The following is a 57671-nucleotide window of genomic DNA, read 5'->3' as shown; positions in this document are numbered from 1 at the left end:
ATCAGGCGAAACCGGGAACGGAACGACAGGGAGGGCATCGCCCATGCGTTCGACCCGACACATCAGGTCCGGCGAGCGCGTCCGGATGCGGATGCGCAATCGGATGCGAGAGGCCAGAAACGACGAAACCCGCCGAAGCGGGTTTCGCGGAAACTGGAGGCTTGGGTCGGAATCGAACCGGCGTACGCGGATTTGCAGTCCGCTGCATGACCACTCTGCCACCAAGCCAGTGACGGGGGCGACCCGATTGCACATGCGTCGAAACGCGTGGACATCCCTGGGTCTTGATAAAACGAGCCCCGGCAAGCCGGGGCACGTCTGAAACTGGAGCGGGAAACGAGACTCGAACTCGCGACCCCGACCTTGGCAAGGTCGTGCTCTACCAACTGAGCTATTCCCGCGGTGGAGTTGAAATTTTAGCGTCTGATTCGCCCATGTCAACAGTCTTTTTTTCATCCGCCATCAAAGCGGGCCACGCGGCGATCAGATACTGGGCGCCCGACCACAGCGTCAGCAACGCGGCGACCGCAAGCATCCAGTCGCCGACATGGAACACGGGGTCCTGCGGCCACGGCGCCGGTCGCTGTCCGGGCACCACGGAATACAGCAGCGCCAGCAGCGCGAGCATCTGCACCACCGTCTTGATCTTGCCGATCATCGCGACCTTCACCGTCGCGCGCTGGCCGATCTCCGCCATCCATTCGCGCAGCGCCGACACCGCGATCTCGCGACCGACGATCACCGCCGCCCAGAACGCCATCCACGGCGTGGGATGGCCCTGCACGATCAGGAACAGCGCGACCGCCACCATCAGCTTGTCCGCGACCGGATCGAGGAACGCGCCGAACGCCGAATGCAGGCCGTAGCGGCGCGCGACCCAGCCGTCCAGCCAGTCGGTCACCGCCGCGAGTGCGAACACCGCAGCAGTGGCGAAGTTGCTCCAGCGGTACGGCAGATAGAAGACCAGCACCATCACCGGGATCATCACGATCCGGGCAAGGGTGAGCATGGTCGGGATCGTCAATTTCATGGACCTTCCTGGAACTCCAGACCGTGGAGGGCGGCGTAGATGCGTTGGGCAAGCGCGGCGTCGATGCCCGCGACCCGGGCGATCTCCTCGACGCCGGCCGCCTTCAGGCCGCCCAGACCGCCGAAATGCCGCAACAGATTAGCGCGTCGGCGCGGTCCGATTCCGGGAATTTCTTCCAGCTTGCTCGCCGTGCGGGCCTTCTGGCGCCGCCCGCGGTGGCCGGTGATGGCGAACCGGTGGGCCTCGTCGCGCACCTGCTGGACGAATTGCAGGCCCGGCGAGCCTGCCCCGGGGTGCAGTTCACGGCCGTCCGGCAGCAGCAACGTCTCGTCGCCCGCCCGCCGCGCCTCGCCCTTGGCGACGCCGACCACGCGGACCTCGGCGATGCCCAGGTCCGCCAGCACGGCATGCGCCTGGGCCACCTGCCCGGCACCGCCGTCGATCAGCAGGAGGTCGGGCAGCACGGCGGAGGCCGGTGCCTCGCCCTCGCCGGCCTGCGCCGCGGCCTCCGTCGCCTCGGCGGCCTTGCGGAAGCGCCGTTCCAGCGCCTGGTGCATCGCCGCGTAATCATCACCCGGGGCCACGCCCTCGATGTTGTAGCGGCGGTACTGGCTGCGCACGGGGCCGTCGGCGTCGAACACCACGCACGAGGCCACGGTGGCCTCGCCCATGGTGTGGCTGATGTCGAAGCACTCGATCCGCCGCGGCACGTCGTCCAGCCCCAGCAGGTCGCGCAGCGATTCCGCGCGGGCGCGCTGGGCGGCGTTGCTGCCGATCTCGGTCGCCAGCGACAGTTCGGCGTTGCGGCGGACGAGATCGACGTACCCCGCACGCTCGCCGCGCACGCTGGTCTTGAGCTGCACCTTGCGTCCGGCGGAGACGCCGAACGCCTCTTCCAGCAGTTCGCGATCGGGGATGTCGCGATCCAGCACGATCTCGCGCGGCGGCACCTGCTCGCCGTAGTACTGCGAGACGAACGCGCCCAGCACCGCCTCGGCGCTGTCCTCGCCGTTGGTCTTCGGGAAGAAGGCGCGGGTACCGAGGTTGCGGCCGTCGCGGAAGGTCAGCAGCATCACGCAGGCCTGCGCGCCACGCATCGCGACCGCCAGCACATCGAGATCGGCCGCCTGGCCGTCGACGTACTGCCGCGACTGCAGCTTGCGGATGGTCGCGACCAGGTCGCGCAAGCGCGCCGCGTCCTCGAAGTCGAGCCGCGCGCTGGCCTCTTCCATCGCCGCTGTCAGCTCGGCCGTCAGCTCGTCGCTGCGCCCGTCGAGGAACAGCGTCGCCCGGCGCACGGCGTCGGCGTAATCGCGCGCCGGCACCAATCCCACGCAGGGGGCGCTGCAACGGCCGATCTGGTATTGCAGGCACGGCCGCGAACGGTTGCGGAAGACGCTGTCCTCGCAGCTGCGCAGGCGGAAGATCTTGTGCATCAGGTTGAGCGTCTCGCGCACCGCCGGCACGCTCGGGTACGGGCCGAAGTAACGCCCCGGCAGCGAGCGGCCACCGCGGTGGAACGCGATCCGCGGCCAGGCTTCGCGGGTCAGCACGACGTACGGGTAACTCTTGTCGTCGCGCAGCAGCACGTTGTAGCGCGGCTTGAGCGACTTGATCAGCTGGTTCTCGAGCAGCAGCGCCTCGCCCGGCGTGCGCGTGACCGTCACTTCCATGCGCGCGATCTGCGCCACCATCGCCGCGGTACGCGCCTGCAGCGCCTTGGTGAAGTAGCTGGCGACGCGCTTCTTCAGCGACGCCGCCTTGCCGACGTACAGCAGGCTGTCGTCGACCGCGTACATGCGGTACACGCCCGGCGCAGGCGTCAGCTCGCGGGCGAAGGCGCGGCCGTCGAAGGGCGGCGTCTCGGGCGTTTCGGTGCTGGCCCTGACCATCAGCGCGGGGCGTCGGAAGTCGCGTAACGGCGGGCGAACGCGAGCGCGATCCACAGCGCCGAGCCGATCGCAAGGGCGGCCCAACCGAAGAAACGCATGAAATCCTGCACGATGAGGAAACCCGAACCCTCGCCGATCTCGACGATGCTCAAGTCTCGCCCCGGCGGCAGCCCGTCATCCGCCACCGACACTTCGATGTCTTGCTGCCCCGACGCCATCTCGAACGGTTCCGAGCAATAGGTGGCGATGCCGTCCCCGCCCGATACCGGGCAGAAGTGGAGCACACGGATGTCGACCGTCTTCGCGGCACCGCGCCCGCTCCCGATCAATAGACGCAAATCGGCCGGCTGCGACGGCAGGTCGAGGAAATGCACGTCGTGGCGCGCCGCCAGCGGCAGGGGCGTGTCCATCCGGACTTGGTAACGCGCCGTTCCCTGCACGTCGACCATCGTCCTCACCGACATGCCCGGCGCGGGCGACGGGAAATGCGCCCAGTCCCGTTCAAGCGCATTCGTCCGTCGATTGACCAGCATGAAGCAGACCGCCGCACCGACCAGGCACAGCACGCTCAGCCACCGCAACCGTTCCAGCGTCCGCGTCCGCATCGGACCGGGCTCACTCGCCGATCGGGATCTGCCGCAGGCTGCCGTCGCCCGGGTCGAAGCGCAGGACCGCGTGGGCGTCGGTATCGGCGATCCAGACCACGCCGTTGTGCACGGCGAGACCGGCCGGGCAATGCAGGCGCTGGGGCAGGCTGATGGTGCTCAGCTCGCCGCCGCCCAGGCGCAGTGTGCGCAACTGGTCGTTGCCGCTGTCGGCGACCCACAGCACCGGCGCCTTGCCGTCCAGCGCGATCGCCTGCGGCTGCTGCAGCAGCGCGTCGGTACGCGAGCCCTCGATGTTGCCGAAGCGCCAGGCGCCCTGCCCGACCAGCGTCGTCACCTGGCGACTGCGCAGGTGGACGCTGCGGATGGCCGAACCAGCCTCGTCGCAGACGTAGAGGATCTGCTGCACCAGCGCCAGGCCGCTCGGGCCGACGAAGCCGGCCGACGGGCCTTCGCCGTCGACCAGGGTCATCGCGCCGGAGCCCGCGAGCAGGCGCATCGAGCGGTCGCCGAGGTCGTAGGCCCAGATCCGGTTGTCGCCGGCGGTGGAGATGCAGACGATGTTCGAGGGCGACACCGCGACGCCACGCGGATGATCCAGCGCGATCGCGCGCGGATCGTGCACGGTGCCTTCGTTCGGCGAGCCGGGGCGGCCGGCGCCGACCAGCGTCTCGACGTCGCCGGTGCCGAGCTTGATCCGGCGCACCGCATGGTTGCCGGTGTCGGCCACGTACAGCACGTCGCGCTGCAGGCTCAGGCCCTGCGGGTTCTGGAACGCCGCCAGTTCCATCGGGCCGTCGATGAAGCCGGGGCCGCCGCTGCCGAACTGGCGATGGATGCGACCGGCCGGGGTGCACTCCAGCACCCGGTGGTGGCCGGAGTCGACCACATAGACGTACTGGTCGCCGACGGCGATGCCCATCGGGTAGCGCAGCGGCAGGTCGGGATCACGGTTGCGCCTGACCTCGTACGGTTCGACCTGCAACGATTGCGGCGCCTCGTCGGCACGGAGCTTCGCGAACGCCGCCTCGAGGTCGCGGACCGGCGTGTCGCCCACGATCCGGCCGCGGATCATGCCCTGGCCATCGATCAGCACGACCGTGGGCCAGGCGTCGATGCCGTAGTGCTGCCACGCCACCCAGTCGGCGTCGTGGGCCAGCGGGAAGTCCAGCGGCTGCCGCTGCAGCCGGCGCGATGCGCGCTTGGCATCGCGTTCGTGGTCGAAGCGCGGCACATGGATCGCGACCACGTGCAATTGGTCGACGTGGCGCTTGCGCAGGGTGGCAAGGTCGGCGAGCCGCTGCTGGCACCACGCCGAACCGGCGTTGACGAAGACCAGGGCGACGATCCGGCCACGCAGCTGCGCCATGCGCAGCGGCGCGGCCAGGTTCAGCCATTCCAGCGAGGCGGGAAATTCGGGAGCGAGCGAAGTGTCCATGCGTCGATCAGCATCCGCAGTCCGGGCGCGAGCGTCAACCGCCATCAGCGCGGCGACCGGCTCGTGCGAGGCGTTCGACACCGGCGGCGGCCGCAGCGTCGACCATGGCCCAGACCCGACGGAAGTCTTCCGCACCCCCGGTGTAGGGATCGGGGATCTCGGCGTCCTCGCCCTGTCCGGCCCAGTCCAGCAGCAGCGCCGCCTGCGCACTGGCACCGGCCGGCGCCATCGCGCGCACGTCGCGCAGGACACTGCGGTCGGCGCAGAGCAGCCAGTCGAACGTGGCGAAGTCGTCCCGGCGCAGCTTCCGCGCGCGCTGGCCGCGGATGTCGACCCCGGCCGCCGCGGCAACCGCGATGCTGCGCCGGTCCGGCGGTTCGCCGGCGTGCCAGCCGCCGGTGCCGGCCGAATCGACCTCGATCCAGTCCAGCCCGCGACGGTCGAGGTGGGCGCGGAACGCGCCCTCGGCCAGCGGCGACCGGCAGATGTTGCCGAGACAGACCATCAGCAGGCGCACCTCAGCCCCCGGCCCGCTGCGCAGCGAGGTGGCGCTCCGCACGATCGAGATCTTCGGGCGTGTCGATGCCCGGCGGAAACGGTGCCGGCGTGATCGCCACCGCGATCCGGTGCCCGGCCTCCAGCGCGCGCAGCTGTTCCAGCGATTCGATCCGCTCCAGCGGCGACGGCGGCAGCGCGGCGAACTGCTTCAGGAAACCGGCGCGGTAGCCGTAAATGCCGATGTGGCGCAGCCACGGGCCACCCGCCGGCAGCGCGGCGCGGTCGCGGGCGAAGGCGTCGCGCGCCCACGGGATCGGCGCCCGGCTGAAGTACAGCGCATCGCCGTTCCCGGCCCGGACCAGCTTGACCGTGTTGGGGTCGAACAGCTGTTCCGCATCGGCGATCTCCGTCGCCAGCGTGCTCATCGGCGCGCCGCTGGCGACCAGCGTCTCCGCGACCGCGCGGATGCCCGCGGCCGGCGCGAACGGCTCGTCGCCCTGCAGGTTCACGACGACGGTGGCGTCGTCCCAGCCGGCCTGCGCCGCGCAGTCGGCAAGTCGGTCGGTGCCGGAGGCGTGGTCGGGCGAGGTCATCGCGATGCGCACGCCGCTGCTGGCCAGCGCATCGGCGATGCGGGCGTCGTCGGTGGCGACCCAGACCTCGCGCGCACCCGCGGCCAGCGCGCGGCGGGCGACGTGCAGCACCAGCGGTTCGCCGCCGAGCAGGCGCAGCGGCTTGCCCGGCAGCCGGCTGGCCGCGAAGCGGGCGGGAATGGCGACGACGAAGTCGGTGGCGGTCATGGCATCGAAGGAGGCAGGAGGAAACGGGTGAACGTCACGCAGGCTTGAGCTTTTCCAGCAGCGCGATCCAGAAGGCTTCCGGCAGCGCCGCGCGCACCGGCACCGACCAGCAGCGCGCGTCGGCGAAGGCGGCGCACTTCACCGCGTCCTTCTCGGTCATCAGCACCGGCAGGTCGCTGCCGAAGGCGAGGTCTTCGGCGCGGTAGGCGTGGTGGTCGGCGAAGGCGTGCGGCACGACGGCGATGCCCTGGCCGCGCAGCATCGCGAAGAAACGCTCGGGATCGCCGATGCCGGCGACGGCATGTACGCGCTGGCCGGCGAACGCGGACAGCGGCGCGGTGCGCGCGCCGCGCATGGCGACGACGGCATCGGAGACCAGTCGCATCGGCCATTCGCCGAAGCCGGCCTCGCCGTCGTCGCTGCCGAGGTTCAGCACGCGGAAGTCGCAGCGCGCGCCGCGCGCGGCGGGTTCGCGCATCGGGCCGGCCGGGATCGGCAGGCCGTTGCCGTAGCGGCGACGGCCGTCGATGACTTCGATCTCGATATCGCGCGCCAGCCGGTAGTGCTGCAGGCCGTCGTCGCAGACGATCACGTCGCAGCCGGCGTCGACCAGCGCCTGCGCCGCGGCGGCGCGATCGGCGTCGACCCGCACCGGCACGCCGGTGCGGCGCGCGATCAGCACGGGTTCGTCGCCGCCGAGGCGCGGGTCCAGCGCGGCATCGACCCAGCGCGGCGTGCCGGCCTCGGCGCGGCCGTAGCCGCGGCTGGCGACACCGGGGGTGAAGCCGTCGGCGCGCAGGCGCTCGACCAGCGCGATCGTCAGCGGCGTCTTGCCGCTGCCGCCGGCGATGACGTTGCCGACCACGATCACCGGTTTGCCGGGATGGCGGCTGCGCAGCCAGCCGCGGCGATAGAGCGCCGCACGTGCGGCCACGACGCCGGCGTAAAGCTTCGACAGCGCGCGCACGGGCACGGGCGGCGTGCCCTCGCCGAACCAGTAGCCCGGCGGCCGGCGGCCGCTCACGGCGCGGCGTCCGCGGCGCCCGGTTCGCGGAACGACATGCGGTGCAGGCGCGCGTAGAGCCCGTCGCGGGCCAGCAGCTCGGCGTGGGTGCCCTGTTCGACCAGCCGGCCGCGATCCAGCACCAGCACCTGATCGGCATGCTCGATGGTCGACAGCCGGTGCGCGATGACCAGCGTGGTGCGGTCGGGCATCAGCCGGTTCAGCGCATCCTGCACCAGCCGCTCGGATTCGTTGTCGAGCGCGGCGGTGGCCTCGTCGAGGATCAGGATCGGCGCGTCCTTGAGGATCGCGCGGGCGATGGCGAGGCGCTGGCGCTGGCCGCCGGAGAGGCGACCGCCCTTGCTGCCGATGCCGGTCCCGGCGCCGTCCGCCAGCGTGTCGACGAATTCGCTGGCGTTCGCGGCGTCGAGCGCCTTGCGCAGGTGCGCGGCGTCGTGGTCGGCGAGTTCGCCGTAGGCCACGTTCTCGGCGACGCTGCCGTCGAACAGCATCACCTGCTGGCTGACCAGCGCGATCTGCCGGCGCAGGTCGGCGAGGCGGTACTCGTCGACCGGATGGCCGTCGAGCAGGATCCGGCCGGCCTCGGGTTCGTAGAACCGCGGGATCAGCTTCACGAGGCTGGACTTGCCGCTGCCGGAGCGGCCGACGATCGCGGTCACCGTGCCCGGCTTCGCGACGAACGACACGCCGTCCAGCGCGGCCGCGTTCTGGCCGGGATAACGCGCGCCGACGTCGCGGAATTCGAGTTCGCCGCGGGCGCGGTCGAGGGTGCGCGTGCCGCGATCGACCTCCTGCTCGGCGTCGAGCACGCCGAACAGGCGTTCGGCCGACGCGATGCCCTTCTGCAGCATGTTCTGCACGTTGGTGAGCTGCTTGAGGGCGGGGATCATCGCCATCATCGACATCATCAGCGAGACGAAACCGCCGGCGCTCAGGCGGCCGGCCATGGCCTCGCGACCGGCGAAGAACAGCAGCAACGCCAACCCGACCGCCCCCATCAACTGGACCACCGCCGAGGAAATGCTGCGGGTCGACTCCACCTTCATCGCCAGACGCAGGTTCTCGTCGGCCAGCGCCGCGTAGCGCCCGAGTTCCGCCTCCTGCGCGCCGTAGATCTTCACTTCCTGCTGGTTGTTCAGCGCCTGGTCCGCCGCCTGCAGCAGCCGCGCGCCACTCTCCTGCACACGATGGCTGAAACGGCGGTAGCGCCTGGCGACCTTGTCCATGAGGAACGCCAGCGGCGGCGCCATCACCAGGATGGCGATCGTGACCTGCCAACTGGTCCACAGCATCACGCCCAGCGCACCGATGATCTGGAACGACTGCTGCAGCATCACCTTCGCGGCGTCGACGGCGGCATTCGCCACCTGGTCGCTGTCGGACCCCAGACGCATCAGCATGGCCGGCACCGGCTCGCTGTCGAAGCGCTGGCCCGGCAGGCGCAGGTACTTGCCGAGCACCTTCACGCGCAGGTCGCGGGCGATGCTGCGCGCAGAACGCCCCATGCAGATGTCGGTGACGTATCCGGCGATGCCGCGGACCACGAACAGACCGACGATGGTCAGCGGCAGGATCAGGCTCAGCTCGGTGTTGCGGCTGATGAAGGTCTCGTTGACCACCGGCTCCATGAGCTTCATGAACGCCGAACCGGCACCGGCTTCGATCAGCAGGCCGGCCAGCGCCAGCAGCAGCAGCGGCCGGTACGGCTCGGCGAATCCGAGCAGTCGCTTGTAGACCGGCCATGCCGGGGCACGGTCGGACGGGCTCACCGGCGCGTCCCGGCCGGGGTCGCGGCCTTCGCTTCGGCGCGGGTTTCCGGCGCGGTGGCGATGCTGATCCGGCGGAAACCGAGCTGACCCAGCGCATCCAGCGCCGTCACCACGGACTGGTGCGGCGTGCGCGCATCGGCGCGCAGCAGCACCGGTCGGCTGCGGTCGGCACCGGCGACCTCGGTGATCGTCCGCTTCAGCGATTCGACGTCGGTGCGCAGCGCCTCGCGGTCCTGCACGAAATAGCGGCCGTCGGCATTGACCAGCACGCTCAGCGACTTCGACGGCGACTCGCTGGCTTCGCCCTGCGCCTTCGGCAACTGCAGCTTCAGCACCGAACGCGCATCGAAGGTGGTGGTGACGACGAAGAAGATGATCAGGCACAGCACGACGTCGATCATCGGGATCAGGTTGATCTCGGGTTCGTCGTCGGCACGGAAATCGCGGATGCGCATGGCGTGGGCGTCTCGAAAAGGCGGATCAGGCCAGCGCGCGCTGGAGGCCGAGGCCGGCGCCGTAACCCAGCAGCGCCAGCATCGCGAGGAACAGCACCATCAGCGCCCAGAAGCGGACCGGGTGCGTGCCGCGCACGACCACCGACGTGCTGTCGCTGTGCGGCAACTTGCCGGTGCGCAGGCCGACGACGATGGCATGCCCCACCGGCCATGCGACGACCGCGGCGCACAGCAGGACCAGGGCGACGCGCAACGCGACCATGGGCTCAGTCCCCGCGCACCGGCGGCACGATGCCGCGGCCGCCGGGCGCGCCCGGGGCGCCGGGGCGCACGGGATCGAGGGTGTCCAGCAACTGGATCGCCTCGTGTTCCATGTCGACGATGTAGCCGGCGATGCGGCCGCGGAAATAGCGGTGGAAGACCAGCGCCGGGATCGCCACGATCATGCCGGTCGCGGTGCAGACCAGCGCCTTGCCGATGCCGCCGGCGAGCTGGTTCACGTCGCCGATGCCGTTGTCGAGGATGCCCAGGAACATCTGGATCATGCCGACCACGGTGCCGAACAGGCCCAGCAGCGGCCCAGCAGAAGCGATGGTGCCGAGCGCGTTGAGGAAGCGCTCCATGCGGTGCACGAGATGGCGGCCGACGTCCTCGATGCGCTCGCGGATCTGGTCGCGGGGGCGCTGGCGCACGTCCAGCGCGGCGGCCAGCAGCGCGCCCAGCGGCGAGGTGCGGCGCAGCGACTCGATGTGGGTCGGGTCGAGGTTGCCCCGGGCGGCCCAGGCGCGGACCTCGTCGCCCAGGCCAGGCGGCAGCACGGTCTTGCGACGCAGGCTCCAGAAGCGTTCGAGCACGATGCCCACCGCCAGGACGGTCAGCAGCAGCAGCGGAATCATGGGCCATCCGCCCGCCTTCACCAGTTCCAGCACGTCGCATCCTCCGGCCCGTGGCCGTCATCGATGGGGGTCGTCGTCACGGCCATAGGATAGCCCAGCGGCAGGACCCCCACCGAGCCGCCGTCGACGCAGCGCGGCGGCATCCCACAGCCGCGGATGGCGGCCGCGTTCGGTCGCCAGAGACACGCCGCCGGCCGCCACCCGAAAGCGCAATGCCCCGGCGTCGGCGGTCAGCGGCGTGCGTGCGCCGGCCTCGCGCCAGCGCGCCACGATCTGCGGCCGCGGATGGCGGAACCGGTTGCCGTGGCCGGCGGAGATCGCCGCGAACCGGGCGCGGGTCGCGTCCACGAACACCGGATCCGATGAACCCGCACTGCCGTGGTGCGCGACCAGCACCAGGTCGGCCCGCAGCGACGCCCCCGCCTCCCGCACCAGCCGGCGCTCGATCACGTCGCCGATGTCGCCGGTCAGCAACGCCGCGCCATGCGCCGTCTCCACTCGCAGCACACAGCTCGATTCGTTGCGCAGGTACGGAAAATGGACCGGCGGGTGCAGGAAACGGAAACGCACGCCGTCCCAGCTCCAGCCGTCACCGCCGCGACAGGCGCGGAAGCGCCCGAGTTTCGTCTCCAGCCCGCTCTCCGGCGGCGCGAACCGACGCGTGATCGGGAACTCGGCGGCGACCGCGCCGAAACCGCCGACATGGTCGTTGTCGCCATGGCTCACGACGCTCGCGTCGAGCCGGGGCACGCCGAGCGCATGCAGCGCCGGCGTGATCGCGTGCTCGCCGGCATCGAAGCCGTCGGGCTGCGCCGGACCCATGTCGTAGAGCAGCGCATGCGTCCGCGTGCGCACCAGCACCGAGAGTCCCTGTCCGACGTCCAGCACGACGATTTCGGCCTCGCCGGGCTGCGGCAGGTGGCGATCCGGCCACAGCAGCGGCAGCCACAGCAGCAGCGCCAGCGACCGCCCCGGCACACCGCGCGGCAACAGCAGCCAGAACGCCGACAGCAGCGCGAGCGGCATCGCGAACGAGGCGGCCTCCGGCAGCCACCACAGCGCCAGCGGCCCGTCGGCCAGCCACGCGAACAGGCGCCAGCTCGGCTCGAAGCACGCCGCGGCGGCGCGCCACAGCGGCCCGCCCCAGCCGGCATGCAGCGCCTCCAGCGCGGTGCCGAGCAGCGACAGCGGCACCACGACGAGGCTCCACCAGGGGATCGCGACCGGATTCGCCAGCGGCCCGACCAGCGACGCCTGTCCGAACAGCGCCACGCCCAGCGGCAGCAGGCCGAGCGTGGCGACGCCCTGCGCGGCGAAGAAGGCGCGGACCGGGCGCGCGTCGCCCTGCGGCAGGCACCACAGCAGCCAGGCGACGCCGCCGAAGCTCAGCCAGAACCCGGCGGTCAGCGCCGACAGCGGATCGAACAGCAGCACCGCGATCGCCGCTAGTGCGAGGCTGTCGACGGGCCGGCTCGCACGCCGAGACAGCCGCCCGGCCGCGACGACGGCGATCATCAGCACCGTGCGCACCGTCGGCAGCGCGAAGCCGGCCAACGCGGCGTAACCGAGCGCGCCGAGCATCGCCGCGAGCGGCATCGCCTGCGGGCGTGGCCAGCGCCGCCCGAGCGCCGGCCACAACCACCACAGGCCGCGCACGACCCACGCGACCGCACCGGCGACGAGACCGACATGGAAGCCGGAGATCGCGATCAGATGCGTGAGCCCGGCCGCGCGCAGCCGCGCCCAGTCGGTGTCGTCGAGGCCGCGGGTGTCGCCCAGCGCCAACGCACGCACGAAGCGCGCGCCCTCGTCCGGCACCGCGGCGGCGATCCGCGCCGACATGCGCTCGCGCCAGGCATCGAGCCCGCCCGGCGGCGCGATCCGTCGCGCTTCGGTTTCGTCGCGCACATGGCCGGTGGCGACGATGCGGTCGATCAGCAACTGCTTCTCGACGTCGGCCGTGCCGGGATCGCGCAAACCGCGCGGCGCGCGCAGCTTCACCTCGAAATGCCAGCGACTGCCGGCCGCCACGCGATAACGCGGCGCATGCGGCGGGAACGGCGGCGCGTCGTAGGCGTCGTACCACGACAGCCGCAGGCGCCGGCCGCGCAGCGCGGTCGGCTGGTCCGCGGCATCGTCGACGACGAACGTGAAGCGGGTGCGGCGCGGCTCGTGCGCGGGCAGTTCCACCACGGTGCCGCGGACGGTCGCGACCTGAGCCTCCATTTCCGGCGGCAGTTGTCGCGACAACGCAACCTCGGCACGCACGCCGGCCAGCACGAAGCCGGCACAGAGCACCGCCAGCCACAGCGGCGCACGCGGCTGCGGCCAGCGCAGCAGCACGGCCGCGCACGCAATCCACACGAGCACGCAGGGCGGCGGTGGCGCGGGCAGCCACAGGCAGGCCAGCTTGCCCGCGAGCAGGGCAAGCGCGAATCGCGGATCGAGCACCGAAGGATCCTTCATCGGACGGGTGCACAGGATTCCGCGGCGGCGCAGCCCGGCCCATCGGCGGACGACGCGTCCGGATGTCGGAAAAATCCGAACGAAACGGCCGGAACCTGCGAAACCGTTTTCCGTGCGGAAAACGCGAACACGCCGTGCATTTCGCCTGAGGCGTGGCTAAACGCAGGGCTTCCGCAGGCCCGGTGCCGTTAAAAATTCAGCAATCCGTTATCCCGTGCCCCCTACGGTGCGGGTCGCGCCATCCCGGCGCCCGGAGCCCACCATGCCTCGCATCGCCGCCACGATCCTCGCTTCCGCCCTGATCGCCGCCACCGGCCTCGCTTCCGCCCAGACGCGCGCACCGGCGCCGGTGCAGGACCGCTACAGCGCCGAGGCCCCCTATTACGACTACGCCCGCGTGGTGCGCGTGGATCCCGTGATCCAGCAGACCGCGCCGACCCGCGTCTCGTCGGGCCGCTGCTACACCGAAGGCGGCCAGTACGCCGCCAACGACGGCTACGGCGACGATCGCTACGATGATGGTTACTACGGCAATGACGGCCACGGCAGTGATCGCGGCTACGACGACGGCTACGGCGAGCGTCGCTACGGCACCGAGACAGGCCGCAACGTCGCGACCGTGATCGGCGGCATCGTCGGCGCCGCACTGGGCAGCAAGGTCGGCGGCGGCTCCGCCCGCTACGCCACCGCAGCGGTGGGTTCGATGGTCGGCGGCATGGCCGGTCGCGGCGTGTACGAGCAGGCCCAGCGCAACAAGCAGCCGCCGCGCCGCGCGGTGGTCCGCGTCTGCGATCCGGTCGACGCCCGCGACGACGGCCGCTACGCGCCGACCAGCATCACGATGTACGACGTGACCTACGAATACGCCGGCCGCCAGTACGTCACCCGCACCGACCACCACCCCGGTGATCGCATGCGCGTCCGCGTCGACGTGCGTCCGGAGTGATCGCCGCACTGCGTTGAACGATCACGCGAACCCGATGCGGCGCCATCATCTCGAGCGCCGATCCGGTGACGGGGCCCTGCACGGGGCCCCGTTTTTTTGTGCCTGCGGGGGTGCCGATGCGTCAGTGCGAGGTCGCGCCGGCACTGGGATGCGCCGACGGATACGGCGACAGGTGCGCGGCTTCCTGCCGGCGCAGTTCTTCGTACAACTCGTTGGCGATCGCGATCACCTGGTCCGAGGTCAATTCGCCGGGCAGCGACGCGATCGGCGTCGGGAACGTGCCGTCGTACACGAGCAGGTTGATGTTCTCGATCGGATCGAGCGCGAGGTTGTACAGCTCCCATTGGTCAGGCACCGGGCGCTCGCTCCACGGATCACAGTAGCGCACCAGCTTCCACGCGCCGCTGCGCAGCGCGCGCACGTGCGCCGGCTGCAGCACCGCGCCGGCCGCGAGATCGGGCAGGTAGGCATGCGGCGGCGCGCCGTCCGCCGGCGGCGTGCGCAGCAGGTCGACCGTCGCGGCGTACACCGCGTACTGCTGCCAGGACTGCACGTTGTGCGGGTCGTCGTCGCGCGGCAGCGGCTCGGTGATCATGTCGTCGGTGACGAACAGCACGCCCTTGCGTTCGCGGCCATCGGGGCCGATCACCGGCGCATGCGGATCGCGCAGGAGCGGCCTGAGGTTCGCGCCCGGCAGCGGCGCCGCGGCGTGGGTCTTGGACAGTTCGCGGCGCGCGCGTTCGATGTGCGCGTCGGTGGCGTCCGCCAGCTTCAGCAGCGTCGGCAGCACGTCGATGTGGCTGGTCTGCGCGGTGACCACGCGGGTGTCGATCCGCGACGCATGCGACTTCGGGAGGCTGATCAGCAGCGGCACGTGCACCACTTCCTGGTAGGCGCCGTGCCACTTCTCGATCTGCATGCCATGCGCAGCGCCGTACTCGCCGTGGTCGGACGCGAACACGACGACGGTGTTCTCGCGCAGGCCGCTGTCCTCCAGCGCCGTCAGCACCTTGAGGATGTGCCGGTCGACCATCGAGATCATGTAGGCGTAGTACTGCAGGAACCCGGTCGCCGCGTCATCGGGTTCGCGCTGCAGCTGGAACGGGATGGTGACGCCCAGCGTCGCCTTCACCGAGTTCGCCAGCACCGTCGCTTCGTCGCCGCCGATGCGCTGCCCGACCGCCAGGCCGGTCTTCGCGGCCAGGCCCAGCGCGACCTTGTACGAGGTGTCGTACTGCGCGCGCGGCTTGTTGTTGGTGAGCAGATTCTCGTCCTGCGTCGGCGACGGCGTGGCGCAGTCCTGCGGCAGGCCGGTCGGGTTCAGCGGGACGTGGAACGTGCCTTCGGTCGGCGCGATGCTGACACTGCCCTGTGGCGGGATCGGCACCGCGCCGCCGGGACCGATCGTCGGAATCGTCGTCTGGTCGTCGCCGGGGAAACTCGGCTTCAGCCCGCGCGGCAGCGCCGGATAGGTCGCGATGTCGTGCGGGTTGGTGAACGAGCACACCGCGAAGAACGGCGCGGTGCGCGGCTGGCGCGTGTCCAGCGGCGCGTCCATGCCCTGCTGCGACAGCGCGCGGTTGTACGGCACGCCCAGCCCGCGGCAGCGCAGGAACGTGCAGGCGAGATCGGCGAACTGGTAGTCGCGGAACGTGCCGAGGTTGTTGATCGACGACCCGTGCGGCTCCGGCCACGACAGCTCCCAATCGCCGAACCCGTACTGCTGCAGCGTGTGCTCCGGCGGCTCGCTGACGTGCCACTTGCCGAAGTAGTGCGTGGTGTAGCCCAGCGCGCGGAACCAGTCGCCCGCCGTCGGCGTGCCGTTCGGCGGCAGCCACGGGAAGTTCTGTGCATCGCCGCTCTTGAACAGCCCGTCGGTCTGGGTGACGCCCGTGCGCGGGCCGTACTGCCCGGTCATCAGGCTGGCGCGGCTGGGGATGCACGCCGACTCGGCGATGGTGTGGTCGGTGAACACCGTCGCGTGTTCGCGCAGCTTGCAGAACCCGGGGAAATGCTTCGCCCACGGGTTGGTCTCCGGATCGATGTCGCCGACGAAATCCAGCACCTGCTTGATCCCGTTCGCGAACCCCGCGTCGCCGTACCCCGGACCCGGGTAGTACAGCTGGTCGACGAGGATCATCAGGATGTTCGGCCGCGCATCGCGCGCCGCTTCGATCGATTGCACCGTGTCGCGGATCGGCTGGTCGCCGTCCGTACTGCCCCCTGTTGCCTGCGACATGTCTGCCTCTCCCTGGTGTGTGACGGTGTGGTTCGGATGCCGGTCGCCGCCCGTTGCTGCATCTGCATGCCGCATCCGGCGGCCGGTCCGGGACCGATCATCGCCGCAATCGGCCGGCAGGGTCCATGTGCCTTCGGCCAAACCGACGACGCCCGCGCCCCGCGTCGTCGGATCGACGGAGCCCGGCGCGGCTTTCGCGGGGGTGCCGGGGGCCGGCCAAGCCTGCGATAATCGCCGCTTCGGCCCCGTAGCTCAGCTGGATAGAGCGGTCCCCTCCTAAGGGACAGGTCGCACGTTCGAATCGTGTCGGGGCCGCCAGTTGCCGGAGTGTCCGTTGTCTGCCTGTTCGCTTCGCATTCCCTTCCGTTCGATGCCGATGCCCCTGATCGCGGGCGGTCGGCCAGCACCCCAGGAGTTCCCCCGATGACCCACCCCGTCCTGTCCGCCCTCGGCCTCGGTGCCAGCGAATCCGGCACCTACCTCGGCCATGGCGAATGGTCGAAGACCACCGACGCCGGCGTGCTGGAGCCGGTCAATCCGACCACGGGCGAGGTGCTGGGCCGGGTGCATGCGTCCTCGCAGGCCGATTACGACCTGCTGATGGAACGCGCGCAGGCCACGTTCAAGGTCTGGCGCACGACGCCGGCCCCGCGTCGCGGCGAAGCCATCCGCCTCTGCGCCGACGCCCTGCGCACGCACAAGGACGCGCTGGGTTCGCTGGTCGCGCTGGAGATGGGCAAGTCCAAGCCCGAGGGTGACGGCGAGGTGCAGGAAATGATCGACATCGGCGAGTTCGCCGTCGGTCTGTCGCGCCAGCTCTACGGCCTGACCATGCATTCCGAGCGCCCGGGCCACCGCATGTACGAGCAGTGGCACCCGATCGGCATCGTCGGGATCATCTCGGCCTTCAACTTCCCGGTCGCGGTGTGGGCCTGGAACAGCTTCGTGGCCGCGATCTGCGGCGACGTCTCGATCTGGAAGCCCTCGCCGAAGACGCCGCTGTCGGCGATCGCGGCCATGAAGATCTGCAACGACGCGCTGAAGGCCGGCGGCTTCCCGGACCTGTTCTACCTGTTCAACGACGCCGGCAGCGACCTCGCGCAGCAGTTCGTCGACGACAAGCGCGTGCCGCTGGTCAGCTTCACCGGCTCGACCAAGGTCGGCCGCATGGTCGGCGAGCGCGTCGCGCGCCGCATGGGCCGTTCGCTGCTGGAACTGGGCGGCAACAACGCGATCATCGTCGACCCCACCGCCGACCTGAAGCTGGCGATCCCGGCGATCGCGTTCGGCGCGGTCGGCACCGCCGGCCAGCGCTGCACCACCACCCGCCGCCTGATCGTGCACGAAAGCATCTACGCCGACGTGCTGGCCAAGCTGGTCGCCGCGTACAAGCAGGTCGAGGGCAAGATCGGCGATCCGACCGACCCCAAGAACCTGATGGGCCCGCTCAACAGCAAGGACGGCGTGGACGCCTTCCTCGACGCCATCGCCCAGGCCAAGGCCGCCGGCGGCACGGTCGAGACCGGCGGCACCGCGATCGACGGCCCCGGCAACTTCGTGCGCCCGGCCATCGTCACCGGCCTGACCAACGACGCCGACATCGTGCAGCACGAGACCTTCGCGCCGATCCTCTACGTCATGAAGTACGCGACGCTGGACGAGGCGATCGACATGCAGAACGCCGTGCCGCAGGGCCTGTCGTCGTCGATCTTCACCACCAACCTCAAGGCCGCGGAAGCGTTCCTGAGCGCGGCCGGCAGCGACTGCGGCATCGCCAACGTCAACATCGGCACCTCGGGCGCGGAGATCGGCGGCGCGTTCGGCGGCGAGAAGGAAACCGGCGGCGGCCGCGAGTCCGGTTCGGACGCGTGGAAGGCCTACATGCGCCGCCAGACCAACACGATCAACTACTCCGACGCGCTGCCGCTGGCCCAGGGCATCAAGTTCGACCTGTAAGCCCCTTTCGGACCGGCACCCGCACCGATGTACGGCCTCGCCCGCCCCCTGCTGTTCCGGATGGACGCCGAGCGTGCGCACACGCTCGGCCTGTCGATGCTGGAGACCGCGTACCGCACGGGCATGAACCCGCTGCTGTCGCGCGGCACGCCGGCGTTCCCGGTGAAGGTCATGAACATGACCTTCCCGAACCCGGTCGGTCTCGCTGCCGGGCTGGACAAGAACGGCGCGCACATCGACGCACTGTTCGCGCTGGGGTTCGGCTTCATCGAGATCGGCACGGTCACGCCGAAGCCGCAGCCGGGCAACCCGAAGCCGCGCATGTTCCGGCTGCCCGAGCACAAGGCGATCATCAATCGCCTCGGCTTCAACAACGAGGGCGTGGACGTCCTGGTTCGCAACGTCGAGAAGGCCAAGCGCAAGAGCGACGGCAAGCTCGGCATCAACATCGGCAAGAACAAGGACACGCCGAACGAGGACGCGTCGGTCGACTACCTGCGCTGCTTCGAGAAGGTGTATCCGCTGGCCGACTACGTGACGATCAACATTTCGTCGCCGAACACCGCCGGCCTGCGCGAACTGCAGGAAGAACAGCAGTTGCGGCGCCTGATCGGCCATCTGCGCGAGGCACAGGAGCGGCTGTGGACGCGCCACGGACGCCGCGTGCCGATGCTGGTGAAGGTCGCGCCTGACCTCGCCGACGAGGACATCGACGTCACCGCGCGCGTGCTCGGCGAAATGCAGGTCGACGGCGTCATCGCGACCAACACCACGGTGTCGCGCATCGCCGTGCACCAGCATCCGCTGTCGAAGGAAGCCGGCGGGCTGTCGGGCGAACCGCTGATGGCGAAGTCGACCGCCGTCCTGCGCAGGCTGCGCACGCGCCTGCCGGAACAGATCCCGATCGTCGGCGTGGGCGGCATCCTCACCGGCGCCGACGCGGTGAAGAAGATGGCCGCGGGCGCCAGCCTCGTGCAGTGCTACACCGGCCTGATCTACCGCGGCCCGGCGCTGATCCACGAATGCGTCGACGCCATCCGCCGCCGCAAGGAAGCGCCCAGCCGCGGCCACCTGCCCCCGACGACATGACCGTCCACATCACCGAACGCGCGCCGCTGCGCAACACTTTCGGCCTCGACGCGCACGCCGGCGCGCTGCTGGACACCGACGATCCCGCCGACCTGCCCGCGCTGTTCGACGACACCCTGCGCGGTGTGCTGCCGCTGGTGGTCGGCGGCGGCAGCAACCTGCTGATCGTCGAGAACCCGCGCGTGGCGCTGCGCTTCGGCGGCGCGACGATCCGCGTGATCGAAGACCACGACGCCCGCGCCGTCGTGCGCGCCGACGCCGGTGTCGAATGGCACGCGTTCGTGCTGTGGACGCTGGAACAGGGCCTCGCCGGGCTGGAGAACCTCGCGCTGATCCCCGGCACCGTCGGCGCCGCGCCAATCCAGAACATCGGCGCCTACGGCGTGGAAGCCGGCGAGCGCATCCGTGCAGTGGAGGCGTTCGATCGCCTCGACGGCGGGCTGCGCCGCTTCACGCATGCGGACTGCGCGTTCGCCTATCGCGACAGCGCGTTCAAGCGCGATCTCGATCGCTGGCTGATCGTCGCGGTGGAATTCGAGCTGCCGCGCGCGTCGGCGCTGCCGGACGACGCGCTGAAGCTCGACTACGCCGGCATCGGCGACGAACTCAAGGCGATGGGCGTGGCGAAGCCCGGCGTGCGCGACGTGGCCGAAGCGGTGATCCGCCTGCGCCGGCGCAAGCTGCCCGACCCGGCCGTCGTCGGCAACGCCGGCAGCTTCTTCAAGAATCCGATCGTGCCCGCGGGCCAGGCCGAAGCGCTGCAGATCCTGCATCCGGGCCTGCCGGTGTTCCGCGGCGACACGGCGGACACGCGCAAGCTCTCGGCCGCGTGGCTGATCGAACAGGACGGCTGGAAAGGCGCGCGCAGCAAGGACGGCTCCGGCGATGCCGGCGTCTCCGATCGCCATGCGCTGGTGCTGGTGAACCACGGCCGCGCCACCGGTGCCGAACTGCTCGCGCTCGCGCGGCGCATCGCCGCCGGCGTGCAGACACGTTTCGGTGTGGCGATCGAACCGGAGCCGCGCCTCGTCGGCGCCGTCTGGTGACCGGCGCGCAGACACCGCACCTGCGCGCCGCGCTGCTGATGCTCGGCAGCACGCTGTTGTTCGGCCTGATGACGATCGCGATCCGGCTGGCGTCGGCGACGCTGCACACGTTCGAGATCGCGTTCTTCCGCAACCTGTTCGGCCTCGTGGCGGCGCTGCCGCTGGTGGTGCGCCACGGCCCCGACCTGCTGCACACCACGCAGTGGCCGCGCTACCTGTTCCGCTGCACGGTCGGCGTGATCTCGATGATGGCCGGCTTCTGGGCCATCGGCCACCTGCCGCTGGCGCAGGCGGTGGCGCTGTCGTATTCGACGCCGATCTTCGTGACCATCGCCGCGGTGCTGTTCCTGCATGAGCAGGTGCGCGCGCGACGCTGGGCCGCGGTGGCGCTGGGCTTCATCGGCGTGCTGGTGATCGTGCGCCCGGGCAGCGCGGACTTCAGCGCCGGCACGCTGGTCGCACTGGTGGCGGCGGTGCTCAGCGGCGTGGTGTCGATCCAGATCAAGCAACTGTCGAAGGTCGATCCCGCCGATCGCATCGTCGTCTTCACCACGTCGCTGTGGGTGCCGATGTCGCTGCTGCCGGCACTCGCGGTCTGGCGCTGGCCGGAAGGCATTGCATGGGTGTGGGTGGTCGCCGCGGGCTTCCTCGGCACCGGTGGTCACATGCTGTGGACGCGCGCGCTGAAGCTCGGCGACGTCTCGGCGCTGACGCCGATCAGCTTCATGCAGTTGCCGCTGGTGGCGGCGGCCGGCTGGCTGCTGTTCCAGGAGCCGGTGGATCGCTGGACCGCGACCGGCGCGGCGATCATCTTCATCGCGAACGCCTACATCGCGCATCGCGAAGCGCGGCTGGCGCGCACGTCGGGCACGCACGCGCCGGTGGAGGCCGCGAAGCCTGGCGAATGACGTCGCAAGGCACATCCTTCGAACGATCGGCGATCGCCCATCGAACACTCGTCGAACGTTCGCCGCGAACGTTTCAAACGCAGGCGATTCACACGTCGCAAACGAATGCGGGATGGCCGCTGTCCGCCGCGTTGCGCGTTCGATTGCCGCGGCGCGCATTGACCCGGTCATGCCGGCGTTGTACACCGACGCGACGGCGCGCTAGACGCACGCCGTGCGGCACGGCACAGGGGACGTCGCCGCCACGCATTCCAGAACGATTCCATTCAAGCGATTCCATTCCATCCATTGCAGTCCCACACCGAAAAGGAGCATCGGCGCATGACCGCATCTCGAACCTCCCTCCCGCGACAGCGGGTCGCCCTGGCCACGGCGCTCGCCACCGCGCTGTCCGGCCTGCTGGTGGCCGCACCGTCGCACGCCGAGGAGGGTGACTATTCCGCCTGGGAAACCTTCGTCAACCTGATCTCGCCGCCCAAGGCCGACAACAAGGTGACCGCGGCGCAACGCACCGGCGATTACCCGCTGCTGGCCAATCCGTCGGGTTTCGCCGACGGCTTCAAGCCCGGCACCTACAGCCAGTGGCAGACCGTGCAACTGGCCCCGGAGACCGGCGCCATCTGCGGCAACGGCTCGCCCTACAAGTTCTTCGTCAACCGCGTCGCCAACACGCGCAACACCATCATCTACATGGAAGGCGGCGGCGCCTGCTGGGACTACGCCAGTTGCACCGGCCAGACCGGCATCCGCGGCGCGCGCAATCCCGACGGCATCCCCGACGACTACATGAGCCTGCTGAACCCCGGCGCGAGCCTGGTCAGCCCGTTCGTCACCCGCGTCAGCCCGTTCGATGCGGTGAAGACGCAGCAGTGGAACATGATCTACGTGCCCTACTGCACCGGCGACATCTACAGCGGCGACAAGGTCGCGGTGTATCCCGATCCCACCGGTGCGCACGCGCCGCTGGTCTGGCACCACAACGGCGTGCGCAACGTCCGCGCGGTGGTGGGCTGGCTGAAGGACAACCTGCCGCGTCCGACGCAGATGCTGTCCACCGGTTGCAGCGCCGGCGGCGCCGGCAGCCTCACCAACTACGCCACCCTGCGCCGCGACCTGGCGCCGACGCGCGGCTTCCTGATCGACGACTCCGGTCCGATCTTCGACGCGCCGGTGGGCGGCGATCCGCAGGTCTGGCCGCAGGGACCGCTGCAGACCCAGATCCGCCAGGCCTGGGGCCTGTCGCGTCCGAACGGCCCGCTGCCGTACATGGCGGCCGCACTGCCGCAGCTCGACCAGAACCAGCTGGGCACGCTGTACAACGCGCTGTCAGCGAAATATCCGAACGACCGCATGGGCCAGACCCATTTCTGGCAGGACCTGAACTACTCGTCGTACTCGTACGAGCGGTTCTTCAGCGACATCGCGAACGCGCCGAACCAGGCGACCAAGGAAGCGCTGATCCACGCCCGCTGGGGCACGGACACCGCCCGCCTGCGCGATCGCCTGAACGGTCTGGGCAACTTCGGCGGTTACTTCCCGCAATACCGCGCGCTCAACGAGAGCCACTGCACCACGATCGTCGATTTCAAGAACGGCGACATCCAGACCATGAGCCTGGAACTGCGCAACTTCATCGACAGCGTGATGAGCGGCTCGGGCAACGTGCTGGATGCGTCCGAGACCAGCGACGCGGCCGACCGCGCCAAACCCTTCAACCTGCTGTACTGGCTCGTCGACCAACTGGTCTGAGCCCCGCGCCGGACGGGCCCGACCGGGCCCGTCCGGTGTAGCCTATGGCCTGCGCCGTGCGGCGCGTTCCGCGAGACAGAATCCCTCCATGAAAATCCGCCTGGTCCATGTCGGTCTCGGTCTGGCCGCGGTGGCGACCCTCGCCATCGTGATCGCCGTGCGCCTCAAGCAGGAAGCGGTCGACCGGGCGCTGGCCACCGCGCCGCCGCCGAAACCCGCGGCCGCCGCGCCGGCCGCGGCCGTCGCCTCCACGCCAGAGGCCCGTGCCTACCAGGAACGCCTCGCGTTCGAGAACGAGGCCCGCAACTTCCTGCGCGATGCGCCGAAGCTGGACGACAAGACCCGCATGCGCCGGGCGCAGGCGCTGAGCCGCGAGATCGACCATCGCGAACAGAACCGCGAACTGTCCGCGGACGAAGCGATGATGCTGCGGATCGGCCTGATCCACGCCGCGGTGAAAGACGAACTGCAGCGCGTCGCGCAATCGCAGGAGGTGGTCGACCGCTATCGCAAGCAGACCGCCGAGCGCCAGGCCGCCTTCCTCGCGAAGCAGAAGCAGGACGCCCACTTCCAGGCGTACAAGGCCGCCGAGGCGCGGATCGTCGCCGAAGTGCTGGCGATGCCGAGCTATCCGGGCGGCCTCAGCCGCGACGACTACCTGCGCCTGCGCCTGCAGGAAGCGCGCGAGACCATCTACCGCACGCCGGTGCAGGTGCCCGCGCCGGCGCCGCCGACGCCCTGATCCCGCACGCGGTGATCCGCCCCCGACCTTCGGCACTGGTCGGGGCATGTCGACGCCCTACCCTGCGGGTTTGACCGTCGCCCGGACACCCGCATGAACAAGACCCTGCTTTCCCTGGCCCTCGCCCTGGCCACCTTCGCGCCCGCGGGCTTCGCCGGCGACGCCCGCGCGCCGCAGCTCGGCACGTTCGGCATCGACCTGCAGAACCGCGATCCGGCGACGAAGCCCGGCGACGATTTCGCCCGCTACGCCAACGGCCACTGGCTGGACACCTACCAGCTCAAGGACTACGAGACCCGCTACGGCTCGTTCAACACCCTCGCCGACCAGGCGGAACTGCAGTCGCGCGCGATCATCGAAGGCCTGCTCGCGCGCACCGACCTCAAGCCCGGCAGCGAGGAGCGCAAGGTCCGCGACCTCTACGCCAGCTACATGGACACCGCCGCGCGCGACGCCGCCGGCATCGCGCCGCTGCGTCCGACGCTGGATCGCATCGCGAAGATCGATTCGTACAAGGCGCTGACCGAGGCCTTCGGCCGCGCCGATCTCGACGGCACCGAGTCGCCGGTCGGGGTCGGCATCGCGGTGGACCGCAAGAATCCGGACCGTTACCTGGTGAACGTCGGCGTCGGCGGCCTCGGCCTGCCGGACAAGGATTTCTACCTGAGCGGCGAGCCGCGTTTCGTGAAGATCCGCGAGGCCTACCTCGACCACATCGCGACCATGCTCGGCTTCGCCGGCGTGCCGGCGGCCGACGCGAAGCCGCGCGCCGCCGCGATCCTGGCGCTGGAGACCGAGCTGGCGAAGCAGCATTGGGATCGCGCCCAGCTGCGCGATCGCGACAAGACCTACAACCTGCGCACGTTCGCGCAGCTGCAGTCGGAATTCCCCGGCTACGACTGGGCCACGCACTTCGCGGCCGAAGGCATCGCCCATCCCGGCGACGTGAACGTGAGCACGCCCAGCGCGGTCGCCCCGGTGCTGGCCATCGCGAAGCAGACGCCGCTGGCGACATGGCGCGATTACCTGACCTTCCATGCGGTGCGCAACCAGGCGCCGATGCTGAGCACCGAGATCGACGAGGCCGCGTTCGCCTTCACCGGCAAGGTGCTGAACGGCCAGAAGGCGCAGAAGGACACCTGGAAGCGCGGCGTCGCGCTGGTGGGCGGCCGCATGGGCCTGGGCGACGCGGTCGGCAAGCTGTACGTGGCCCGCCACTTCAAGCCCGAGGCGAAGGCGGCGATGGACGCGCTGGTCGCGAACCTGCGCGCGGCGCTGCGCCAGAACATCGCCCGCCTCGACTGGATGGGCGAAGCGACCAAGGCCGAAGCCTACCGCAAGCTGGAAACCTTCAACCCGAAGATCGGCTACCCGAAGAAGTGGCGCGACTACGGCAGCGTGACGATCGTGCCCGGCGACCTGATGGCGAACATGACGGCGCTGCGCCGATACAACCGCGACGACCAGATCGCCCGCCTCGGCCGCAAGCCGGACCGCGACGAGTGGTTCATGACCCCGCAGACGGTCAACGCGTACTACAACGCCTCGTTCAACGAGATCGTGTTCCCGGCCGCGATCCTGCAACCGCCGTTCTTCGACGTGAACGCGGATCCGGCGGTGAACTACGGCGGCATCGGTGGCGTGATCGGCCACGAGATGGGCCACGGCTTCGACGACCAGGGCTCGAAATCGGATGCGTCCGGCATCCAGCGCAACTGGTGGACCGACGAGGACCGCGCCCGCTTCGACGCGCGCACCAAGGCGCTGGGCGCGCAGTACGACGGCTATTGCCCGATCGAGAAGCAGTGCGTGAACGGCCAGCTGACGATGGGCGAGAACATCGGCGACCTCGGCGGCCTGTCGATGGCCTACACCGCCTACACGCTGAGCCTGGGCGGCAAGCCGGCACCGGTGATCGACGGCCTGACCGGCGACCAGCGTTTCTTCCTGGCGTGGGCGCAGGTATGGAAGGCGAAGTACCGCGAGGAAGCGCTGGTGACGCAGCTCAAGACCGATCCGCACTCGCCGCCGCAGTACCGCATCAACGGGCCGCTGCGGAACCTGCAGGAATGGTATGCGGCGTTCGACGTGAAGCCCGGCGACAAGCTCTACCTGCCGCCGGAGCAGCGCGTGCGCATCTGGTGACGCAGCGCCGGCATCCGCATCGATTCCGACGGCCGCCTCCGGGCGGCCGTCGCCTTTCTTGCGGTCGACGTCAGCGCCGCGACAGCCGCTCGGCGTAGAGCGCCGCTTCCTGCGCCTGCACGAGTTCGTGCAATTGCTGGTGCGCGACCGCCTTGTTGTGCCACAGCGCGCGCAGCACCTCGCGCAGTTCGCCGGCTTCGTCGTTGCGACGATGCGCGGCCAGTGCGCTCTCGTACCAGACGATCGCGCCGCGCGCGTTGCCCGCGCGCAGGCAGGCATCGCCACGCGCGAGGCGCTCGCGCAGGAAGGCGGAGACGTCGCCGCGGGCGTCGTCCGGCGTCGGGTCGGTCATCGGAGTGCTCGTGCCGTGCGGACCGCTTGGCCCGCGATACGGCAGACAACGACGGACGCCACGCATCCCGGCCACGATGCGACGGCTTGCGCATCCTCCACCTTCGTCGTCGATCGAGCGCTTCGATCGATCGTCGCCGCACCCGCAAACGCGACGGGGCCCGGATGTCCGGGCCCCGTCGGGGAATGCATTGCGGTCGCGGGCGATCGATGCCGACCGCCCGCGCAGCGGCTTACGGCGGGTTGGTGACGGTCAGCACCACCGGCACCGCGACGCGCGGCGACACCGGATCGTTGCTGGCGATGCACACGTTGGCGCGGTAGGTCGCCGCCGAGAGCGACGCCGCCGAGAGGATCGCATGGTGCGTGCGGGTCTCGGTCGGGAACAGCGAACCCGACGCCGGGAACGGCGCACCGATCCACGGCGCACCGCAGTCCACCAGGCCGCGGATCTGGATCGACAGACCGGCGAACGCGGTGTTCGAGGTCCAGGCACCGGTGCCGTTGGTGGCGACCGTGATCGAGGCGAACGACCCGTTGCCCGTCACCGAGCCGAACTGCGCCCAGCGGTTGGCGAACGTGCTGCGGGTGTTCACGACGATCCAGTACTTGCCCGGCGGCAGGGTGACGTTCTGCCCGGCCGCGACCAGGTCGAGGCGGATGGTGCCGGCCGCATCGGTGCTCACGCCGGCGGCGGCGGGCGTCGCGGTGTAGGTCCACAGCGCCGCCGCGGCGGCCGACTGCGGATTGCCCGCCGGCAGGCCCGCGGCATCCGGATAGATGCTCCAGGTCAGGTTCGCCGCCACGGCGCTCAGGGCCGAGCCGCTCACCACGAAGCCGTCGGCGGCCACGGAGGTCAGCGTGGTCGTCTCGATGACGTCGAAGTCGTCGGCCGAGAACTGCGCCGCACTGCCGGCCGTCGCCGGGTCGGTGTAGATGGTGTTGCGGAAGCCCGAACTGATCGCACCGCGGGTCGCGTTGTAGGTGCTGGCCGCGCCCTGGCCGGTGGTCTCGACGGTGTAGTTGAGCGCCGAACCACCGCTGTTGCCGATGGTGAACGCCGCGTCGACCGTGCCGCCGGTCTGCACCGTGCCGCTGGCCGGGCTGACCACGTTGGCCACCGGCGGCGGGACCGCGACGGCGACCGGGAGGTGCAGCTCGGCCGTGGGATCGATCATGCCGCCGGTGAGGCGCGGCATCAGGCTCACGCGACCGAACTTCCACGCGCCGTCGGCCGGGATCAGCCACGAGAAGATCGTGAACTTGACCGAACGGGTCTGGCCCGCGGGGACCCACAGCAGCGGGGTGCTCGGCGCACCCGGCACGCCTTCCAGCGTCACGCGCCAGAGCGTGCCGCTGGTACCCGGGTTGCGGAAGGTGCGGGTGAACTCGCAGATCGGGAAGCAGCGGCCATTGGCCAGGCTGGCGAGGTTGAGCGCGGACGGATCACCGCCGCTGGCCGGGTTGGCGGCCTGGAAGCGCGCGGTCGTCTCGTCCAGCACCAGGCCGGCGCGGACGGCGCGGTCGATGCGGATGCGGCCCGCGCCGCGGGCGTACGGATTCGCCGGCGTGACCTGGTCTTCCAGCAGCACCTGCTCGGTCGAGGTCATCATCAGCGCCGACTTCACCTCGGCGACGGTCCAGGTCGGACGCGCCTGGCGGACCAGCAGCGCGGCACCGGCATGGTGCGGCGTGGCCATCGAGGTGCCGTCGTACAGGGCCAGCGCGTTCTCGGAGCCGGTCAGCGCCGTGCCCGACACCGCGGCGAGGATCTGCACGCCGGGCGCGGTGACGTCGGGCTTGATCAGGTCGAAGCCGGACACCGGGCCGCGCGAACTGAACGCGCCCAGCGCATCCGGCGTGTTCGGCAGGCCGACCGCCGGGAAGGTGATCTGCGCCGTCGTCGTGGCCGGGTTGGCGAGACCGAAGTTGCGCAGCGCGGTGCCGTCGGTCTGGAGCACGGCGAAGGCCGGGATGGTCGTGCCCGGCACGGACGGGATCAGACCGCCCGCCGCGTTGTTCGAGATGATCACCGCGACCGCACCGGCGGCGGCGGCGTTGTTGACCTTGATCGCGAAGCTGCAGGTACCGCGACGGACCAGCGCGATGCTGCCGGCGAACGTGTTCGCGGGGTAAGCCGCGCAAGCGTCGCTGGTGGTGTCGAAGCCGGGGCTGACGATCAGCGGCGTGGTGCCCGGGATCGTCGCCGACAGTGCGACGCCGCCGGTGCCTTCGTTCATCGTCACCGGCTGGAGGCCGGGCGGCACCGGCGTCGGGCCGGTGACCTGCATCAGGACGGCGAAGCTGCCGCGGCCGTGTTGCGCGGCCGCCGTGGTGGCAACCCACGGTTCGACGTGGCCCAGCGTGGACGCGGCCGGGCCGCTGTTGCCGGCCGAGGCCGCGATGTAGATGCCGGCGTCGGTGGCGCTGAGGAACGCCTGCGACACCGATTCGCTCCACGGCGCGGTGCCGCCGCCGATCGAGTAGTTGATCGCGTCGACGATGCCGTCGGCGATGGCCTGGTTGATCGCCGCCACCGCCGAGACGTTCGGGCACAGGCCCTGGCCGGTGCTGGTGTTCGTGTAGCAGATGTCGTGGGCGATGATGTTCGCCCGCGGCGCCACGCCGGAGATGCGCAGCGGCGCGCCGCTGAAGACCACGTCGCGGCGATTGCCGGCCGCCGTCGAGGCGGTGTGGCTGCCGTGGCCGTTGGTGTCGCCGAAGCCCGGCTCCTCGCGGACGTTCGCCGTGCCGCAGGTGTTGCCCGGCGCGGCGCAGACGAAGTCGTAGCCGCCGATCAGCTTGCTGTTGCAGCGACCGGCATCCACGCCGCCCGCGGCGCAGGTGCCGAGGTAGTTGCCATCGCCCAGCGGATTGACGTGCACGTAGCCGTCGACCGGATCGGTGGCGGCGAACGACGGGGCACCGAAATTGATGCCGGAGTCGAGCATGGCGATGACCATGCCCTCGCCCTTCGCGGCGAGCGCGCCGCCGGGTTCGTCGGCGGTGCCGGTCCAGACCGTCGGCGCACCGATCAGGGTCGGGCCGACGTCGGTGTCCATCCGGTATTCGCGATAGGCCTCGACCAGGCGCACGCCGTTCATCGCGCCGATGCGCGCGGCTTCGGCCGTGGTCATGTCGGCGATGATGCCGTTGACCGCGTGCTGCATGCGGCGACGCACCTGCAGCGGGCGACGGATCAGGCCGGACATCTGGCGTTCCATCTGCTGCTGCTTGCGCTGCAGGTAGCCGACGTATTCGCGGGCGACGTGGCTCTTGACGTCCAGGCGCGGCCAGCCGAACTGGCCGATCTTCGCCTGCGACATCGGGATGCCGGCCACCTCGCCCTTGTAGGACGCGAGCGGGGCTTCGTTGAAGAGCACCAGATAGGTGCCGCGATCGTTGCCTTGCGAAGCCTTGGCGGCGTGCGCGGGCGTGCGGATGTCGCCGCTGCCGGCATTGAACTGTTCGATCACGGGATAGCGCGTCGTCGGCACCATCGTGAACGCACGCTGCTGCGGCACGGCGACGCCGTGGTCACGCGGCGCCACGGCAGCGTCACGCGCTGGACGGGCAAGCATCTCGCGCCACGACGCGGCGCTGGCGAGCGCCGCGACCGCGCACAGCGCGACGGCGATGCCCCACTTTCTCGAAATCGGCATGTTGGGTTCCCCGGTGAGATCGTACTGACGCACGGAAGCAGGACGCTTCCCCCCTGCAACGCGACCCGCGCCCCTGCGCGGACTGCCCGCGGAACGGCGGGCAGCCACCGGAGTCTAGGGCTTTTCGCAACGCAGCAGCTAGTGCTGCCGCGGGGAACCGGCGGCGGGCACGACGGCGCCGTGCGCGCCCGGCGTTCAGCGCTGGCCGGCGCCCCGGCGCAGGGCGGGCGAGGACGCTCCGCCGAGTTGCGAAATGCCCGGATAGAACGGCTGCGAGGCGAACGCCACGGTCCGGATCACGCCGATGGGCAGGTGCAGTTCCGAGGACAGGTCGATCATCCGGCCGGTGAACTGCTCCTGCATCACCAGCTTGCCGAAATGCCAGTTGCCGTCGGCGGGGAGCTGGGAGGCGTTGATCGTGACCGTCACCGGCAGCGTGGCGCCCGCCGGGAACCAGACCAGCGACGGCGCCGTGGCGGTCAGCCCCTGCACCGAGACCACCCACAGCGAGCCGTAGGTGCGGGTGTTGCGGAAGGTGCGGGTGAAGCTGCACGACGGCGGGTTGCAGGTCATGTCGACGAGGGCCGGCAGGTTCAGGCCGACCGTGCTGCCGCCGTTGCTCGGGTTCGCCGCCAGGAAGTTGGCCTTGGTCTCGTTCAGCACGAGGCCGGCGTTGACCGCGCGGTCGACCCGGATGCGGCCCGAGCCGCGGTTGTTGGGATCGGCCAGCGTCACCGAGTCTTCCATGTAGACCTGGTCGGTCGAGGTCATCATCAGCGCGGACTTGGTTTCCATCGGCGTCCAGTCCGGATGGACCTGACGTACCAGCAGCGCGGCGCCGGCGTTGTGCGGCGACGCCATCGACGTGCCGTCGAGCATGTCGATGGCCTGCTCCGAGCCGGTGATCGTGGTGCCGGAGACGACGGCGAGGATGGCCACGCCCGGGGCCGCGATGTCGGGCTTGATCATCTCGTAGCCATTCGGGCCGCGCGAACTGAATCCGGCGAGCACGTCCGGCGTGTTCGGCACGCCCACCGGCGGGTAAGGCAACTGCGCGGTGGCGTTCGAGGGATGGGCCACGCCGAAGTCGCGGATGGCGTTGCCGTCGGTCTGGGTGACCGCGAACACCGGGATGGTGGCGCCCGGGACCGAGGGGATGACCGTGCCGGCCTGGTTGTTCGCGATGATGATCGCGACCGCACCGGCGGCGGCGGCGTTGCTGGCCTTGGTCGTGAAGTTGCAGGTGCCGCGGCGGACGATGGCGATCGCGCCGTTGAAAGTGTTCGCCGGGAAGGCGGCGCAACCATCGCTGGACGTGTCGACACCGGGGCTGATGCGCAGCGGCGTGGTGGCCGGGATGGTGGCGCCGAAGGCGACGCCGCCGGTGCCCTGCGCGGCGATCAGGCCGGTGACGTTGGCCGGCACCGGGGTCGGACCGGTCGCCGAGAACAGCACCGAGAACGCGCCGCGGCCATGCTGCACCGCCGCCGTCGTCGACACCCACGGCTCGTTGTGGCTGACGCTGCCGGCGGTGGGGCCGTCGTTGCCCGCGGCCGCGGCGACGTAGATGCCGGCATCGGCGGCGTTGAGGAACGCCAGCGACACGGTGTCGGACCACGGGTTGGTGCCGCCGCCGATCGAGAAGTTGAGCGCATCGACCACGCCGTTGGCGATGGCCTGGTTCACCGCCGCCGCCGAGGACGAACTGGGGCACAGGCCCTGCCCCGTCGAGGTGTCGGTGTAGCAGACGTCGTAGGCGATGATGTTGGCATGCGGCGCCACGCCGGAGATGCGCAGCGACGCGCCTTGGTAGGTCACGTCGCGGGTATTGCCGGCGGCCGTCGACGCGGTGTGGCTGCCGTGGCCGTTGGTGTCGCCGAAGCCCGGCTCTTCGCGGACGTTGGCCACGCCGCACTTGTTGCCGGGCGAACTGCAGACGAAGTCGTAACCGCCGATCAGCTTGTCGTTGCAGCGCCCCTGGTCCACGCCACCGCTGACGCAGGTACCCACATAGACACCACTACCGAGCGGATTGACGTGGACATGGCCGTCGACCGGACCGGTGCCCGCAAATGACGGCGCGCCGAAGTTGATGCCCGAGTCGATGATGCCGACGACCATGCCTTCGCCGCGATGGCTGGTGCTGCCGGCCGGCGCCTGGCCGGTCCACACCGGCACCGCGCCGATGAAGGTCGGGCCGACATCGGTCGCCTGCTTCTCGTCGCGGTTGGCCTCGACCAGCTTCACGCCCGGCATCCGCGCCACGCGCGCCGCCTGGGCGGGGCTCATGTCGACGACGATGCCGTTGAGCGCGTGCTGCATGCGCAGGCGCACCGGCAGCGGCGTCCCCAGCGTCTGGCCGATGCGCTGTTCCATCGCGCGCTGGCGGCCCTGCAGGTAGTCGACGTAGGCGACCGCCGCGGAACTCTTCACATCCAGACGCTGGCGTCCGCCGGGCGAGACCATGCGCTTGGGCATCGCCAGACCGGGCACGCCACCGCGGTAGCTGGCCAGCGGCTCGTCCTCGAACAGCACCGTGTAGGTCGCGCGGGCGTTCGGGCGGCCGGCCTTCGGCGAGACCGCCGGCGGCGCGCCGGGCAGATCGCCGATGTCGTACGACCAGCCGCGGCTGCCCGACAGCTGCGCGGACACAGCGGTCGCGAGCGGCGACGTCACCGGGGCGCGGCCCTGGGCCGGAGCCGCCAGGCGTGTGCCGCGGAACGACAGGGAAGACGTGGTCGCGGCCGCTGCCGCGACGGCGGCGACCGCAGCCGCGGACAGCAGGATGCCCTTCTGGAATTTCGTTTTGCTCATGTTGGCCCTCGACGCCGGTTCGTTCGTTTCGGCCCGCGCGGCGCCCCCGGCGCCGTTCCCGCGTCCGGGCGGGGGGCTGGATCGCAGGACGCGGGCGCGTCCCGTCGCGATGTCCCGAGTGTACGCGGTTTGTCCCCTGCCTCGATCGGGGGCCGCCGGATCCGCGATGCGATCAGCCCGGCACCATGCCCCGGCGATCCGCGACCGCCCACCACACCGCACTGCCCCAGGCAATGCCGATGGCCGCTCCCGCGAGCACGTCGCCGGGAAAATGCACGCCGAGCAGCACCCGCGACGCAGCCACCGACAGCGCGAAGCCCCACGCCGCCAGCGCGACCGGCCAGCGCCAGCGCGATCGCCAGGCGAGCACGGTCAGCACCGTCGCGAGGGTCGCGGTCGCCATCGCATGGCCGCTGGGGAACGAGAACGTGGCCGGCAGCGTCGCCGCCGACCAGTCGACAACCGGCCGCGGGCGCGCGAACAGCAGTTTCAGGCCCTTGTTGAGCAGCAGTCCGCCGCCCAACGCCACCGCGGCGAAACCCGCCGGCCGCCAGCGTCGCCGCAGCGCGAGCACGACGACCAGCAGCGCATCGAACGGGATCACGCCACCGCGGTAACCGATCACGTCCAGCCAGCGCGCGACGGTCTCCAGCGCGGGCGTCGTCAGCGCGTGCGCCCGACGCAGCAGGCCGTCGTCCACGCCGGCCGCAAGACCGGTCCGCATCGCGATCGCGGACAGCACGAAGATCGCCAGCGCGATCAGGCACGCGATCGCCGCGCGCCGGCCGGGCGTGGGCGCCGCGCGTGGCGTCATTCCGGGCGCAGCACGGCGCCGTAGGTGCGGTCGACGTAGTCGTCGATGATCCCGACGAACGCCTGCGCGATGCCTTCGCCGCGCAGGGTCACGGTCTTCTCGCCGTCGATGAACACCGGCGCGGCCGGCGCTTCGCCGGTACCGGGCAGCGAGATGCCGATGTTGGCGTGGCGCGATTCGCCCGGGCCGTTCACCACGCAACCCATCACCGCGAGCGTGAGGTTCTCGGCGCCGGGCCGGGTGATCTTCCACTCCGGCATCTTCGCGCGAACGTGTTCCTGCACCGTCTGCGCCAGTTCCTGGAAGAACGTGCTGGTCGTGCGACCGCAACCCGGGCAGGCGGTGACCATCGGCGTGAACGCGCGCAGGCCCAGCGTCTGCAGCAGTTCCTGCGCGACGATGACTTCCTGCGTGCGCGACGCGCCGGGCTCGGGCGTGAGCGAGATGCGGATCGTGTCGCCGATGCCTTCCTGCAGCAGCACCGCGAGCGCGGCGCTGGACGCGACGATGCCCTTGCTGCCGATGCCGGCCTCGGTCAGGCCGAGGTGCAGCGCGAAATCCGAACGCCGCGCGAGATCGCGGTACACCGCGATCAGTTCCTGCACGCCGCTGACCTTCGCGCTGAGCACGATCTTCTCGCGCACCAGACCAAGGTCGACCGCACGCTCGGCGGAATCGACGGCAGAGCGGATCAGCGCCTCGCGCAGGACGCGGCCTGCGTCCCACGGATCGGCGCGCCCGGCGTTCTCGTCCATCAGCTGCGCCGCCAGCGACTGGTCCAGCGACCCCCAGTTGGCGCCGATCCGCACCGGCTTGCCGTAGCGGATCGCGAACTCGATCAGCTGCGCGAACTGGGTGTCCTTCTTCTTGCCGAAGCCGACGTTGCCGGGGTTGATGCGGTACTTCGCCAGTGCCTCGGCGCAGGCCGGCTCGGCGGCGAGCAACTGGTGCCCGTTGTAGTGGAAGTCGCCGATGATCGGGACCTCGATGCCCATCATCGCCAGCTTGTCGACGATGCGCGGCACCGCGGCGGCAGATTCGGGATTGTTCACCGTCACCCGCACCAGTTCAGAGCCGGCGCGCCAGAGTTCGGCGATCTGCTTCGCGGTGCCGGCGACGTCAGCAGTGTCGGTGTTGGTCATCGATTGCACGACCACCGGCGCGGCGCCGCCGACAGCGACCTTGCCGATGTGGACCTGGCGAGTGGAACGGCGCGAAGCGGGGCCGTACGCGGGCGCCGCATCGTCGCGGCAGGGCGGGAGCTGGTCGGACATGGCGGAATTCTACCCGCCCGTGCCACACGCGGCTCGGTAGAGCGGGTGCATGGCGTCTCGGCCGGCGCGACCGGTTCCCGTATCCTGTGGCGGATGTCCGTCCCGCCCGCCCCCGCCGACCGCACGCCGTACACGCCCAGCCAGCTGAACGCCCTCGCCCGCAACCTGCTGGAGGACGCCTTCCCGCTGGTCTGGGTCGAAGGCGAACTCGGCAACCTCTCGCGGCCGTCGTCCGGGCACCTGTACTTCACCCTGAAGGACGCCCGCGCCCAGGTCCGCTGCGCGCTGTTCAAGCCCAAGAGCCAGTGGCTGTCGTTCGTGCCGCGCGAGGGTCTGCGCGTGCTCGCACGCGGCAGGCTGACGCTGTACGAGGCGCGCGGCGACTACCAACTGATCCTCGACACGCTGGAGGACGCGGGCGAAGGCGCGCTGCGGCGGGCGTTCGAGCAGCTGAAGGCGAAACTCCAGGCGGAAGGCCTGTTCGACCAGGCGCGCAAGCGACCGCTCCCTGCGCACGTGCGCCGGCTGGGCGTGCTGACCTCGCCCTCGGGCGCGGCGGTGCGCGACGTGCTGAGCGTGTTGCGCCGGCGTTTCCCGCTGGTGGAGGTGGAGATCCTGCCGGTGCCGGTGCAGGGCGAGACCGCGGCGGCGCAGATCGTGCGCATGCTGCACGCCGCCGGCCGCGCCGGCCGCCACGATGTGCTGCTGGTCACGCGCGGCGGCGGTTCGCTGGAAGACCTCTGGGCATTCAACGACGAAGCACTGGCGCGGGCGATCGCGGCCTCGCCGATCCCGGTCGTGTCGGCGGTCGGCCACGAGGTCGACGTCACCCTCGCCGATTTCGCCGCCGACCTGCGCGCACCGACGCCGTCGGTGGCGGCCGAGCTGCTGGTGCCCGATCGCGCCGACCTCGCCGCCCGCCTGCGCATGCTCGCCCGGCGCCTGCATGCGACGCACGAGCGCGCGCTGCATCAGGCCGCGCAGCGCACCGATCGCGCGGCGCTGCGGCTGCACGCGCTGCGGCCGCAGGCGCGGCTCGACCTGCTGCGCCGCCGCCAGGACGACGCCCTGCGCCGACTGCACGCGGCCTGGCGCCAGCACGACCAACAGCGCCACGCGCGCCTGCGCCACGCCGATGCAGTGCTGCGCGCAGCGCGACCGCAGCGGCGACTCGCCCAGTTGCGCGAGCGCCTGCAGGCACTGGCCCCGCGGCCGCAGGCGGCGACCGTGCGCCTGCTCCAGCGGCACGCGCTGCATCTGCAAGGACTGGCGCGCTCGCTGGAGGCGGTCAGCCCGCTGGCGACGGTCGCCCGCGGTTACGCCCTGCTGCTGCGCGAGGATGGCCGCGTCGTGCGCGGCGTCGACGACGTGCGCGCGGGCGACAGGCTGGAAGCGCGGCTGCGCGACGGCACGCTGGCGCTGCGGGTCGAACTCGAGGACTGAGCGGCGCCGCGGCGCCCGCGCTCAGTCGATGCGCCGGTAGTCCACGTCCATCGTCTGCATCTCGTCGTCGGACGACGTGAGGCTGGTCAGCACGATCCGCAACCGGTCGTCGTCCGGCTGCTCGATCGCGGTGCGCCAGCGGCAGGCCGCCCCCGACGGCTGGCGGCCATCGCCAAAGGCGCCGAGCACCGCGAAATCCCCGGCGTCGTCGGCAAGTTCCGCCCGCGCGTGCAGGATCGTCGTGCCGGTGTGGAAGCTGTCGACCCACGCGCATTCCCAGCGCCGCGCATCGACGTCGTGGCCCAGCAGGGCCAACCCGGCGTATTGGCGACCATCGAAGTCCCAGACGTAGTCGTGCAGCAGGAAGCGCCCGCCGAGCACGCTGCGCAGCGTGCCGCGCTGGACCGATTCGGCGGCCAGCATGTCGCGCTCGAACCACAGCCGGCAGACGCCTTCCCACGTGCCGACCATGCGCGCCAGGCGCCGGTGCGGCGGATCGCCGCCACGGTCGATGCCGAGGGCCTCGCCCTCCGTCCGGGTGATCACGTGCATCGCACTTCCCCCCATCCGAAGCCGCCAGCGTACTCCCGTCGGCCGGCCGTGGCATGCCCGGCCGACGGCCCTGCGCACGCCCCCGGACGACGCCCGAAACGCCGGTCCGGCCGCCAACCGCGACGGAAACACGGTCGGTAACGCTAAAAAAATGTTATGAGTGGCGCCGCTCGTGGCCCCGGGCCGCCGGCCACCGCGCCCGGACAGGCCCGGCCGAAGTTCCACCCACCCTCAAGACATGGATCCAGGAGGCGTCATGCAGTCACGCAGTCCCCGTTTCGCCGTCCGGCGCGCGCGCCGCGCCGGCCCCGCCCTCACCGCCCTCGCGCTCGCGCTGGCCGTCGCCATGCCGGCCTACGCGCAGCAGGCCGATGCCCCCGGCGCCGGCGAGCTGGACACCGTCCAGGTGCTCGGCAGCCGCGCGAAGAACCGCACCGCCGCCGAGACCGCCGCGCCCGTCGACATCCTGCGCGCCGAGCAGCTCGAACGCACCGGCGCACTCGAACTGGGCCAGTTGCTGCAGACGCTCGAACCCAGTTTCAACTTCTCGCGCACCACCATCAGCGACGGCACCGACATCATCCGCCCGGCCACGCTGCGCAGCCTCGGCCCGGACCAGGTGCTGGTGCTGGTCAACGGCAAGCGCCGCCACCAGCAGGCGCTGGTGAACGTGCAGCAGACCATCGCCCGCGGCTCGGCGGGCACCGACATCAACGCGATCCCGGTGTCGGCGATCGAACGCATCGAAGTGCTGCGTGACGGCGCCGCGGCCCAGTACGGTTCGGACGCCATCGCCGGCGTGATCAACGTCGTGCTGAAGAAGCAGACGAAGGAGACCCAGCTCGCGTTCCAGGCCGGCCAGACCCGCGAGGGCGACGGCGAGCTGTACTCGGCGGGCATCAACCAGGGCTTCGCGCTGGGCGACGACGGTTTCATCAACCTCACCGCCGAGTACCGCGACCGCGGCGAGACCAACCGCGCCGGCCCGGATACCCTGCGCGTCCCGCGCCCGCGCGTGACCCAGCACATCGGCGACGCCGATGCCCAGGACGCCTACCTCTGGCTCAACGGCGGCGTCGGCCTCGGCGGCGGCGAGCTGTACTGGTTCGGCGGCTACTCGCGCCGCGAAGGCAGCTCCTACGGCTTCTTCCGCAGCGCCGGCGACGGCCGCACGGTGCCGGACCTGTACCCGAACGGCTTCCTGCCCAACATCGTCACCACGGTGGAAGATGCCTCGCTGGCGGTCGGCTACCGCGCTCCGATCAACGACACCTGGGACTGGGACCTGTCGCTGAACCACGGCCGCAACCGCTTCGGCTTCCACGAAAGCAACTCGGTCAACGTCAGCTGGTGGTACGAACCGAACGGCACCGGCATCTACGGCACGTCGCCGACCTCCGCCGACACCGGCACGCTCAAGTACGACCAGACCGTCCTCAACCTCGACCTGCGCGGCAGCGTGGACATCGGCAACAGCGAGCCGCTGAGCCTCGCCTTCGGTGGCGAATACCGCCAGGAAAACTACGCGATCGAGGCCGGCGACCCGGTGTCGTACACCTACGGCCGCACCAACAATCCGGCGATCCCGATCCTCAACCAGAACGGCGGCTTCGCCGCGCCGGGCATGCAGGGCTTCCCGGGCTTCTCGCCGAACGAGGAAGTCGACAAGGGACGCCACAACTACGCGCTCTACGCCGACGCCGAGACCCGCTTCGGCGGCAAGTTCCTGGTCGGCGGCGCGCTGCGGTTCGAGGACTACTCCGACTTCGGCACCACCACCACCGGCAAGCTGTCGCTGCGCTACGACTTCACCGACACCTTCGCCCTGCGCGCCACCTACTCCACCGGCTTCCGCGCGCCAGGCGTGCAGCAGCTGTTCTACAGCCAGCGCTCGACCAACATCGATCCGGCCACCGGCCTGCTCGCCGACACGCTGACCGCGCGCCAGGACAGCGCCGTGACCCGCGCCTTCGGCATCGACCCGCTGAAGGACGAGACCTCCAAGAGCGCCGCGATCGGCCTGACCTGGCGTCCGAACGACCACGCCAGCCTCACCGTCGACCTGTACCGCATCGACATCGACGACCGCATCATCTTCTCCAGCAACATCGCGCCGGAAACGCTGGGCACCGACGGCCTGCCCTGCAACGGCAGCAACAGCAACTGCCCGATCCGCGCGATCCTGCAGCCGTTCGGCGTGGCCCAGGCGCAGTTCTTCACCAACGCCATCGACACCCGCACCACCGGCCTCGACATCGTCGGCGAGTACGGCACCGAAGCCGGCGGCGGTCGCCTCGACCTGACCGCGCTGCTGCACTGGGGCACCACTGAGGTCACCGACCGCCGTTCGCAGTCGCCGATCCTCTCCCCGACGCAGTTGTTCGACGACAGCCAGGTCACGCTGGTCGAACGCGGCCAGCCCAGCGCCCACCACGTCTTCCAGGGCGTGTGGAGCCGCGGCAAGTGGGACTGGACCCTGCGCGCGAACTACTACGGCTCGGTCGCCGGCGAAGGCTTCACCCCGGGCTACCGCCAGGTGTGGGACGGCGCGACGCTGTTCGACGCCGCGGTGGGCTGGAACGTCACCGACAAGGTGCGGGTGATGGTGGGTGCCGACAACCTGTTCGACACCTATCCGGACAAGTGGGATCCGACCAACGCCTTCCCGTTCCCGCAGCTGGGCTTCACCTACGGCTGGGAAACGCTGCCGTTCGGCATCAACGGCACGTTCCTCTACGGCAAGGTGAACGTGAAGTTCTGATCGCCCCGCGATCGGGATCGCACGACGGAACGGGCGGCTTCGGCCGCCCGTTCTCGTTTGGCTGCGCCCGTTCCGACGACGCCCGGCACGGCGGCCGGTTCAGGATCCGTGCGCATCGACGCAACCCCGTTCCACGGCATGGGGCGTTTGCCGATGCGTCCACTCACCGCGTCCACCCCGGAGACCCACCATGCCCCGCAGCGCCACCCGCGTCGCCACCGTCACCCTGCTCGCCACCGGCATCTTCGCTGCCCTCGCCGGCTGCCACCGCGGCGCCACCGTCGCAGATGCGCCGAAGGACGATCGCGACGCCGCCAACGCCGTCCTGCAGGATGCCGTGCCCGCCACCGCCGAAGCCGCGGCGCGCCAGGAGGTCGACAAGGTCGTGGTGACCGGATCGCGCGTCCGCCGCGCGCAGGAGGAACGCAAGGCCGCCGGCGCTGCCGCCGCCACGAGCATGGGCTACGTCGCCGCGCCGATGGCGCCTCCGGCGCCGCCCGCACCACTGATGTCCGTCGGCGGGATGCCGCAGAACATGCCGCAGGAGCCGGTCGCGAACACCGAGCACTACGCCGAGCACGACGACAACCCGGTGAAGCGCGTCGCCGAGGCGCCGGTCTCCACCTTCTCCATCGACGTCGACACTGGCAGCTACAGCAACGTGCGCCGCATGCTGCACGACGGCGTGCGCCCGCCGGCCGACGCGGTCCGCGCCGAGGAAATGATCAACTACTTCGACTACGGCCATCCGGGCCCGTCGTCGCTGGCGACGCCGTTCCGCGTGACCACGGAGATCGCGCCGGCGCCGTGGAACGGCAAGCGCCAGCTGCTGATGATCGGCATCAAGGGCTACGACGTGCCCAAGGCTGAACTGCCGCCGTCGAACCTCGTGTTCCTGATCGACACCTCCGGCTCGATGCAGAGCGAGGACAAGCTGCCGCTGCTGAAGCAGTCGTTCGCGCGGCTGGTCGAACAGCTGCGTCCTCAGGATCGCGTGTCGATCGTCGTCTACGCCGGCTCCGCGGGGCTGGTGCTCGCGCCGACCTCCGGCAGCGAGAAGGCGAAGATCCTCGGCGCGCTGGACGACCTCAGCGCCGGCGGCAGCACCAACGGCGGCGCCGGCATCCAGCTGGCGTATGCGACCGCGCGGCAGGCGTTCGTGAAGGACGGCGTGAACCGCGTGATCCTCGCCACCGACGGCGATTTCAACGTCGGCACCACCGACCAGAAGGCACTGGAAACGCTGGTCGGCGACCAGCGCAAGAGCGGCATCGCGCTGACCACGCTCGGCTTCGGCCAGGGCAACTACAACGACAGCATGGCCGAGCGCCTGGCCGACGTCGGCGACGGCAACCACGCCTACATCGACACCCTGCAGGAAGCGCGCAAGGTGCTGGTGCAGGAGATGCAGTCGACACTGCTGACCATCGCGAAGGACGTGAAGATCCAGATCGAGTTCAACCCGGCGCAGGTCGCGGAATACCGGCTGATCGGCTACGAGAACCGCCTGCTCAATCGCGAGGACTTCGCGAACGATCGCGTCGACGCCGGCGACATCGGCGCCGGCCACGAAGTGACCGCGCTGTACGAACTCGTGCTGGTCGGTTCCGACGCCCAGCGCCTGCCCGCGCTGCGCTACGGCACGCCGCAGGCCGCACCGGCCGGCGTCGCCGCGAACGAACTCGCGCACCTGCGCCTGCGCTACAAGCGCCCGGGCGAAGATACCAGCCGGCTGATCCAGACGCCGATCAGCACCGCGCAGGCGCTGGCGAAACACGCGCCCAGCCCGGCGCTGCGCTTCGCGGCCACGGTCGCCGCGTACGCCGATGCACTGCGCGGCGGGAAGAACATCGACGGCTGGACCTGGGACGACATCGCCCGCAGCGCACGCCAGACCACCGGACCCGATCCGTGGAAGCTGCGGGCCGAGTTCGTCGACCTCGTCGACGCCGCGCGCCGCATCACCGCTGGCGACACGCCGCAGATCGGGATGATCGCCGACTGAGCGCAGCGCGACGGCGGCCCGCCTCCACCGGTGTCCGCCGCCGTCGCCCGCCTCCCGGCCGCCGCCATGTCCGCCCAGCCTGCCATCGCCACCGTCTCCCGCCATCGCGCAGTGCGAAGCGCGACGGGCTTCACGAAGCCGGCGGCAGCGCTTACCCTGATCCGCATGAACGATGTGGCGGAGGTCAGCGACGAAAGCCTCATGCTCGCCTACGCGGCGGGCGATGCGGCGGCGTTCGCGCGCCTCTACGAGCGGCATCGCGGCAAGCTCTACCGCTTCCTCGCGCGCCAGTTGCACGGCAACGGCGCGCTGGCCGACGAACTGTTCCAGGACGTCTGGCAGCGGGTGATCGCCGCCCGCAAGGGCTGGAAACCCGACGCCGCCTTCAGCACATGGTTGTACCGCATCGCGCACAATCGCCTGGCCGACCACTGGCGGGCGCTGCAACACCGGCCGCCGGCGCCGGAAGACGGCGACGAACGCGCCGCCCGGGTGCCGGATCACGACACCCCTGAGCGGCAGTTGTCGGAATTCGAGGAACGCCGGCGCCTGCGACTGGCGCTGGACGAACTGCCGGAAGAACAGCGGGAAGTGGTCCTGCTGCGGCTGGAACAGGATCTGAGTCTGGAGGAGATCGGCGAGATCACCGGCGTCGGCCGGGAGACCGTGAAATCGCGCCTGCGCTACGCGATGGACAAACTGCGCCAGAGGCTGAACCCATGAACCGCCGCATCGATCCCCTGTCGCAGGAAGAACGCGAGCTCGCCGAGCGCCTCGGGCGCCTGGGCGGGCCGCGCGAGCCCGCGCCCGCGCTCGATGCCGCGATCCTCGCCGCCGCGCGCGCCGCGGTGGCCGAGGACCAGGCACCGCCGGTCGTGCTCGCCGCCGCGCCGGTGCCCGCAACCGATGCAGCCGCCGACGCGAAACCGGAAGCCAGGCCCGATCCGGCGCCCGCCCCCGCCCCGACCGTCACTCCGTTCCGCCCGCGCCGCACCGTGCCGCGCTGGCCGCTGGGCCTGAGCGTGGCCGCCTCGCTGGTACTGGCCGCCGGCATCGGCTGGAAGCTGCAGGGCGACGGCGACGGCAGTTCGGCCGAAGCCGCCAAGTCGATGTCGGCGTCGGCGCCCGCCGCCGCCGAGGACGCGGTGATCCTCGACCCCGCGCTCGACCGTGCCCCGGTGCAGCCACCCCCGCCGCCACCGCCGCTGGAGGGTGACGCCGCGCGCCGCGTCGCCGAGGAAGCCCCCGCGCCGCAGCAGGCGCTGGCGAAGGCCGCGCGCCAGGACATGGACACGGCCGGCGGCAGCTTCGAGAGTGCCGATGCCCTCCAATCGCCTGCCGCCTTCCCCGCGGCGCCTGCCGCCGCCCCGGTGGCAGCGGCGTCCCCGGCGGAGCACGACGCCGGGATCAGCGTGAGCCGCGAGGCGAAAGGCTATCTCGAGGTCCCCGGCGCCCAGGTGCCGCGCACCGCGGTCGGCGACGGCCGCGATACCGAAGTCGGTGCCGCCGAATACACCCGCACCCCGCTGGAACAGCGGCGCGAACAGGCCAAGGCCGCCAATCGCGCGGCCGAGGCGGACGCCGCCCCGCCGCCGGCCCCGGCCTCGTCGGCCCCGGCGCGCGACCGCGCCCGCCAGGCCAGCCAGGGACTCGCCGACAATGCCGCCGCGGCCGACAAGCCCGCCGCATCGGCGGCGAGCGCGGCCGCCGGCGCAGCCGATCGCTACGACGACCGGCCGCCGGTGTCGGCCGATTCGCCCGCCTTCCGCCAGGCCTGGCTGCAGCGCATCCGCACCCTGCTCGCCAAGGGCGACACCGCGGCCGCCGCCGACAGCCTGCAGGAATTCCGCCGCCGCTATCCCGGCGTCGAACTGCCCGACGACCTGCGCAAGTTCGCGGCCACGCTGCCGCCGCCCGCGCCCTGAGCCCGGGCCCCGCCGCGCATGTCGCTCCAGACCCTGACCGGGCCGGCGTCGCACTTGCTCGAGGTCAAGCACAGCCGGTTCCTCGCGCAGGCGCTGCCGGTCACGTCAGCCGATGCGGCGATGGCGGCCCTGCCCGGCTGCTCGGACCCGGCCGCGACCCACAACTGCTGGGCGTGGCGGATCGGCGACGCCTACCGCTCCAGCGACGACGGCGAGCCTGCGGGCACCGCGGGCCGGCCGATCCTCGCCGCGATCGACGGCCAGGGCTGCGACCGGGTGCTGGTGGTGGTCACCCGCTGGTTCGGCGGGATCAAACTCGGCGCCGGCGGCCTCGTCCGCGCCTACGGCGGTGCGGCGGCCGAATGCCTGCGCCGGGCCGACAAGCAGCCGCTCGTCGCCTTCGCCGAACTGGCGTTCGCCTGCCCCTTCGCCCACCTCGGCGACGCGCATGCCGCACTCAACGCGTTCGGGGCCGAGAAGCTCGACGAAACCTTCGACGCCGATGGCGCGACGCTGCGGATCCGATTGCCCGCCGATCGCGCCGACGACTTGAAAACCCGGCTCCGCGACGCCACACGGGATCGCATCCGGTTCGCGGCGCCTCGCCCCTCCCAGCAGTGATCGCCGCAGCGCCGGCGCTGCGCGTCCCCGGACTTCCTTCTCTCGACCGCAGCGCATGAGCACACCCGAACCGTCCGAACGTCCCAAAGCCCCCCTCGGCAGCCTGCGCGCGCTGTGGCCCTTCGTCCGCCGCCACAAGGCGCTCTTCGTCGGCTGGCTGACCGCGCTGGCGGTCTCCTCCGCCGCGTCGCTGAGCCTGCCGGTGGCGTTCCGCACCATGATCGACGAAGGCTTCAAGCGCGGCAGCGCCGGCGACATCGACCGCGCGTTCCTGCTGCTCTTCGGCGTGGCGCTGGTGCTGGCGCTGGGCACCGCCGCCCGTTTCTTCTTCGTCTCGATGCTGGGCGAGCGCGTGGTCGCCGACCTGCGCGAATCGCTGTACGCCCACCTCATCGGCCTCGACGCCGGCTTCCACGAGCGCAACCGCAGCGGCGAGCTGGTCTCACGGCTCACCGCCGACGTCGAGCTGATCCGCAACATCGTCGGCAGCGTCATGTCGATCGCGCTGCGCAGCGGCATCACCGTGATCGGCGCGGTGGTCATGCTGTTCGTCACCAGCCCGCGGCTGGCGGCCTGGGCGCTGGTCGGCATCCCGATGGCGGTGCTGCCGGTGATCATCGGCGCGCGGCGCATCCGCAAGATCGCCCGCAACAGCCAGGACCGCGTCGCCGACGCCAACGCGCTCGCGGCCGAAACGCTCGGCGCCGTGCGCACGGTGCAGGCGCACGCGCGCGAGGACTACGAACGCGGCCGCTTCGTGAGCGCCGTCGCCAACGCCGTCGGCACCGCGCGCAAGCGCATCGGCGCACAGGCGCTGATGACCGGCTCGACCATCATCCTGTTCTTCGGCGCGATCACGCTGGTGCTGTGGTCCGGCGCGCACGACGTCATCGCCCATCGCATGACCGCCGGCACGCTGATCCAGTTCGTGCTGTACGCGCTGTTCGGCGGCGGCTCGGTGGCGGCGCTGGCCGAGGTCTGGAACGAACTGCAGCGCGCCGCCGGCGGCATGAGCCGCATCGGCGAATTGCTGGACGAAGCGCCGGGCATCGTGGCGCCGGTACACCCGCAGCCCTTGCCGCAGCCGCTGCACGGCGAGATCGCGCTGGAACACGTCGAATTCCGCTACCCGATGCGCCCCGATGCGCCGGCGCTGGAAGATTTCACCCTGCACGTGAAGCCCGGCGAGACCGTCGCGCTGGTCGGCCCGTCGGGCGCGGGCAAGAGCACCGTGTTCGGGCTGCTGCTGCGCTTCCACGACCCGCAGTCCGGGCAAGTGCGGATCGACGGCGTCGACGTGCGCGACTGCGACCCGCTGGTGCTGCGCGAAGGCATCGGTCTGGTGCCGCAGCAGCCCACGCTGTTCGCCGCCAGCGCGCGCGACAACATCCGTTACGGCCGGCTGGATGCGACCGACGCGGAAGTGGAAGCCGCGGCGCGCTCGGCGGAGGCGCACGACTTCCTGTCGGCGCTGCCGAACGGTTACGACGAAGAACTCGGCGAGCGCGGCGTGCGCCTGTCCGGCGGCCAGCAGCAGCGCATCGCCATCGCCCGCGCGCTGCTGAAGGACGCGCCGATCCTGCTGCTGGACGAGGCCACCTCCGCGCTCGACGCACAGAGCGAACGCGCCGTGCAGCACGCGCTGGAGAACCTGATGCGCGGCCGCACCACGCTGGTGATCGCGCATCGTCTCGCGACGATCCTGCGCGCCGATCGCATCGTGGTGATGGACAAGGGCCGTATCGTCGCCGAAGGCACGCACGAGAGCCTGCTTGCGCAGGGCGGCCTGTACGCGGAGCTGGCGAAGCTGCAGTTCCTCGACTGAGGCCTTGCGATCATCGAAAGCGATGCGGCGGACCTTCGCCGCATCGCGCGGACCGACGACGCAGTCGGCTGGAACCCCTGCAAAAACAGACCGGAAAAGAAAAAAGCCGTCGATTGCTCGACGGCTTTTTTCTCTTGTATGGCGCGCCCGGAAGGATTCGAACCTCCGACCCCCAAGTTCGTAGCCTGGTGCTCTATCCAACTGAGCTACGGGCGCGTGAAGCAGAAGCGAAATTGTGCCAACCTCGATGGGATTGGTCAATCCCTTTCGCGTATCCCGACGACATCTTTCGTTTTCGATCCGCAGTGCGGAGGAAACATGATCCGGATGAACCGGATCGGATGCGTGCATCTGGAAACGCGACGGTGGCGGAGAGTGAGGGATTCGAACCCTCGATGGAGCTTTTGACCCCATACTCCCTTAGCAGGGGAGCCCCTTCGGCCTCTCGGGCAACTCTCCGTCGGCAGCAGCGATCACGATGCTGCGCGGGAAGGATAACGACTCAGTCGCCCTGGGGCAAACCCGAATTCGGTCCGTGTCCTTCGCCGCGTTGGATGCGGTGGTAAATCTCCTCACGGTGCACGGCCACGTCCTTGGGAGCCGTGATGCCGATACGCACCTGGTTGCCCTTCACTCCGAGCACGGTCACGGTGACGGTGTCTCCGATCATCAGAGTTTCGCCAACCCGGCGAGTCAGAATAAGCATTGCATGTCTCCATCGGCCGACGTCCCCCTCGTCGACCCTCTTGTCATGTCTGTCCGCGGCCTAACCGAACGGGGATGAAGCGCAGGCCACGAACGCAATAAATTAGCATACCCTGATTCAAGCGCCATCGGAAAGCGCCTGAAGTCACGGTCAGGCGCCGATCCGCTCCGCGACCCAGTCGCGGACGCTGTCCAGCGCGGCAGGAAGTGCGGGGCTGTCTTCACCGCCGCCCTGGGCCATGTCGGGACGGCCACCGCCCTTGCCCCCGATCCGACCGGCCACGTGGGCCAGCAGTTCACCGGCCTTGACCCGGCCCAGCGCCGTGCCGCCCACACCCGCGATCAGCGCGACTTTACCATCGGCTGCACCGGCCAGCAGCACGACTGCGTCACGGAGTTCCGCCTTCAGGCGGTCCACGGCCTCGCGCAGCGCCTTGGCATCCAGGCCTTCCAGACGCGCCGCCAGCACCTTCACGCCGCCGACGTCGACCGCCGTGGCGCCCAGGTCGGCCACGGCCGCGCCGGCCGCCTTCGCCTTCAGGGCCTCCAGCTCGCGTTCCAGCTTCTTCTGGCGGTCCAGCAGCGCGCGCACCTTGTCGCCGACGTCGGCCTTGTTGCCGCCCAGCAGGCCCGCGGCCTCGGCCAGGCGGCGCTCTTCGTCGGCGATGTGGTCAAGCGCGCCCTGCCCGGTCACGGCCTCGATCCGGCGCACGCCGGCCTGGGTACCGCCTTCGGAGACGATCTTGAACACGCCGATGTCGCCGGTGCGGCGCACGTGGGTGCCGCCGCACAGCTCGGTGGAGGTGTCGCCCATGCGCAGCACGCGCACGCGCTCGCCGTACTTCTCGCCGAACAGCGCCATCGCACCGAAATCCAGCGCTTCCTGCATGCCCATCTGGTGGACTTCGGCCTCGCTGTTGGCGCGGATCTCGGCGTTCACGCGGCGCTCGATCTCGGCCAGCTCCGCCGGCGTCACCGGCTGGAAATGCGCGAAGTCGAAGCGCAGGCGGTCCGGCGCCACCAGCGAACCCTTCTGGGTCACGTGGGTGCCGAGCACGCCGCGCAGCGCCGCATGCAGCAGGTGGGTGGCGCTGTGGTTGAGGATGATCGCGCCGCGACGGGCGGCGTCGACGCGGCCGCCGAGGCGGTCGCCGCGCTTGAGGCTGCCGGCCGAGAGCGTGCCGACGTGGCCGAAGAACTGGCCGGCCAGCTTCTGGGTGTCGCTGACGGCGAAGTCCGCGCCCTCGCCCGCCAGCGTGCCGGTGTCGCCGACCTGGCCGCCGGATTCGGCGTAGAACGGCGTGCGATCGAGCAGAACGATCGCGTCATCGCCCGCGGTGATCGCGTCGACCGGCTTGCCGTCCTTCAGCAGCGCGACGACTTCCAGACCATCGGCATCGAGCGCGTCGTAGCCGAGGAAGGCGGTGGGCGTCAGCTGGGCGATGAGTTCGCCGGACAGCACGATGCCGCCACCGAACTTGCCGGCCTTGCGCGCGCGATCGCGCTGCTCGGCCATGAGGCGGTCGTACTCGGCGGTCACGTCAGTTGACAGCTCGCCCAGCCCCTTCTCGCGCAGGATGTCGGCGATCAGGTCGGGCGGGCAGCCGTAGGTATCGTGCAACTGGAACAACTGTTCGCCGTCGATGCGGCCGCCGCTCTGCGCGAGATAGCCTTCGAGCCGCATCATGCCGGCGTCGAGGGTCTGCGAGAACGCGGCTTCCTCGGCCTTCAGCGCACGCTCGACCAGCGCACGCTTCTCGACCAGTTCCGGGTAGGCCTCGCCCATCACCTCGATCAGCGGCTGCACCATGCGCCAGAAATTGCCCTGCGCATCGAGCGCGTGCAGCTTCCAGAGATGGCGCACGGCACGACGGATGATCCGGCGCAGCACGTAGCCGCGGCCTTCGTTCGACGGCAGCACGCCGTCGACGATCAGGAAGCTGCAGGCACGCGTGTGGTCGGCGATCACGCGCAGCGACTTGTGTTCGAGATCGGCGGTATTCGTGATCGCGGCCGCGGCCTTGATCAGGTGCTGGAACAGGTCGATCTCGTAGTTGCTGTGCACGTGCTGCAGCACGGCCGCGATGCGCTCCAGACCCATGCCGGTATCGACGCACGGCGCCGGCAGCGGCAGCAGCGTGCCGTCGGGCTGGCGGTCGAACTGCATGAAGACGTTGTTCCAGATCTCGATGAAACGGTCGCCGTCTTCGTCGGGCGAACCCGGCGGACCGCCGGCGATGTGGTCGCCGTGGTCGTAGAAGATCTCGGTGCAGGGGCCGCAGGGGCCGGTGTCGGCCATCTGCCAGAAGTTGTCGGAGGCGTACGGCGCGCCCTTGTTGTCGCCGATGCGGATGATGCGGTCCGCGGGCAGGCCGATCTGCTTGTGCCAGATGTCGAAGGCTTCGTCGTCGGTGTGGTAGATCGTGACCAGCAGTTTGTCCTTCGGCAGCTGCCACACGCTGGTCAGCAGTTCCCACGCATAGGCGATGGCGTCCTGCTTGAAGTAGTCGCCGAAGCTGAAGTTGCCCAGCATCTCGAAGAAGGTGTGGTGGCGCGCGGTGTAACCGACCTGGTCGAGATCGTTGTGCTTGCCGCCGGCACGCACGCAACGCTGGCTGGACGTCGCGCGGGTGTAGCTGCGCTTCTCGGCGCCCAGGAAGACGTCCTTGAACTGCACCATGCCGGCGTTGGTGAACAGCAGGGTCGGGTCGTTGCCGGGCACCAGCGGGCTGGACGGCACGACGGTGTGGCCCTTCGACCGGAAGAATTCGAGGAAATCGCGGCGGATCTTCGCGGTGGTGTTGTCGGCGGTGGTCTTCATGACGATTCGAATGGCGGGTGCGGCCCGGCGCCGCGGGGCCGGCGGGAGGCCGGCGCGGAATCGAGCGAACGTTGCAGGATTCGATAGATTATCAGGCGCCACCCGCTTCCGGGCAGCGCAGCCGGGCCCCGGACTCAGTCCTCGTCCGGGTCGAAACGCACGGCGGCGCGGATCTGGTCGCCGTCGAAGCCGCGGCGGACGAGGAAGTCGGCGGCCTTGCGGCGCACGGCGAGATCGTCGGCGCCGCCGGGGAAGCGCCGGCGCACGAGGTCGCGGGCATTCTCGGCCCAGTCGCCGTCGTAGCCCTCCATCGCCGCGGCGACGGCATCGCGATCGAGGCCATGCATCGCCAGCTCGGCGCGGATGCGGATCGGGCCCTGGCCGTTGTTCGCGCGGCTGCGGACCAGCTGTTCGGCGAAGCGCTCGTCGCTCTGCCAGCCCGCCTCGGTCATGCGCGCGACCGCCGCCTGCGCCTCGTCGCTGGCCACGCCGCGGGCGGCGAGCTTGCGGGTCAGCTCCTTGCGCGAATGCTCGCGCCGCACCAGCAGTCCGAGGGCGCGCTGCTGCGGGGTGAGCTCGGGACGACGGCGTTTCGACGGCTTCGGCGATGCGTCGGTGCCGCCTTCTGCCGGCGCGTCTGGATCGGGCATGTCGGGATCGTGCATGCGGGCAGTGTAGGCGCGACGGATGCCGGACTGCAGCGTCCGTCAGAGCGGACGCCAGCCCTCGCCTTCGCGGATGAACAGCCGGTCGGTGAGCGCGTAGGTCGCGTCGTCGCGCATCTTCGACGCCAGCGTGCGCAACTGCGCCACGGCCTCGGCATCGGCACCATCGGCGAACAGCAGCAGGTCACGCGCCGGCACTGCGGCCACCGGCGCGCCGCGCAACTTCTCGGCTTCGCGCGCCCACAGGTCGTCGAACAGCAGCAGCGAGGCTTCGTAGTTGCCATCGGCGGTGACCATGCTGATCTGCGGCCCGCGGTGGACCTCGATCCCCGGCAGCAGCCCGCGCAGGTTGCGCACGGACAGCGCGCGCAGTTCCTCGCGCTGCACGCCGAGGTCCTCCAGCATGCCGGGCAGCAGGTAGGCGATGTTGCTGGGCGTGTCGAGCGCGTAGACCACGACCAGGTCGTCGTTGAGGTCCTCGTGCACCTTGTCCTGCGGCGTGCCGCCCATGGCCTGGATCGACGCGCCGACCTCGGCCATCCAGCCGCGGTCCTTGATGATCGGGATGATCGCGTCGCGGCTGGGCTCCAGGCCGCGGGCGGCGTCGGCGAAGGAACGCACGAAGCGGTCGACCAGCTCGTCTCGGGCGTCCGGGGCCTCGCCCTGGTACATGCGGTAGGCGTTGTGGAGGTAGGCGCGATTGCCCCCCTCGCCATCGCCGTGGCCGATCGACAGCTCCAGTTCGCCGACGACGCGGACGTCGAGATCCGGCGACAGCGCGCGCACCCGCCGGGCGACCTCGTCGGCGAAGGCGTCGGGCGTCAGGCCGGGATCGGACGGCCCACGCCCGCCGAACAGGCCGCGCAGGGCGGAGAAGAGACGTTTCATGGCGGGCTCCCGATCAGATCGGTTCAGGATACGCGGCCCGGCAGCCCGGGTCTGCGGCCGCCGGACATCCACCCCGGCCGTGCGGATTGCCGGACGAATCGTTCTATTTGCAATGTAAACATTTGCATTGACAAATATTGCGCGCGACACAAAAATTCGCCGCCATGAATCCGACCCTGCCCCCGCCCGCCGAGCCCGGCACCCAGCTCGGCCTGCTGTTCCGCCAGGTCCGCGACGCCATGTGGATGCGCATGGAGCGCGAGCTGGCCGCCGCCGGCCACGAGCTGACCTTCAGCCAGTACATCACCCTCAAGCGGTTGGCCGAGGACGATGCCGGCGCCAGTGAGCTGGCGCGCAAGGCCGAACTCAACCCCGGCGCGATGACCCGGCTGCTGGATCGCCTCGAAGAACGCGGCCTGACCGTCCGCATTGCCGATCCTGCCGACCGCCGCGCACTCCGCGTGCAGCTCACCGACGTCGGCCGCGCGATGTGGGCCGACATCCACCAGTGCGGCGTGCGCGTCCGCAGCCAGGCCATGGCCGGCCTGTCCGACAGCGAACAGGACGCCCTCGTCCGCCTGCTGCAGCAGGTGCGCGACAACCTCACCCGTGAAGACTGAGATGCGTACTTCCCTTTCCTCCTCGCTCACGCGCGCGCTGCGGCCGGTGCCGATGATGCTGGCGGCGGCGGTGCTCGCCGGCTGCGCCAGCACCCACGGACTGGCGCCGCAGACGTCCCCGCGCGATCCAGACTCCCTCGCCGTCGCGAAGAGCATCAGCGGCCACCTGTCCCCGGCCGCCTGGCCGACGCAGGACTGGTGGCATGCCTGGGGCGACCCGCAGCTCGACGCGTTGATGACCGAAGCGCTGGCCGGCACGCCCTCGCTCGCCGCCGCGGATGCCCGCGTGCGCAAGGCGCAGGCGCAGGCCGAACTGGCCGATGCCGCGCGCCAGCCAAGCGCCACCGGCTCGGTGCGCTACTCCGGTGCCTACCTGCCGCAGACACTGATCCCGGCGCCGTTCGGCGGCGACTACAAGGGCGTCGAGCTGGGCATGGTCCAGTTCGCCTATGCCCCCGACCTGTGGGGCGGCCATCGCGATCGCTGGGAAGCCGCGGTCGACCTCGCCCACGCCGCCGAGGCCGATGCGCAGCAGGCGCGCCTGCTGCTGTCGTCGAACCTCGCGCACACCTACATCGGTCTGGCGCAGGCGTTCGACGCCAAGGCCGTGGCCGAGCGCGAAGGCGCCCGCGCGCGGCAGCAGCTCGACCTCGCCCGCCGCCGCGCCCGCGCCGGCCTCGACAACGCGGTGCAGACCCGTCAGGCCGAAGGCGCCGTCGCCGCGGCACAGCAGCAGGCCGACGCCGCGCAGCAGCGGATCGACACCCTGCGCAACGCGCTCGCCGCGCTGACCGGCCAGGGCCCGGATCGCGGGCTGGCGATCCAGCCACCGGCGCTACTGGCCGTCGATGCGCCCGCGCTGCCGTCGGACGTGCCGAGCGAGTTGCTGGGCCATCGCCCCGACGTCGTCGCCGCGCGCTGGCGAGCCGAGGCCGCGACGAAGGGCGTCGATGCCGCGAAGACCGACTTCTACCCCAGCGTCAATCTGTCCGCGATGGTCGGCATCGCCGCCGGAAAGCTCTCGGACCTGTTCACCCGCGATGCCGCCTTCGGAACCGGCGGCCCGGCGATCAGCCTTCCGATCTTCAACGGCCGCCGCCTTCGCGGGCAGTTGGCGTCCACCGACGCCGACGCCGACCTCGCCTACGCGCAGTACGACCAGACCGTGGTCGGCGCGCTGCGCGAGGTCGGCGATGCGTTGCAGGCCGCGCGTGCGCTCGACGCGCAGATCGCGTCGCTCGCGGACGCGCGCGAGGCCGCGCGCAAGGCGCAGGCGCTGGCCGAAACCCGCCGCCGCGCGGGCCTGGGCACGCAGCTCGACGTGCTGGCCGCGCAACGTCCCGTGTACCAGCTCGACGCCCAGATCGCCGGGCTCCGCGCCGAGCGCCGCAACGCCGCGGCCGATCTCGCCGTCGCGCTCGGCGGCGGCTTCGCCCCGACCGCGCCGGAACCGCCGTCGCTCGATGCCCCGGCCGCCACGCAACCCGCTTCCGAACCCGCTTCCGAATCGTCCTCCACGTCTTCCCGGACCGCCCCATGACCACCGAAATGAATCCCGCCCCCGACGCCGCGACCTCCGCGCCGAAGAACGGCAAGCGGCGTCGGGCACTCACGATCCTCGGCGCCTTCGTCGTCGCCGGTGGACTCGGTTTCCTCGCCTGGCACCTGCTGGTCGGGCGTTGGCACGAAGAGACCGACGACGCCTACGTGCAGGGCAACATCGTCGCGATCGCGCCGCAGACGCTGGGCACGGTCGTCGCCATCGGCGCCGACGACGGCGACCGCGTGCTCGCCGGCCAGGTGCTGGTGAAGCTCGACCCCAACGACGCCGAAGTCGCCTACGAACAGGCGGTCGCCAACCTCGCCGGCACCGTGCGCCAAGTGCGCGGCCTGTTCAACGCCGTCCAGGCCGGTGAAGCCGATTTGCAGGCGCGCGAAGTCGCGGTGAAGCAGGCCCGCGCCGACGTCGCCCGCCGCAGCGGACTGGTCGACGGCGGCGCCGTCTCCGCCGAGGAACTCGCGCACGCCAAGGCGCAGCTCGAAGCGGCCGAGGCCGCGCTGTCGTCCTCGCGCGGCCAGTTGTCCCGCAATCGCGCGCTGGTCGACGACACCACGCTGGCGAAGCAGCCGCAGGTGATGGCCGCCGCCGCGCAGCTGCGCCAGGCCTACCTCAACCTGCAACGCGGCGAGATCGTCTCGCCGATCGCCGGCTACGTCGCGCGCCGCAGCGTGCAGCTCGGCCAGCGCGTGCAGCCGGGCACCACGCTGATGACCGTGGTGCCGCTGGAGCAGGTCTGGGTGGAGGCGAACTTCAAGGAAACGCAGCTCGCGAAGATGCGCCTCGGCCAGCCGGTGGAACTGACGTCCGACCTGTACGGCGGCGACGTGACCTACACCGGCAAGCTGTCGAGCATTGGCCTGGGCACCGGCAGCGCGTTCGCGCTGCTGCCGGCGCAGAACGCCAGCGGCAACTGGATCAAGATCGTGCAGCGCGTGCCGGTGCGGATCGCGCTGGATCCGAAGCAGCTCGCCGAGCATCCGCTGCGCATCGGCATGAGCATGGCCGCCGACGTCTCGCTGCGCGAAGCCGGCAACGGCGTGCTGCCGACGACGCCGTCGAAGGCGCCGGGCCTGCGCACCGAGGCCTACGCCAAGCAACTGGCCGACGCCGACGCGCTGATCGAGAAGATCGTGCGCCAGAACCTCGCCGGCGGCCGCTGAGCCCGTCGCCGACCTCGCCCGGATGAAGTCGTCGCCATGAGCGCCACCACCGCGAATGCCGATGCGGCGCCCGCCGCACCGGCCCCGGCCGCCGCCGGCCCCTTCCGCCCCGCGAACGTGCCGCTGACCACGGTCGGCCTGGCGCTGGCGTCGTTCATGCAGGTGCTGGACACGACAATCGCCAACGTCTCGCTGCCGACCATCTCCGGCAACCTCGGCGGCAGCGCCAACCAGGCGACGTGGGTCATCACCTCGTTCGCGGTGAGCAACGCGATCGCGCTGCCGCTGACCGGCTGGCTCACCCGCCACTTCGGCGAGCGCAAGCTGTTCATGTGGTCGACATTGGCGTTCGTGATCGCGTCGTTCCTGTGCGGCATCGCCGAGAGCATGGGCATGCTGGTCGCGGCGCGCGCGCTGCAGGGCTTCGTCGCCGGGCCGATGTATCCGGTGACGCAGGCGCTGCTGCTGTCGATCTATCCACCGCACAAGCGCGGACAGGCCATCGCGCTGCTGGCGATGGTCACGGTGGTCGCGCCGATCGCCGGGCCGATCCTCGGCGGCTGGATCACCGACAACTACAGCTGGGAATGGATCTTCTTCATCAACATTCCCATCGGCATCTTCGCCAGCTTCACCGTCGGCAGGCAGCTCAAGGGCCGGCCGGAGCGTCTCGAAAAACCGAAGATGGACTACGTCGGCCTCGCCACGCTGGTGCTGGGCGTGGGTGCGCTGCAGATCCTGCTGGACCTGGGCAACGACGAGGACTGGTTCCACTCGTCCACGATCGTGGTGCTCGCGATCGTGTCCGCGATCTCGCTGGCGGTGTTCGTCATCTGGGAACTTACCGACCGCGATCCCATCGTCAACCTGCGCCTGTTCCGCCACCGCAACTTCAGCGCCGGCACCGCGGCGATGGTGGTGGCGTACGCGGCGTTCTTCAGCGTCGGCATCCTGGTGCCGCTGTGGTTGCAGCGCAATCTGGGCTACACCGCGATCTGGGCCGGGTTCGCGAGTGCGCCGATCGGCATCCTGCCGGTGCTGCTGACACCGTTCGTGGGCAAGTACGCCAGCCGCTTCGACCTGCGCATCCTCGCCAGCATCGCGTTCGTGGCGATGTCGCTGACCAGCTTCGCGCGCTCGGACTTCAACCTCGACGTCGACTTCCGCACGGTGGCGATGGTGCAGCTGTTCCAGGGCCTCGGCGTGGCGTTGTTCTTCATGCCGGTGCTGACGATCCTGCTGTCCGACCTCGAACCGCACGAGATCGCCGCGGGTTCGGGCCTGGCGACCTTCATGCGCACGCTCGGCGGCAGTTTCGCGGCATCACTGACCACGTATGCGTGGACCAGCCGCAGCGCCGTGCATCACGCGCAGCTCGCGGATGCGGTGTCGACAACAGATCCGGCGACGATGGCGCAGGTCGCGGCGCTCGGCGGCGGCAACCTGCAGCGCGGCGCGGCGATGCTGGAGCGGATGATCGGCAATCAGGCGGCACAGATCGGCTTCAACGAGATCTTCCACCTGCTCGGGATCATCTTCCTGTCCGTGATCCTGTTCGTGTGGATCGCGAAGCCGCCGTTCTCGGCCAAGGCCGGTCCCGCCGCCGCGGGCGGGCACTGAGGCTCAGCGGTCGGCCGCTGCGTCCAGCGCGTCGGCCAACCGCTCCACCGCGACCACGTCCATGCCCTTGTAGGCACCGGCGCGCGGTGCGTTGGCCTTCGGCACGATCGCGCGCTTGAAGCCGTGGGTCGCGGCTTCCTTCAGCCGCTCCTCGCCATTGGGCACCGGGCGGATCTCGCCGGACAGCCCGACCTCGCCGAACGCGATGGTCTTCTCCGGCAGCGGACGGTCGCGCAGCGACGACAGCACCGCGAGCAGCACCGGCAGATCGGCCGCGGTTTCCTGCACGCGGATGCCGCCGACCACGTTCACGAACACGTCCTGGTCGCCGACCATGATCCCGCCGTGGCGATGCAGCACCGCCAGCAGCATCGCGAGCCGATTCTGTTCGAGGCCGACCGCCACGCGGCGCGGATTCGACAGCGGCGAGGCATCGACCAGTGCCTGCACCTCGACCAGCAGCGGCCGCGTGCCTTCGCGCGTGACCATCACGCAGCTGCCCGGCTGGTGGCCGCTGCCGGAAAGGAAGATCGCCGACGGGTTCGGGACCTCGCGCAGGCCCTTGTCGCCCATCGCGAACACGCCCAGTTCGTTGACCGCGCCGAAGCGGTTCTTGAATGCGCGCAGCACGCGGAAGCGGCTGCCGCCGTCGCCCTCGAAATACAGCACGGCGTCGACCATGTGCTCGAGCACGCGCGGGCCGGCGATGCCGCCTTCCTTGGTGACGTGGCCGACGAGGAAGATCGCGGTGCCGGTTTCCTTCGCGAACCGCACGAGGCGCGCGGCGCTCTCGCGGACCTGGCTGACCGAACCGGGCGCCGCGGTCAGCGTCTCGGTCCACAGCGTCTGCACCGAGTCGGCGACCAGCAGCTTCGGCCGCATCGTCGCGGCCTGTTCGAGGATGCGCTCGACGCCGGTCTCGGCCAGCGCGCTCAGACCATCGAGCGGCAGCCCGAGGCGCGCGGCGCGGCCGGCGACCTGCGCCAACGATTCCTCGCCGGTGACGTACAGCGCGGGCAGCCGCCCGGCCATGCTCGCCAGCGCCTGCAGCAGCAGCGTCGACTTGCCGATGCCCGGGTCGCCGCCGATCAGCACCACCGCACCCTCGACGAGACCGCCGCCGAGCACGCGGTCGAATTCGCCGATGCCGGTCGTGGTGCGCTGGTCCTCGTGCTGCAGCACGTCCTTCAGCGCGGTGATCTTCGGCGGCTCGACCTGTCCCGCCCAGCTGCCGCGGCGCGCGGCCGGCGGCGCGCTCGCCGCGCTTTCCAGCACGATCTGGGTGAGCGTGTTCCAGGCGCCGCATTCACCGCACTGCCCCTGCCACTTGCCGTGCTCGGCGCCGCACTCGGCGCAGACGTAGGCGGTGCGGGACTTGGCAGCGGGCTTGCCGGGGGCTTTGCTCACGGGCGATTCCGGGGAGGGCGACGGGGTACTGTAGCGGGCGGCGGTCGCAGGGGGCGAGACACCGGGCGATCGGGCCCTCGGCAGCCCGGCCTCGCTGTCATCCCGAGCCCAGGCGAGGGACCTGCTTTCCATCCGCGAAAGCCCGGAATCCTTTTCCGCGCTGGCGCGCGGGTCCCTTTCTTTTCGAAAAGAAAGGGACGCGGATTCAACCGATCAACGCAACGGTTTGTCGATATCGCTCTACCGGCGTTTCATAGCCTAGCGTCTTGCGTGGTCTCTCGTTCAACCGGCGCGCGACGGCATCCAGTTCGGCCTGCGAGACATCCGCCAGGCTGATGCCCTTGGGGAAGTATTGGCGCAGCAGGCCGTTGGTGTTCTCGTTCGTGCCCCGCTGCCACGGCTGATGCGGATCGCAGAAGTAGACCTGGATGTCCGTGGCCAGGGTGAAGCGGCGGTGTCCCGCCATCTCCTTGCCCCGGTCCCA

44 protein-coding genes and 5 tRNA genes are annotated in these 57671 nt (G+C 70.6%); 20 read left to right on the top strand and 29 right to left on the bottom strand.

The features are described 5' to 3' along the window. Positions 1–154: 154 nt before the first annotated feature. From ACT53R_RS17170 to ACT53R_RS17105, 14 genes are all read right to left on the bottom strand, one after another. Positions 155–228: transfer RNA gene (locus tag ACT53R_RS17170), tRNA-Cys, on the bottom strand. Positions 229–325: 97 nt separating this feature from the next. Beyond that, a tRNA-Gly gene (locus tag ACT53R_RS17165) sits at positions 326–401 on the bottom strand. Further along, positions 392–1030 (bottom strand): CDP-diacylglycerol--glycerol-3-phosphate 3-phosphatidyltransferase, encoded by a 639-nt coding sequence (gene pgsA / locus ACT53R_RS17160; RefSeq protein WP_476173130.1) that lies wholly within the window; start codon positions 1028–1030, stop codon positions 392–394. The genes ACT53R_RS17165 and pgsA overlap by 10 nt, the downstream gene beginning before the upstream one ends. Further along, a complete protein-coding gene (gene uvrC, locus ACT53R_RS17155; RefSeq protein ID WP_476173129.1) occupies positions 1027–2922 on the bottom strand; it encodes an excinuclease ABC subunit UvrC in 1896 nt (631 codons plus the stop codon). Before uvrC ends, pgsA begins: the two co-directional genes overlap by 4 nt. Further along, positions 2922–3527, bottom strand: coding sequence for a hypothetical protein (locus ACT53R_RS17150; protein WP_476173128.1), 606 nt, complete (start codon positions 3525–3527; stop codon positions 2922–2924). The genes uvrC and ACT53R_RS17150 overlap by 1 nt, the downstream gene beginning before the upstream one ends. A gap of 10 nt (positions 3528–3537) precedes the next feature. Further along, positions 3538–4965 (bottom strand): thioredoxin-like domain-containing protein, encoded by a 1428-nt coding sequence (locus tag ACT53R_RS17145; protein WP_476173127.1) that lies wholly within the window; start codon positions 4963–4965, stop codon positions 3538–3540. A 34-nt stretch (positions 4966–4999) separates the two neighbouring features. Continuing rightward, entirely contained in the window at positions 5000–5482 is a 483-nt protein-coding gene (locus tag ACT53R_RS17140) for a low molecular weight protein-tyrosine-phosphatase (RefSeq protein WP_476173167.1), read from the bottom strand. A gap of 1 nt (position 5483) precedes the next feature. After that, the gene (gene kdsB / locus ACT53R_RS17135) at positions 5484–6263 is read right to left on the bottom strand and encodes a 3-deoxy-manno-octulosonate cytidylyltransferase (RefSeq protein WP_476173126.1); all 780 of its coding nucleotides are present in this window, start codon (positions 6261–6263) and stop codon (positions 5484–5486) included. 34 nt (positions 6264–6297) lie between these two features. Beyond that, the gene (lpxK, locus tag ACT53R_RS17130; protein WP_476173125.1) at positions 6298–7287 is read right to left on the bottom strand and encodes a tetraacyldisaccharide 4'-kinase; all 990 of its coding nucleotides are present in this window, start codon (positions 7285–7287) and stop codon (positions 6298–6300) included. After that, on the bottom strand, positions 7284–9056 hold the full coding sequence (gene msbA / locus ACT53R_RS17125) for a lipid A export permease/ATP-binding protein MsbA (RefSeq protein ID WP_476173124.1): 1773 nt from the start codon (positions 9054–9056) through the stop codon (positions 7284–7286). The genes lpxK and msbA overlap by 4 nt, the downstream gene beginning before the upstream one ends. Next, positions 9053–9511, bottom strand: a complete 459-nt coding sequence (locus ACT53R_RS17120; protein WP_476173123.1) for an ExbD/TolR family protein — start codon at positions 9509–9511, stop codon at positions 9053–9055. Before ACT53R_RS17120 ends, msbA begins: the two co-directional genes overlap by 4 nt. A gap of 25 nt (positions 9512–9536) precedes the next feature. Further along, positions 9537–9773 carry a hypothetical protein gene (locus tag ACT53R_RS17115; RefSeq protein ID WP_476173122.1) on the bottom strand — a complete coding sequence of 79 codons (237 nt, stop codon included), beginning with the start codon at positions 9771–9773 and terminating at the stop codon, positions 9537–9539. Positions 9774–9777: 4 nt separating this feature from the next. Next, positions 9778–10440, bottom strand: a complete 663-nt coding sequence (locus tag ACT53R_RS17110; RefSeq protein ID WP_476173121.1) for a MotA/TolQ/ExbB proton channel family protein — start codon at positions 10438–10440, stop codon at positions 9778–9780. A 24-nt stretch (positions 10441–10464) separates the two neighbouring features. Further along, complete coding sequence (locus tag ACT53R_RS17105) at positions 10465–12858, bottom strand: DNA internalization-related competence protein ComEC/Rec2 (protein WP_476173120.1); 2394 nt, start codon at positions 12856–12858, stop codon at positions 10465–10467. A 277-nt stretch (positions 12859–13135) separates the two neighbouring features. Between ACT53R_RS17105 and ACT53R_RS17100 the strand changes: the two genes are divergently transcribed. Continuing rightward, positions 13136–13819 (top strand): glycine zipper 2TM domain-containing protein, encoded by a 684-nt coding sequence (locus tag ACT53R_RS17100; RefSeq protein WP_476173119.1) that lies wholly within the window; start codon positions 13136–13138, stop codon positions 13817–13819. A 121-nt stretch (positions 13820–13940) separates the two neighbouring features. Here the strand turns inward: ACT53R_RS17100 and ACT53R_RS17095 are convergent, their stop codons facing one another. Next, positions 13941–16058: a sulfatase-like hydrolase/transferase gene (locus ACT53R_RS17095; protein ID WP_476173118.1), complete on the bottom strand. Its 2118-nt coding sequence runs from the start codon at positions 16056–16058 to the stop codon at positions 13941–13943. Between the two features lie 241 nt (positions 16059–16299). On the opposite strand from ACT53R_RS17095, the gene ACT53R_RS17090 reads away from it, so the two are divergent. The 8 genes from ACT53R_RS17090 (at position 16300) to ACT53R_RS17055 (ending at position 25693) form a co-directional block, all read left to right on the top strand. Continuing rightward, positions 16300–16376: transfer RNA gene (locus ACT53R_RS17090), tRNA-Arg, on the top strand. Between the two features lie 105 nt (positions 16377–16481). Further along, positions 16482–18014: an L-piperidine-6-carboxylate dehydrogenase gene (gene amaB / locus ACT53R_RS17085; protein ID WP_476173117.1), complete on the top strand. Its 1533-nt coding sequence runs from the start codon at positions 16482–16484 to the stop codon at positions 18012–18014. 27 nt (positions 18015–18041) lie between these two features. Continuing rightward, positions 18042–19103, top strand: a complete 1062-nt coding sequence (locus ACT53R_RS17080) for a quinone-dependent dihydroorotate dehydrogenase (RefSeq protein ID WP_476173116.1) — start codon at positions 18042–18044, stop codon at positions 19101–19103. Continuing rightward, entirely contained in the window at positions 19100–20149 is a 1050-nt protein-coding gene (murB, locus tag ACT53R_RS17075; protein WP_476173115.1) for a UDP-N-acetylmuramate dehydrogenase, read from the top strand. The genes ACT53R_RS17080 and murB overlap by 4 nt, the downstream gene beginning before the upstream one ends. Further along, on the top strand, positions 20146–21057 hold the full coding sequence (locus tag ACT53R_RS17070; RefSeq protein ID WP_476173114.1) for a DMT family transporter: 912 nt from the start codon (positions 20146–20148) through the stop codon (positions 21055–21057). The genes murB and ACT53R_RS17070 overlap by 4 nt, the downstream gene beginning before the upstream one ends. Positions 21058–21378: 321 nt before the next feature. Continuing rightward, positions 21379–22806 carry a pectin acetylesterase-family hydrolase gene (locus ACT53R_RS17065; RefSeq protein ID WP_476173113.1) on the top strand — a complete coding sequence of 476 codons (1428 nt, stop codon included), beginning with the start codon at positions 21379–21381 and terminating at the stop codon, positions 22804–22806. 88 nt (positions 22807–22894) lie between these two features. Then, positions 22895–23548 carry a hypothetical protein gene (locus tag ACT53R_RS17060; protein ID WP_476173112.1) on the top strand — a complete coding sequence of 218 codons (654 nt, stop codon included), beginning with the start codon at positions 22895–22897 and terminating at the stop codon, positions 23546–23548. 93 nt (positions 23549–23641) lie between these two features. Continuing rightward, the gene (locus tag ACT53R_RS17055) at positions 23642–25693 is read left to right on the top strand and encodes a M13 family metallopeptidase (RefSeq protein ID WP_476173111.1); all 2052 of its coding nucleotides are present in this window, start codon (positions 23642–23644) and stop codon (positions 25691–25693) included. Between the two features lie 70 nt (positions 25694–25763). Here ACT53R_RS17055 and ACT53R_RS17050 read toward each other — a convergent pair whose 3' ends face one another. The 5 genes from ACT53R_RS17050 to ispG form a co-directional block, all read right to left on the bottom strand. Continuing rightward, complete coding sequence (locus ACT53R_RS17050; RefSeq protein WP_476173110.1) at positions 25764–26045, bottom strand: hypothetical protein; 282 nt, start codon at positions 26043–26045, stop codon at positions 25764–25766. A gap of 232 nt (positions 26046–26277) precedes the next feature. Beyond that, on the bottom strand, positions 26278–29706 hold the full coding sequence (locus ACT53R_RS17045; RefSeq protein ID WP_476173109.1) for a S8 family serine peptidase: 3429 nt from the start codon (positions 29704–29706) through the stop codon (positions 26278–26280). A 195-nt stretch (positions 29707–29901) separates the two neighbouring features. Then, positions 29902–32520, bottom strand: a complete 2619-nt coding sequence (locus ACT53R_RS17040; protein WP_476173108.1) for a S8 family serine peptidase — start codon at positions 32518–32520, stop codon at positions 29902–29904. A gap of 172 nt (positions 32521–32692) precedes the next feature. After that, positions 32693–33334, bottom strand: a complete 642-nt coding sequence (locus ACT53R_RS17035) for a phosphatase PAP2 family protein (protein WP_476173107.1) — start codon at positions 33332–33334, stop codon at positions 32693–32695. Then, positions 33331–34608, bottom strand: a complete 1278-nt coding sequence (gene ispG / locus ACT53R_RS17030; RefSeq protein ID WP_476173106.1) for a flavodoxin-dependent (E)-4-hydroxy-3-methylbut-2-enyl-diphosphate synthase — start codon at positions 34606–34608, stop codon at positions 33331–33333. The genes ACT53R_RS17035 and ispG overlap by 4 nt, the downstream gene beginning before the upstream one ends. 93 nt (positions 34609–34701) lie before the next feature. Here ispG and xseA point away from each other — a divergent pair, with 93 nt between their 5' ends. Then, positions 34702–36051, top strand: a complete 1350-nt coding sequence (gene xseA / locus ACT53R_RS17025; RefSeq protein ID WP_476173105.1) for an exodeoxyribonuclease VII large subunit — start codon at positions 34702–34704, stop codon at positions 36049–36051. Positions 36052–36072: 21 nt separating this feature from the next. Here the strand turns inward: xseA and ACT53R_RS17020 are convergent, their stop codons facing one another. Beyond that, positions 36073–36597 carry a DUF1579 family protein gene (locus ACT53R_RS17020; protein ID WP_476173104.1) on the bottom strand — a complete coding sequence of 175 codons (525 nt, stop codon included), beginning with the start codon at positions 36595–36597 and terminating at the stop codon, positions 36073–36075. 262 nt (positions 36598–36859) lie between these two features. Here ACT53R_RS17020 and ACT53R_RS17015 point away from each other — a divergent pair, with 262 nt between their 5' ends. The 6 genes from ACT53R_RS17015 (at position 36860) to ACT53R_RS16990 (ending at position 45740) form a co-directional block, all read left to right on the top strand. Then, positions 36860–39364, top strand: a complete 2505-nt coding sequence (locus ACT53R_RS17015) for a TonB-dependent receptor plug domain-containing protein (RefSeq protein ID WP_476173103.1) — start codon at positions 36860–36862, stop codon at positions 39362–39364. A 190-nt stretch (positions 39365–39554) separates the two neighbouring features. Further along, complete coding sequence (locus ACT53R_RS17010; protein WP_476173102.1) at positions 39555–41369, top strand: vWA domain-containing protein; 1815 nt, start codon at positions 39555–39557, stop codon at positions 41367–41369. Between the two features lie 165 nt (positions 41370–41534). After that, positions 41535–42092 (top strand): RNA polymerase sigma factor, encoded by a 558-nt coding sequence (locus ACT53R_RS17005; RefSeq protein ID WP_476173166.1) that lies wholly within the window; start codon positions 41535–41537, stop codon positions 42090–42092. Continuing rightward, positions 42089–43294, top strand: a complete 1206-nt coding sequence (locus ACT53R_RS17000; protein WP_476173101.1) for a hypothetical protein — start codon at positions 42089–42091, stop codon at positions 43292–43294. Before ACT53R_RS17005 ends, ACT53R_RS17000 begins: the two co-directional genes overlap by 4 nt. Before the next feature lie 18 nt (positions 43295–43312). Then, entirely contained in the window at positions 43313–43915 is a 603-nt protein-coding gene (locus tag ACT53R_RS16995) for an IMPACT family protein (RefSeq protein WP_476173100.1), read from the top strand. Positions 43916–43970: 55 nt separating this feature from the next. Then, the gene (locus tag ACT53R_RS16990; RefSeq protein WP_476173099.1) at positions 43971–45740 is read left to right on the top strand and encodes an ABC transporter transmembrane domain-containing protein; all 1770 of its coding nucleotides are present in this window, start codon (positions 43971–43973) and stop codon (positions 45738–45740) included. A 139-nt stretch (positions 45741–45879) separates the two neighbouring features. Here ACT53R_RS16990 and ACT53R_RS16985 read toward each other — a convergent pair. The 6 genes from ACT53R_RS16985 to ACT53R_RS16960 form a co-directional block, all read right to left on the bottom strand. After that, positions 45880–45956 (bottom strand) — tRNA-Arg (locus ACT53R_RS16985). Between the two features lie 150 nt (positions 45957–46106). Continuing rightward, positions 46107–46199, bottom strand: a tRNA-Ser gene (locus tag ACT53R_RS16980). A 43-nt stretch (positions 46200–46242) separates the two neighbouring features. Further along, entirely contained in the window at positions 46243–46446 is a 204-nt protein-coding gene (gene csrA, locus ACT53R_RS16975; RefSeq protein WP_476173098.1) for a carbon storage regulator CsrA, read from the bottom strand. A gap of 150 nt (positions 46447–46596) precedes the next feature. Further along, positions 46597–49266 carry an alanine--tRNA ligase gene (gene alaS / locus ACT53R_RS16970; protein WP_476173097.1) on the bottom strand — a complete coding sequence of 890 codons (2670 nt, stop codon included), beginning with the start codon at positions 49264–49266 and terminating at the stop codon, positions 46597–46599. A 134-nt stretch (positions 49267–49400) separates the two neighbouring features. After that, a complete protein-coding gene (gene recX, locus ACT53R_RS16965; RefSeq protein ID WP_476173096.1) occupies positions 49401–49916 on the bottom strand; it encodes a recombination regulator RecX in 516 nt (171 codons plus the stop codon). Between the two features lie 57 nt (positions 49917–49973). Then, a complete protein-coding gene (locus ACT53R_RS16960; protein ID WP_476173095.1) occupies positions 49974–50819 on the bottom strand; it encodes a DUF1444 family protein in 846 nt (281 codons plus the stop codon). 164 nt (positions 50820–50983) lie between these two features. Between ACT53R_RS16960 and ACT53R_RS16955 the strand changes: the two genes are divergently transcribed. Genes ACT53R_RS16955 through ACT53R_RS16940 form a run of 4 tightly spaced genes read left to right on the top strand, consistent with a single transcriptional unit; the run spans position 50984 to position 55780 of the window. Further along, a complete protein-coding gene (locus ACT53R_RS16955; RefSeq protein ID WP_476173094.1) occupies positions 50984–51439 on the top strand; it encodes a MarR family winged helix-turn-helix transcriptional regulator in 456 nt (151 codons plus the stop codon). Position 51440: 1 nt separating this feature from the next. Further along, entirely contained in the window at positions 51441–52979 is a 1539-nt protein-coding gene (locus tag ACT53R_RS16950) for an efflux transporter outer membrane subunit (RefSeq protein WP_476173093.1), read from the top strand. Then, on the top strand, positions 52976–54160 hold the full coding sequence (locus ACT53R_RS16945; protein WP_476173092.1) for an EmrA/EmrK family multidrug efflux transporter periplasmic adaptor subunit: 1185 nt from the start codon (positions 52976–52978) through the stop codon (positions 54158–54160). The genes ACT53R_RS16950 and ACT53R_RS16945 overlap by 4 nt, the downstream gene beginning before the upstream one ends. A 36-nt stretch (positions 54161–54196) precedes the next feature. After that, positions 54197–55780, top strand: a complete 1584-nt coding sequence (locus ACT53R_RS16940; RefSeq protein ID WP_476173091.1) for a DHA2 family efflux MFS transporter permease subunit — start codon at positions 54197–54199, stop codon at positions 55778–55780. 3 nt (positions 55781–55783) lie between these two features. On the opposite strand, the gene radA is transcribed toward ACT53R_RS16940, so the two are convergent. Continuing rightward, positions 55784–57187 (bottom strand): DNA repair protein RadA, encoded by a 1404-nt coding sequence (gene radA, locus ACT53R_RS16935; protein WP_476173090.1) that lies wholly within the window; start codon positions 57185–57187, stop codon positions 55784–55786. Between the two features lie 205 nt (positions 57188–57392). Further along, positions 57393–57671 (bottom strand): IS30 family transposase (locus ACT53R_RS16930; RefSeq protein WP_476173089.1); only part of this gene is annotated, 279 nt, incomplete at its 5' end.

The organism is Lysobacter sp. DMC104 (assembly GCF_056313665.1).
Note: the sequence above shows the minus strand (reverse complement) of the source record. Positions and strands in the feature narration are given on the sequence as shown.

Coding starts and splice junctions, on each gene's coding strand:
- ACT53R_RS17145 (WP_476173127.1), bottom strand. CDS start 4,965: ATGGACACTTCGCTCGCTCCCGAATTTCCCGCCTCGCTGGAATGGCTG.
- ACT53R_RS17035 (WP_476173107.1), bottom strand. CDS start 33,334: ATGACGCCACGCGCGGCGCCCACGCCCGGCCGGCGCGCGGCGATCGCG.
- ACT53R_RS17080 (WP_476173116.1), top strand. CDS start 18,042: ATGTACGGCCTCGCCCGCCCCCTGCTGTTCCGGATGGACGCCGAGCGT.
- ACT53R_RS17045 (WP_476173109.1), bottom strand. CDS start 29,706: ATGCCGATTTCGAGAAAGTGGGGCATCGCCGTCGCGCTGTGCGCGGTC.
- ACT53R_RS16995 (WP_476173100.1), top strand. CDS start 43,313: ATGTCGCTCCAGACCCTGACCGGGCCGGCGTCGCACTTGCTCGAGGTC.
- ACT53R_RS16955 (WP_476173094.1), top strand. CDS start 50,984: ATGAATCCGACCCTGCCCCCGCCCGCCGAGCCCGGCACCCAGCTCGGC.
- ACT53R_RS17100 (WP_476173119.1), top strand. CDS start 13,136: ATGCCTCGCATCGCCGCCACGATCCTCGCTTCCGCCCTGATCGCCGCC.
- uvrC (WP_476173129.1), bottom strand. CDS start 2,922: ATGGTCAGGGCCAGCACCGAAACGCCCGAGACGCCGCCCTTCGACGGC.
- ACT53R_RS17040 (WP_476173108.1), bottom strand. CDS start 32,520: ATGAGCAAAACGAAATTCCAGAAGGGCATCCTGCTGTCCGCGGCTGCG.
- ACT53R_RS17095 (WP_476173118.1), bottom strand. CDS start 16,058: ATGTCGCAGGCAACAGGGGGCAGTACGGACGGCGACCAGCCGATCCGC.
- ACT53R_RS17120 (WP_476173123.1), bottom strand. CDS start 9,511: ATGCGCATCCGCGATTTCCGTGCCGACGACGAACCCGAGATCAACCTG.
- ACT53R_RS17005 (WP_476173166.1), top strand. CDS start 41,535: ATGAACGATGTGGCGGAGGTCAGCGACGAAAGCCTCATGCTCGCCTAC.
- ACT53R_RS17060 (WP_476173112.1), top strand. CDS start 22,895: ATGAAAATCCGCCTGGTCCATGTCGGTCTCGGTCTGGCCGCGGTGGCG.
- murB (WP_476173115.1), top strand. CDS start 19,100: ATGACCGTCCACATCACCGAACGCGCGCCGCTGCGCAACACTTTCGGC.
- ACT53R_RS17050 (WP_476173110.1), bottom strand. CDS start 26,045: ATGACCGACCCGACGCCGGACGACGCCCGCGGCGACGTCTCCGCCTTC.
- xseA (WP_476173105.1), top strand. CDS start 34,702: ATGTCCGTCCCGCCCGCCCCCGCCGACCGCACGCCGTACACGCCCAGC.
- ACT53R_RS17150 (WP_476173128.1), bottom strand. CDS start 3,527: ATGCGGACGCGGACGCTGGAACGGTTGCGGTGGCTGAGCGTGCTGTGC.
- alaS (WP_476173097.1), bottom strand. CDS start 49,266: ATGAAGACCACCGCCGACAACACCACCGCGAAGATCCGCCGCGATTTC.
- csrA (WP_476173098.1), bottom strand. CDS start 46,446: ATGCTTATTCTGACTCGCCGGGTTGGCGAAACTCTGATGATCGGAGAC.
- ACT53R_RS17015 (WP_476173103.1), top strand. CDS start 36,860: ATGCAGTCACGCAGTCCCCGTTTCGCCGTCCGGCGCGCGCGCCGCGCC.
- amaB (WP_476173117.1), top strand. CDS start 16,482: ATGACCCACCCCGTCCTGTCCGCCCTCGGCCTCGGTGCCAGCGAATCC.
- ACT53R_RS16990 (WP_476173099.1), top strand. CDS start 43,971: ATGAGCACACCCGAACCGTCCGAACGTCCCAAAGCCCCCCTCGGCAGC.
- kdsB (WP_476173126.1), bottom strand. CDS start 6,263: ATGACCGCCACCGACTTCGTCGTCGCCATTCCCGCCCGCTTCGCGGCC.
- ACT53R_RS16950 (WP_476173093.1), top strand. CDS start 51,441: ATGCGTACTTCCCTTTCCTCCTCGCTCACGCGCGCGCTGCGGCCGGTG.
- ACT53R_RS17065 (WP_476173113.1), top strand. CDS start 21,379: ATGACCGCATCTCGAACCTCCCTCCCGCGACAGCGGGTCGCCCTGGCC.
- ACT53R_RS16960 (WP_476173095.1), bottom strand. CDS start 50,819: ATGAAACGTCTCTTCTCCGCCCTGCGCGGCCTGTTCGGCGGGCGTGGG.
- pgsA (WP_476173130.1), bottom strand. CDS start 1,030: ATGAAATTGACGATCCCGACCATGCTCACCCTTGCCCGGATCGTGATG.
- ACT53R_RS16945 (WP_476173092.1), top strand. CDS start 52,976: ATGACCACCGAAATGAATCCCGCCCCCGACGCCGCGACCTCCGCGCCG.
- ACT53R_RS17000 (WP_476173101.1), top strand. CDS start 42,089: ATGAACCGCCGCATCGATCCCCTGTCGCAGGAAGAACGCGAGCTCGCC.
- recX (WP_476173096.1), bottom strand. CDS start 49,916: ATGCCCGATCCAGACGCGCCGGCAGAAGGCGGCACCGACGCATCGCCG.
- ACT53R_RS17055 (WP_476173111.1), top strand. CDS start 23,642: ATGAACAAGACCCTGCTTTCCCTGGCCCTCGCCCTGGCCACCTTCGCG.
- ACT53R_RS17010 (WP_476173102.1), top strand. CDS start 39,555: ATGCCCCGCAGCGCCACCCGCGTCGCCACCGTCACCCTGCTCGCCACC.
- ACT53R_RS17115 (WP_476173122.1), bottom strand. CDS start 9,773: ATGGTCGCGTTGCGCGTCGCCCTGGTCCTGCTGTGCGCCGCGGTCGTC.
- ispG (WP_476173106.1), bottom strand. CDS start 34,608: ATGTCCGACCAGCTCCCGCCCTGCCGCGACGATGCGGCGCCCGCGTAC.
- ACT53R_RS16940 (WP_476173091.1), top strand. CDS start 54,197: ATGAGCGCCACCACCGCGAATGCCGATGCGGCGCCCGCCGCACCGGCC.